Raw genomic sequence first — 57,671 nt, forward strand, 5'->3', positions numbered from 1 at the left:
ATAGTTTTATAAATAATAACATAATCAAATGACCTAGTAAAAAAATCCAAGTTGGCTAGGTCTATTTTGTATGCATAAATTCGTCACCCAATTATTATTAGTAACCCAGAACACTCTGTACATTCTAAATACTAATAAATTAATTCAAACAAAGACATTGACTAATCGTAAGAAAGGCATGAGCCCAGTAGATTACCGGGTTCATGCCCTCAAGGCTGCCTAAGTAAATAAAGTGTCTAACTTTTTGGGTTCACTTCATTGGCGGCCTTTTGAAATACGATTCTAAGCATACTTTCATATTCAAGTGAAAAAAACCTTTAATGAACTAAAGAGGCAGTTTAGTTGAAAAACAAACTGGGATTTTTATTTGTTTTACTAGTTTGGAGAGTAGCCTATAATCGTTTTTATATAATGAGTAGTTAGAAAGAGGTTTATATGTTTCAAATTTTAAATATAGCATCAGTACCTTTTATGTTTTTAGACCATAAAATTGTCGAAAGAATAATAAGCATAATCTGCTTTTTTCTTTCTGTTTTAATATATTTTCAATTAAGAAAGATGAAGAAATAATACAATGTTAAGCTAACGAGTTAAACATTTGTCTTATTCGACTAAAGGGTGCGTTAGCTGAAGATCGGAGCTGTCTTTAAGGCGCAGCTTTTTCTTTATGCATCTATAGGGGCAGGTGCATAGGAAGTAGTAAAGTAGAGTTGAAAAAAGAATGAAATCCCTCATCCTTCATTGTTTATAAATGGTATAATAGGAAACAACTCCTAGTACAAACGTTTAAAATGCAACTCCATTAAACTGCCTGTTTTTTGAATAAGAATCACCTTGTATTTTACCATAAAATTCAAGCTTTTAATTTTTTATCCTAAGGGCAACAATCTTTTAGAAAACAGCCTAAAAAAGGGTGTAAACGGATCCTTCTAACTAAAAAAAGGTGTATAGGAATGTATTTAATTGTCGAAATAATCTAATATCATTGATGGTTGTTATAGGTTAATATTAAATAATATGGTAATTTACCGCATATAAAATGGGCGTCCGTTTAAACAACAAGGCTCAATTGAATGCAGCCAGTGGAGGGATTTTTGTGGGTATAGCTATCGAAGAAAAACCGTCATTCCTATGTGCTAATTTTGAAGATGGAGTATTAATAGAAAAGGTCCGGCAAGGAAATATGGAGGCACTAGAAGTACTGATGAAAAAATATCAATCTTTTGTAAAGATTAAGGCTAACAGATACTTCTTAATTGGGGCAGATAGAGAAGATATTATCCAAGAGGGGATGATAGGATTGTTCAAAGCCATCAGGGATTTTAATGGCGAGAAACAATCTTATTTTAAAGCGTTTGCAGAACTATGTATCACGAGGCAGATTATTACAGCCATCAAGGCAGCTACTCGTCAAAAACATACTCCGTTAAATTCTTCTATTTCGCTTGATATGCCTATATATGAAGAAAATCCGGATCATACTCTTATGGAAGTAATGACAGGCACCGTTATTTCTGATCCCGTTGCGATATTGATAGATAAAGAATCTGCTGATGACTTGGAATTAAAATTATCTGAGGTTCTAAGTCCGTTAGAAAAGAAGGTTTTGGCTTATTACTTAGAGGACCTTACTTATATAGAAATGTCTGATAAATTAAATACTCACGCCAAGTCTATAGATAATGCGTTGCAGAGAGTGAAGAGAAAATTGGAGAGTTTATTGGAACTTAGAAATAGACACGCAATAGAAGGCACATTCAATAGATAAAAGAGCCGTTTACTATTAAGTTGATCTTTTGGCCAAAGGGTTTTTAACCCTTTGGCTTTATGTGTTTGAAAACCTTAGTTATATTTAATAGTGAAATTAAAAATACAACAAACACCGGTATGGAAGGAAGGGCACTGATGTTAACAGAAATATTAAAACGATTATTCTCTCAACAAGCAAGTCACAGTTATTGCGGAAAACAAGAAGCCTATTGAATTCGATGAAGATTCCGAACAAAAACCTAAAGAGCTTGGAACCTTTAAACTAGGTGAAAAGGTAAATGTAGTAGGTCATATCATAACATTAACAAATGTACATTACACAAAGGAAAGAAACGAATTCGAAGAAACATAGCCCAAAGAAGTATTGGGATTTGATATTGAATACCAAAATGGTACAAAAGAAGAACAAGTTAGCGCAGGAGATTTTGAAGTGTATGACAGCAAAGGTGAAAAGATGGAGGTATATGTTCTCGATACATTAACCGAGAGTGTTCAAGCTGGTAAGCACGTTAACGGACCTGCTGCTTTCGGAGTAACCGGTAATGCACCTTATGAAATCTTTTTCATAGATTATACTACGGGTAGCAAAGCAAAATGGATTATGGAAGTGAAATAATCGTTTTCATGTTCATTTTTTAAAGCAGAAATTTTAGGCAAAAAGGTACTCACAACAATGGTGAGTACCTTTTATTGTAATGCCTTTTAAGTTTCAATCTTCTATATAAAAATATCAATGCATTGTTCTACAGTTGTTGCAGAGGCTAACTGTTTTGCTTTTGTAGCCAATACATCTGCCGGTTCTGTATCGAGAATAACACCAAATAAGTTTTCTATTTCATCCAAGCTTTTTTCTAAACGGGTAGAGATGATTGAAATCGCTATTTCTTTGACAAGTCTGTGTTCAGCCATGTTAATACTCACTTGAATCACCCCTTCTAATAAACTTAAATACCTATATTCGATTATCCAAGTGTTAATTCCTTTTAAGAAAAGAATATGTCGAAAAATAAATCGACACCAGTTACTTAATAATTGGCTATGTAAAAGTAATGATTGTTTTTGAGTAGTCCTGTAGTCAATTTTTGGTATCCTGATTGCATCAAAATAAAAGGGTTAATCTGATATGACTGTGGTGACTATACTGATATTGCTTCATTAAGCGATAGGAAAAGAGAATATATATTTGGGGTGTTGTCTCGCTATTTCCATTACTCAAATGCTGCACAAGACTGTCGCTTTGTCTTACAAATGTATGGATTTTATTTTTGGTTGTTATGTGCATTTTTGTCCGTCCTACAATCATCAAACTCATCGGCTGATTTTTTCTGCATGCTTCACTGTGTGCGAATAGATATCAAGCGTGATTCCACTATATCAAGTCTTTGCCTTTCCTCTTCCAAAAATTCAGTAGATTTTGGTGGAATCAATCGGTGTAACTAGTTTGTCATAGTGTATCTCTTATATTTACAAACGATTAATAAGCTTTAATATTCTGCATCGGTCTTTTTATGACAAAATCCTTAGTTTTTTCTCCATTTTTGACTAATACCATCAATTTCCGCCCTTTACATGTTATAAATGCCGTAATAACCTCCTTTATTTTCGTCTTAACTGTGACTTTTGGTTTATCTTTCATGCGAAGGAATAAAATCACATGAGTTTAACAGAGCATTTAAAATGGTCTGTTAATTTTGAGGGTAGGGTTTGCTATAAGGAATATAGCATCCCTCAAAAAAGATTTCTTGGAGGTAATGTTGATGAAATCTGGCAATAGTGATTTAAACAGACGTAATTTCTTAAAAGTTGGCGGAATGAGTACTTTAGCATTAACACTTGGTTCAACTGGGGTATTTTCTCTTGCGGGAGCTACAAAAGGATTTGCAGCGGATTTCAGCAATCCAACAAGTGGATTTGGTGGCTATGGCCCATTAGTAAAAGATCCAAATGGAGTTCTTGATCTGCCAAGGGGATTTCATTACAAAATGCTTTCAAAAACTGGTGATATCATGCCTAATGGTGACCTTGTCCCATCTGCTCACGATGGAATGGCTGCCTATAAAGGGGAAAAGGGTACAACCATTCTTGTAAGAAACCATGAAAATGGGACAAATTCAGATTACCCTGTAAACGGGAAAAAACCTTGGAGCGCTGGTGCTGCCGGCGGCACAACCACAATAATCGTTGGACAAAATAACAAGGTCATTGATCAGTATGTATCAAGTTCAGGTACGATCCGTAACTGTGCGGGTGGAGCTACGACTTGGGGGACCTGGTTAACAATGGAAGAAACTCGAGATATGGGACATGGCTTTGTATTTGAAGTGAATCCGCTTGACCCTGAAAACGAAATGTCAAGAACACCGATCCGTGATATGGGTTATTTCTCCCATGAAGCTGGGCATGTTGACCCTTCAACAGGAATTTGGTATTTAACCGAAGACGCAAGTCCAAGCTTCTTATACCGTTTTACACCGCATGACCGTAGTCAAAAGCTAGGTTCTCTGCAAAAGGGAGGTATCCTTGAAGCAGCAGCGATTGATGAATTGCCAGCTGCAGCTGCAAGTCAATTTAATACTGGACAAAAATTCGGGGTTGTTTGGAAAAAATTAAATCCTGAAATTGCACAGCAAGATGCTAAGGATAAAGGCTGTATTCAGTTTAGCCGCTTAGAAGGGGCTTATTTTTCTGAAGGTACTTTATGGTTTGATGATACAAGTGCAGGTTCATCACGCCTTGGCCGTGTTTATCGCTACACGCCAGCGACAAACAACTTAGAATTATTCTATGAGTCTACTGATAAAAATGATTTAGAAGCACCGGATAACATTACGATCACTCCTTGGGGAGATCTTTGGATCGCCGAAGATGGCGGCGGCAATGACCGTATGGTCGGATTAACTCCTGAAGGAAATATTTATACTTTCGCTGAGAATATGATGAACGGTTCTGAATTTGCTGGCCCTACATTTTCTCCAGATGGAAATACCTTCTTTGTGAATATGCAAACACCAGGTATCACCTTTGCGATTTGGGGACCATTTGCACGCAGAAATTCTACCCGTAGACGAGCTATGAATCAGGCTTTGCCGCCAGCAAGTCTTGCTCCTGTTGTTTCGGATAAACTTACTGCATTCGCAGAAGAACAAGGAATGTCTATATTAGAAGCAGCAGCTTTAGAGCGTCATGGCATGCCAATTTTATAAGTGATGTTCTCATTTTTTGAGTACTAACAAACCATCATGAATAGGGGGTGAGACGTTTGTTATCCAGTATCGGCATCCCTGGTTTAATTCTCATTCTAGTCATAGCGTTAATCATTTTTGGCCCTTCTAAATTACCCGAAATTGGAAGGGCTTTTGGAAACACATTAAAAGAATTTAAAAAATCGACAAATGATTTGATCAGCAATGAAAAAGAAGAAGAACCCTAACTTTGAAGAAAAAAACAATCGAATAGCTCTTGAGAAATCGAAAAGACTGGAAACTAAATAACTATTTTTATCATTTAATAGAGTAAATGCATGGAGGAAATAGTATGAATATAATAAGGAAGATTTATTTGAAGGGCTGCTTTTCGCTGGCGATGGCTGCCGCTTTTGCCGCAATTCCCGTTACGGCAGATGCGGAGGAAAAGCTCAAGGAGGGAGAGAGGTTTGAACTCACCATTCTCCAGACAAATGACTTTCATGGTCATTTGGATGACATCGTCACGCTGGATGATGGAACCGTTCATCACAATTCTGTTGCGAAGTATGCCACCATCATTGAAAGTGTGCGCAATGAAGAGGAGAATGTGCTTCTCGTCGATGGCGGGGATGTCTTCCTGCGCGGCGAGTTTCAAGCGGGTCAAGGAGAGTTGGAGACGTCCCTGTGAAAGCTTTGGACTATGATGCAATGGCTCTCGGAAACAACGACTTCCGCGTATACCCTGCCGGGGAGGGCACACCGGACAGCCGTTATGAACAGTTAAAGGATTACCATCGCAACGTAAATTTCCCCATCCTTACTGGAAATGTCATTGAAAGGAAAACAGGAAAGTACATACAGAATGTCAAGACCTGGAAGAGTTTTACTTTCTCAGGCGTTAAAGTCGGGATGATCGGCCTTACTTCGATGAAGCCGGAAATTCGGGGTTGGGATGATGTTGCAGACCTCGATTTCATCGAACCGGTTGAAGCGTTCAATGCGTTGCTTCCTGAAGTGAGTGAAAAGTCAGACGTAAACATTGTCCTTTCGCATGCTGGAAATCCCGAAGACCACAAGCTGGCTCAGGTTCCCGGAGTTTCGGCGGTAATCGGGGCAGATACACACAAGGTCATCGAAACTCCCGAATACGAATTCAACGGAGAGGTGATGGTGCCAATTACTCAAGCAGGCGGAGAACAAGAACATTATTTGTGCCGTCTTAATTTGACTTTTGAAGTCGTTGACGCCAAAATGACTTTGGTCGAATCCGATGGATTTCTCTACGACGTCACAAATGTTCCGGCTGATCCGGAGATACAAGCGATTATAGACGATTATCGTTCAGGTTTGAAAGCGCAATAATAAACTCTTCATAGTGCAATGAGGTAAGCACAAAGCGAGGTTATTCACTTTGCCCTTTCTAAATTAATGATAAAGTAAATACTGGAAGGGGGTGTACAAGTCGTTGAAAACTAATTGACTGGCGATTTTTTTATTTTTGCTCACCCGTCTTTTCCACTGACGGGAGTTGAACTTAGTGTAGAGTTTATCTGTTTAGTTTAGCTTAATTCCACTAATTAGTGTGCTAAAACGGATCGTTAGGGAACAAAGCATTTTTATGCCATTGAGATTGCGAAGATTTTCGTTTGAAATTCCATTAAATTCCCTTTTTTGTTTGCTGGAAATCGTTTGAAAGAATTCTTGATATCCATAAACAACCAGTTATTTTTTTAACCGCTGATGGTCATTATAAATAAAGAAGAAGGGGCTACTGATTACGTATGATTCGCATCATATAGTAAATGAGGTGTTAGTTAAAGACGTTTAACTTAACTACTGATAGCTTCATTAAAAAATCGATTCGAGCAAGGAGATGGTTCTCTTGCACGTAAAAGCAGAAAACTCATTCAATAATTGTCATTTATGCTTTGAAAGTTGATGAAACTTTTAAGATATAGGGGATGATTGCTTTGGATGGTAAACTCTAGTCAGATACCAGTTCTTACTCTAATGTAGATGAGGTGTTTATCGCAGAGAATTTATGCTGATTCGAAATGAAGCAAACCCCTTTTTCAGGCAGGGTGCAACGTTCCGTTGCATCCTGTTTTTATGTATTTACTTATTATCCAGACGTGAGCAATTTTATTATTCCCTTATACTCGTATGTGTTTTCATTTTACGGTAACCTGTGTGTTATAAATCAAATTCCATTTCAAACCTATTCATGGGTAAAAACAATTTCATAAAAAACGATCAGTCATTCATTTTTACTATCTTTTAAATGACCGGAACGTACGACTTTAGTTTTTAAATATTTTTCATTAAACTCGGAAATGTCTCCCCATAACGGAACTCTGCCTGCAACATTGGCACCTGAGTTTTGGAGAGCTTCTAATTTTCTCGGATTGTTGGTGATAAGAGTCACTGGATTAGAGCGCAGTTTTTTTAACACCCGAATGGCATCATCATAGTTGCGTGCATCATCCACAAATCCAAGTTCCAAATTAGCTTCCACCGTATCCAATCCTTTTTCTTGCAGAACATAAGCCATGGCTTTACTAAATAATCCGATGCCTCTTCCTTCGTGATTGGCTAAATAAAATAAAGCCCCGGATCCTTGAGTTGCAATCATTTTCATAGCCTGCTTTAATTGAAAGCCACAATCACAGCGTTTGCTTCCGAATATATCGCCAGTATGACAAATACTATGCATCCGGATAAGTGCATCAGCTGAATGTTGGAAATCTCCATACAGTAACACACTGGATTGCTGCATTTCCGCTAAGTTGGAAGAAGCTAAAGTTTCAATGATCTTTTCTATATTATAAGTGCCGTCACCACAAAAATGACCCGCCATATTCTCACATCGTAACCAGCAATACCACTGGAATATAATTGTTTCGCCCTCTAAGTTTACGGGTAATTTGATTGGGCCGACTAAATATATGGATGTTTCATCACTTTTAATAACGTTAATTTTATCTTCTAATATCAAAGCCACTTTTTCATTAATCATATAAACTTCCTCCCGAAAATAATTCTAATACTACGATTCATTTCATATTGTACCCAATCCACTCTTTTGTGAATCTTTGATTTTAAATAGAAAAAAAGCTCCAAATGTACTAAAACGAAAGACAATAGCAAAAGGTTAACCTCATCTTTGGTGTGAAAGCCCAAGACCATTTCTTATTTGAACAGTAACTCATATAACCTCAATAAAGCCACAGCACGGATTTTTCAAATGGAATTCGATTAAAAACACTGTATCTCTTAATTTCAGTAAAAAGGATTGAGAAGCATTATTGCATCAATGGTATTTGGATTAGAAAGAAGTTTGTCTAGCTGCCTGTTTACCCATGAAAATTATGTCTTTCCGTAGGAAATGTCCTGCGAAGTCTTTGCAAAGTTTTGCATCTTTCTTTTTCTAATATGGAAGGGACATTATGTTTACATTCCTGGTCATTTGTTGTATTTACGTTTATTTTACAGACTTCATCTAAGGAAAATGGTGATTTTTTAGATGATATTTACCTTGCAGAATGATTTGGATTGTTGAAAATGCGGATACATCCATTGTCTTTCACGCTCAACGATTTTCCTTGTTTTCGTAAAATTGGAAACAATTAAAAAAACTTCTTCAAATGAAAACAAAAGTGTTATACAATAAAACAAACACAAATAAAGATAAACGGGGGTAAAACAAAATGGTTAATAATTTATGGAATGATAAAGAAGCGTCAAAAGTGACATCTGGAGTAGAAGAACTGGTATATCGGTCTAATTTAATCGGTACAGATCGAGCCGTCTGCAACTGGGGAGGCGGCAATACATCCATGAAAACATTGGAAAAGGATTTTCGTGGCCGGGAAATTGAAGTCATGTGGGTTAAAGGAAGCGGTTCCGACCTTGCAACAATGAAAGCGGGCAATTTCACAGGTTTGAATCTAGCGGATATTCACCCTTTAATCGAGCGTGATGACATGCCTGATGCAGATATGGTTGAATATTTGTCACACTGCATGATCGACAGTAAGCATCCACGTATGTCGATTGAAACTTTACTTCATGCCTTCCTTCCCTTTAAACATGTTGACCACACACATCCAGATGCAATTATTAGTCTTTGCTGTGCAGACAATGGAAAAGAAGTCGCCAATGAAATTTTCGGTGATCGTTTTGTCTGGGTACCATATGAGCGCCCTGGCTTCACTTTGTCTAAAATGATCGCAAAAGGTGTGAAAAATAACCCGCAAGCCGAGCTTGTTTTAATGGAAAAACACGGATTGGTTACTTGGGGTGAAACATCGAAAGAAGCCTATGAAAAAACCATATCGATCATAACGGAAGCAGAAGAGTTTATTAAAAGCCGCCAGCATGAAGAAGATGCATTTGGTGGACAGGCATTTGACTCTTTACCTGAAGCAGAGCGCAAAAAGGTACTTGCTTCGATTATGCCGGTTATCCGCGGTGCTGTGGGCGAGGAGAAAAAAATGCTTTTAACCTTTGACGATGCAGATGATGTCCTGCAATTTTTGAACAGCAAAAATGCGGCAGCCTTATCACAAGTCGGTGCCGCTTGCCCGGATCACCTTGTACATACAAAAATGAAGCCGCTTTTCATTAACTGGGATCCTCAAAATGAACGGACTGAATCCTTGGTGGAAAAAGTTAAAACGGGTATTCAACAATATAAGGAAGAATATAAGCAATACTTCGAGCGCAATAAAAACGGAGGCGATGTGATGTTTGAGGCGGCACCACGAGTTATTTTGATTCCAGGTGTCGGAATGGTCAACACAGGCAGAAACGTAGCCATGGCTAACGTGAGCGGAGCACTTTACCATCGAGCGATTGCGGTTATGAAAGGGGCAACAGCACTTGGCGAGTTCGTATCTCTCAGTGAAAATGAGTCATATAACGTTGAATACTGGCCACTTGAGCTTTATAAATTGTCTCTTTCGCCGGCAGAAGCGGAGTTCTCACGCAAAGTAGCCTTCATTACAGGCGGTGCGGGCGGTATTGGCAGCGCAACAGCACGGCGTTTAGTTTCTGAAGGTGCCCATGTAGTTCTAGCTGATTTAAATATTGAAGGTGCTGAAAAAGTTGCGGATGAAATCAATAAAGAATACGGGGAAATACGTGCTGCAGCTTTTAAAATGGATGTTACTAGTGAAGAGCAGGTACAGGATGCCTTTGAGAAATCAGCTCTTACATTTGGGGGAATTGATATTATCGTCAACAATGCCGGCCTTGCCACATCCAGCCCGTTTGATGAAACAACCTTAAAAGAATGGAACCTAAACATGAATGTACTGGGCACAGGCTATTTCCTTGTAGCACGTGAAGCTTTTAAGCAAATGAAACAACAGGGTATAGGAGGAAATATGGTATTTGTGGGATCGAAAAACTCTGTTTACGCTGGAAAAAATGCTTCTGCTTACAGTTCAGTCAAAGCACTTGAAACACATCTAGCACGATGCATTGCAGTGGAAGGCGGGGATTTCGGAATCCGTGTTAATTCTGTTTTGCCAGACGCCGTATTACAAGGATCTTCCATTTGGGGATCGGGTTGGCGTCAAGAGCGTGCCGCTGCATACGGAATAGAACCAGACCAGCTTGAAGATCATTACAAAAAACGTACGACATTGCTAGTAAACATATTCCCGGAAGACATTGCTGAGTCCATAGCGTTTTTCGCTTCATCAAAAGCAGACAAAACAACGGGTTGCATGGTCACTGTAGACGGCGGTGTACCTGGAGCTTTTAATCGCTGAATAGGTTTTGCCTGTTTTCTTGGATTTTGTTGCTTTAAGTGGAGGGTTTGTCATAGGTGGAATCAATCTATCCAAAAATAATAGATTAAGTATGCACTTCCCATTATGGTAAGTGAAGAATATGTGAAAAGGTAGTAGGAATCATGGAGTAATCAATTCAATCCGTTAAAAGGATGGGACGATATGACAATTAAAGAACAGTACGAAACAGCGAAACAAGCGTATGCGAATTGGGGAATTGATGTTGATGCGGCACTCGAAACACTGAAAAAAGTGCCCATTTCGATTCATTGCTGGCAGGGTGATGATATTGTTGGATTTGAAGTGAACAAAAGTGAATTATCTGGCGGTATTGATATAACGGGAAATTATCCAGGAAAAGCCACTACGCCGGAAGAGCTGCGCATGGATCTTGAAAAAGCGCTATCTCTTATTCCGGGGAAACATCGGGTCAATTTGCATGCCATTTATGCGGAAACAAATGGAGAAGCAGTCGAACGCGATCAGCTTGAGCCAAAGCACTTCGAAAACTGGTTGAATTGGGCTAAAGAAAACGGTCTTGGTGTGGATTTTAACCCGACACTATTTTCCCATGAAAAAGCAGCAGACGGCTTGACACTTTCTCATCCAAATGAAGAAATTCGTGAATTCTGGATTAATCATTGCATCGCCAGCCGAAAAATCGGAGAGTACTTTGGCCGTGAACTAGGCAATCCCTGCTTAACAAATATATGGATTCCAGACGGCTACAAAGATATTCCAAGCGACCGTTTGACACCGAGAAAGAGATTAAAAGAATCCCTTGATCGAATTTTTACAGCAGAAGTGGATGAAACATGTAATTGGGATGCTGTGGAAAGTAAAGTATTCGGTATTGGCTCCGAGTCATATGTCGTAGGATCGCATGAATTCTACCTTGGCTACGCACTGAAAAATAACAAGATTTGCTTAGTGGATACAGGTCATTATCATCCGACTGAAACTGTATCGAACAAAATTTCTTCGATGCTATTATACAGTGATAAACTAGCACTTCATGTTTCGCGCCCGGTTCGATGGGACAGTGACCACGTCGTAATTTTAGACGATGAGCTTCGTGAAATTGCGCTTGAAATTGTTCGCAATGATGCATTAAACCAGGTGATCATTGGCCTTGATTTCTTTGATGCCAGCATCAACCGTGTTGCTGCCTGGACGATTGGTACGCGTAATATGATTAAGGCCCTCTTATATGCCTTACTTGTACCGAACGATCATTTGAAAGAACTGCAAGAAAAAGGCGATTTTACTGAGCGACTGGCATTAATGGAGGAATTTAAAACCTATCCATTTGGTGCAATTTGGGATTATTATTGTGAAAAAATGAATGTGCCGGTAAAGGAAAGATGGCTGACGCAAGTGAAAGAATATGAACATGATGTTTTAGCAAAGCGTTAAAATAACAGGTTGTCCTGAATCCGCAAACCGATGTGTGACTAATTCCGCTGAATTAATATGGGGTCTATCGATTCGTCCCGAGTGAATGGTCTGGAATTACCGAAATATAACGAAGAAGTGGAGAAAAAGTAAAAAAGTTTTTGTTTAAATTAGAAAATTAATATAGTTAAAAAGGAAAACTTATTAGAAAGGTAATTCCTTTATAAAATATACCTATAACGATCTATGACACAGGTCTTTCTATGGGTATATTTTTTTTGATTGCACGTTAATAAATAGACATGAAAGCTAGTCAATTTGTGTTAAATCCGGAATGAGAGTCTCGTGCAACAAATTGATTTAACCAGTTGAAAATTAGACTGAGGATTGAGGAGGAATCGTTAAAGTAACTTTTTCTAAAAGGGGAGGATTTGGATTGAAGGTATCAATCTACAGTTTAAGATAATAAAAGCACTATGAAAAAAGGATATAGAAAATGTAATGACGTAGACTGCTTTGTAATTTTCCAATACAACTAAAAATGAAACACTATGAGCAAGTGAAACTATATAAAAATATTATTTGAATTTTAAAAATGTTTGTGAAATTTAAATTGACAAACCTTTCAAAAACAGTAAAAATCAATAATAAAAAGAAAAAAATGATGGGGTTCAAATATACAATAGAGATATTTTTAATACATATAGAAGAGAATGAGAAAGGCGCTCACTCTTGTAGCTAAAATACGATTTTTTCCAGTTTCCATCTCGCTTTTTGTGTAAGTTAGTGGTTGAACATAACAGAGAAGGACATGGCTGGACAATAAATTATAGGGAAACCTGAAAGTATATAAAGGTTTCCTATTTTAGTAAAGAAATTAAGGTTATACTCCCGGTAAAATCCATCATTTATGAAACCGTTTTCTTAGAAAGAAGCAGCGGTGAATATAACCGGATGAGAAAAGCACTTCTTAAGTCATTCCTTATTACAATATCCATGATACGTGCTAATGTTTAGAATTTAAGAAAGAAGGTAGCTAATCATGTTAAGGATGCCCATCTTTTTTATTTTGTTTTTATTTATAATAAGCGGCTGTGATCATTCTGCAGAATACGAGATTATTTACAATGATGAAGAAAGTATCGACGTCAATACAAAACCTGTCGAGAATAAAAAAGATTCGTATACGATAGCTGTTATACCTAAAATTGACGGAATACCTTATTTTAAAGCGGTAGAGGAGGGGGCGTTGGAGGCGGGAAAAGACTTAGGTGTTAAGGTCATATATACAGGCCCACCTACCCCCAGCTCTGAAAAGCAGGAAGAGATTATAACAAAATTAATTGAAAAAAAAGTGGACGTAATTGCGGTATCTGCAAATGATCCATATAAATTAGGCAGGGTGCTGAAAAAAGCAAAGCGTAAAGGAATCAAGGTGATCACCTGGGATTCTGATACTAATGCATCATACAGAAGCTTTTTTGTGAACATGATAGATCCTGAGATAATTGGCAGGCATGTAATGGATACCCTCGCTATTGAAATGGAAGAAAAAGGGGAGTTTGCGATTATGACGGGATCTCCTACCGCTGCCAATCTTAATACATGGATTGATTGGATTCAAATCCAACAAAAAGAATATTATCCAACTATGAAACTAGTTGAAGTGGAATATACAAACGAAGATATTCATAAAGCGTATAAGGTAACACAAAATTTATTTAAAAAATACTCGGACCTAAAAGGAATTATTGGTATTTCAACGGTTAATCCTCCTGCTGCGGCTCAGGCTGTGAAAGATGCAGGGAAAATCGGCAAGGTTGCCGTAGTCGGTACATCGACTCCTAATTTAATGAATGAGTATTTACAGGAAGGGGCTGCCCAGACCATTACGTTATGGAGTCCACAAAAATTAGGTTACTTGACTGTTAGTCTAGCAAAAAACTTATTGAATGATGAATTTCCGTATGAAGGACAGAACATTAAGAACATAGGTAGGATTAAATTCAACGGTGACATGGTCATTATGGGAGAGCCCATCGATTTTACAAAGGGAAATGTGAACCAGTATGATTTTTAAAGGAAAAAAGCCTATCCAGATAAAAAACCTGCGTTTAACGACAAAACTAGTTACAACCTATACATTATTAACGGTTCTACCTATGGCCTTCCTTGGGTTCATTGCATACTGGCAATACACAAAATCAATAGAAGAAGAAGTAGGCGAATATATTCCCCGTCTTGTCAAACAGGTTAATGGCAACATTGAAAATGACATTCAAAAACTAGAGACCTTACCTGATTTAATTTATAATTCCGGTGATGTTATGGCTATTTTAAGAGACAGCCAATCAAAAAAAAAATCGGTTTTGCTACACGATGAGTATATCATGAAGAGTTATTTGACAAGAACCTATTTAAATAACAATTCATCTCATATTTTGGGGGCGTTTCTTGTTTCCAAGAATCGTACATTTGCAAGTACAAGTCTGCATTATGACAGTTTTGGTTTTGAAGATGGTTCCTTGCCATATGCAGATGACCTAGGATTGCTAGGCGAGATGCAGTTGCTCCTTCCTAATCAGACTAATTTAACGTTTGAAGGGGATCCCTCCTATTTTATGCTGGTCAAAACAATTACTGATTTCGATAATAGAAAAAATTTAGGAACGCTCTATATAGCCATCGATGTAGCCTTTTTTGAGCAATCACTTCAGGATTTGCAAAAGGAAGAGAATGTTACGATGTGGATCATGAATAAGCAGGGGAAGATAATTTATCATAAGGATCATTCGAAAATTGGTACAGTGGAAAAAGGGATACATGATTACCCATTACTGAATGGTAGTTTTCGTACAGAAATCGATGGAAAACGGAATTTAATCAGTATAAGTGAATCAAATGAGCTGCCATGGGTACTCGTTCATAGCATGCCTATCAAAAACATGACAGAAAAAACGGATGTTATCCGAAATGTGACAATTTTCGTTTTTATCCTTTTTACACTCATTACTACATTGATCTCTATCTTTTTTGCCTGGACTGTTACACGTCCACTAAACGAATTAGGAGATATAATGAAGCGGGTGGAAAAAGGTGATTTATTAGTAGATATACCTATACATTCCGAGGATGAAGTCGGGATGCTCGCGAACAGTTTTCGATCAATGCTTGCAGAGATAAGAGAGCTGATTCATAAAAACTACCACATTGAACTGCGAAAAAAAACAGCTGAATTATACGCCCTTCAATCTCAAATAAATCCTCACTTTATGTATAATACGCTGGAAACCATAGGCATGGCTGTGGAAGAAGGAGAGAGCGATGAAGTCGTGAAGATGGTGACTCTGCTTGGTAGAATGATGCGCTTTTCAATCAGTAATAAAGAAAGCTTGGTTCTTATAAACAGTGAGGTTCAGCACATTGAAGATTATTTAAGCATCCAACAATTCCGTTTTGAAGATCGTTTGCATTTTATGATAGAAAAAGGAGCAGATGTAGTTAATTATTATATACCCAAGTTTGTTTTACAGCCAATCGTTGAAAATTCCATTAAATATGGATTGGAAAAAAGAAAGGAAATAGACATTCAAATACATATTTCTGAAGAGGAAACTCAGACAGGTGAGGAATATCTTTTACTGATAGTCAGTGATAACGGACCAGGGATGACAGAAAGCAAATTAATTGAACTAAATGAAAAGTTACGTTTGGATCCAATGATGAAACGGGACTCTGGCTTTGGGATTATCAATGTAAATGCAAGAATTGGCATGATGTTCGGGGAACAATATAATCTTCAAATTAATAGCGAATACGGAAAGGGAACGAGTGTGATTATCCGACTTCCCAAAATAAATGCCCAACAAGTAAGCATGTATGTTCAAGGAGAGGAGAAGAACAGAGATGATACAAAGGGTCAGGACGGTCATTGTAGATGATGAACCAAGGATAAGAAGAGGCATAGAAAGACTAGTACAATCTTGTGGGGAAGAGTGGCATGTTGTAGGTGTTTACTCCGATGGTCAAGAGGCATACGATGCAATTATCAATCAAGTAGAAGAAGTTGATGTATTAATAACAGATGTACAAATGCCTGTCATGGACGGGTTAACGTTAATTCAACATTTGAAAAAAACTAAACCAAGGCTATTTCCATTCATTATAAGCGGGTATGATGATTTTCTCTATGTACAGACTGCCCTAAGGGAAGGAGCTGTCGATTATATATTGAAACCGATTGATCGAGAAAAGTTTAAACTGCAGCTGAAGACTGTGCAGGAAAAAGTAATTGAGGCACGAAAGGAAAGGGAAAAGATAGGAGAAATAGAAGAAAGAGCCTTGATATTAACCCATGAAAAGCAGCTTCAATTGCTGATGGAAATTACGTGGAAAGATGCAATGGACTTATCATTACTTGAATGGACGCGGCAATTTCCAGAAGGAACCTATTCCCTGATCCATATTGGAATCGATCATACATCTGCCAAAACCCAAAGTTTTTCACCAGAAGATTGGGGTGGATGGAATGATGTAATAAAAAAACTTATAACAGACTTACTAGATGATCAGTCAACGCATTGGATGTGGAAAGATAGTCTACATGCCAGTTGGTTATTGATTAAGGATACTACCCCTACAGCTTTGGAGCAATTGTGTATAACATTAAAAACAAGTGTCCAACGGCAAACCCCTTTTACGGTTTCCATTGCCCTTGGGAATGAGTTTAATGACCTTACCCTTTTAGTAAATATTAAAGATGAATTACGATCTACCTTGCAATATCGAATGATACAAGGAGGCAATAAAATTTTCAGAACTGAAATGCTTAAACATGTATCATATAATAAAGTGATTGAAGTGCCGCCATCCATCTATAAATGGGCAGAAGAGACAGTGGAGGCGATGGAGCATGGTGAAGAAGCTGCCATTCGTTCTCTCAGGCAATTTTTTAACGAACTGAAAGATGTCACTTCCCCTTTCATAATACAAGAATCGGTTCGCTATTTGTCTATTAGAATTATTAATAAATGGATTAAAAGTGATGGTTTTAAAGACCTTCCGCTTTTACTTGAGGAAGCATTTAGCATTGCCGAGGATTCTTCTCATTTTAATCATTTAAAAAAGGAGACGGAGCGCTGGGTCATGAATATGTTAAAAAAGCAAGCAGCATTTCAAAATGACCAAACAGATCCCATACGCCAGGCAAAAGAATGGATTCTAAAACATATAGGCGATAACATCACAATAAAAAAAATCGCCAATCATGTCCATTTAAATTCAACCTATTTTTGTGAGTATTTTAAAAATCAGACAGGTGAAACCGTGCTTGACTATGTAACTAATGAACGGTTAAAAGTGGCGAAGGAATTATTAAGTCATACAGATTTAAAGATTTACGATATCGCTTCAAAAGTAGGCTATCAAGATACCAAATATTTTAGTCGGCTGTTTAAGCAATGGACAGGACAACTTCCGTCTCAATATCGAGATACTCATGAGTTTTTTGTGAAAAAGTAGAAGCTTCCATTCCGGAGCTTTTTTTTATGTCTACATTGAAAATGTCCCGAAGAAAATCCCCCCTACCCGAATTTTATCACCTACCAGCTTATGCCAATTCCCTTTATAGTGAAAGTATCAGAAAAGAAAGCGCTTCCTTTATGAGGAAAACGCTTTCTTGATAAAAGACGAAATGGAACGGGAGTGTTTATATGACATTAATTGGACCCTCACTTATGTGTGCAGATATGGGGAATTTACAAGAATCAGTAATGAGATTAGACCGTGCAGGTGTTGATTTCTTTCATCTAGATATAATGGATGGATCGTTTGTTCCTAATTTTACAATGGGCCCGGATCTAATTAAACGCATTAGGCAATTCTCGGATAAACCATTTGATGTTCACTTAATGGTTGAAAGACCGGAAGACCATTTAGATCTTTTCATTCAGTCGGGGGCAGATATGATTTCCATTCATGCAGAGGCAACTGCCCATTTACAGAGATCACTACAAAAGCTGAAGAATGATGGGATTAAGGCAGGGGTAGCCTTAAATCCATCAACCCCCATCACAGAGCTTGAACATGTATTGGATGTAGTCGATTATGTAACGGTGATGACGGTAAATCCTGGTTTTGCCGGACAGTCCTTTGTACCGCTTATGTATAAGAAAATAAAAAAGATAAAAGAATTAATTCAATCGGAAGGCTACCAAATTGATATTCAGGTAGATGGAAACATTGGGTTCGAAACCATTCCGGGTGTATTGAAAAATGGAGCCGACATGTTGGTTTGCGGGACGTCCTGTTTATTTAAAAACGATGTATTACTGGAAGATGCCGTTGGCCAACTCCGGGCATTCTTAGAGCAAATGAAAATGAAAAACGAGGGTTGTGCATGAAAGGGGTTGTAGTGGTAGGGAGTATTAATATGGATATTGTCGCAGTCACTAATCAGTATCCAGCGCATGGGGAAACGATTTTTGGAGAAAATATGAAACTATTAAGTGGTGGAAAAGGCGCAAATCAAGCAACGACGTGCGCTAAACTTGGAAAACCAGTAAAACTGATCGGTGCGGTTGGCGACGACGCATTCGGGCATGAAATAGAACGTTCTCTTCTTCAAAATAACGTGAACATATCCTCCTTGAAACATGTTGCAGAACATCCAACTGGATGCGCAGTCATTACAGTAGATGCTGCAGCAGAAAACACCATGCTTGTCATTAAAGGGGCCAATGAACATTTGACAAGAAGTGATATTGACATTTGTTTTTCTACCATCAGTGATGACTATACTGTTTTACTTGTACAGATGGAAATTCCTAATGAGGCTGTTCTACAAGCCATGAAAAGGGCTAAAGAAAAAAATATGTTTATTATCCTGGACCCTGCTCCGGCAGAAGGGGTAACGACTGAAGCACTGACGTATGCCAATTTGATTACGCCGAATTGGCAGGAAACAAAAGTGTTGACTGGGATCGACGTCAACTCGAAGGAAAGTGCATGCAAAGCGGGTGTTTTCTTTGAGAATCATTTTGGCGTGGAGAATAGCATTATTAAGTTGGGCCATAAAGGAGCATTGGTTTATCAAAACGGTGAAACAAACTTTATCGAGCCCATTGCTGTAAAAGCTGTTGATACAGTGGGGGCAGGAGACTCTTTCGCAGGAGCCCTTGCTTGTGCCATTGCAGATGGGGAGACGATCGAATCAGCAGCCGAGTTTGCTTCAATTGTAGCGGCGATGAAGGTAACGAAAATGGGGGCCCAAGATGGTGTGCCGAGGCTAGCAGAAGTGGAACATTTTTGTGAAACCAATAACATTAATTATTATGGTAAAAAACAAAAGTTGAATCAAATTTATGACTGATTAAGGTTGGAAAGGAGAGAAACATGTCTGATTTCTTATTGCAAATGACGAATGTCAGTAAAACCTTCCCAGGTGTAAAAGCACTGGATAGCGTTCAGCTTGAAGTGAAAAAAGGAGAAGTTCATGCGTTAATAGGTGAGAATGGTGCCGGGAAATCAACGCTCATTAAAATATTAGCTGGCATTTATCGACCGGACCCAGGCGCCAAGTTTTACTTTGAAGGAAAAGAAGCCGAAATTCAAAAACCGATTGATGCTACGCTAAAAGGCATTTCAATCATTTATCAGGATTTAAGTTTATTTTCAAACCTATCTGTAGCTGAAAATATCTATATTGGCCGGGATAGTGACAAAAAACCATGGAAAAAGATTAGATGGAAGGAGATGGAGGATACAGCAAAACGGGCACTTAAAGAACTAGAATTTGAGATTGATGTTCATACACCCGTTGAAAAATTAAGCATTGCTCAACAGCAGCTGATTGAAATCGCCAGAGCCCTCGCTTTTGATTCCAAGTTGATTGTAATGGACGAACCGACTTCATCCCTATCCGCAGGGGAAGTTGAAAAGCTTTATAAAGTTATACAAAAATTAAAGGATCGCGGAATTTCCATAATCTTTGTCAGCCACAAGTTAAAAGAGTTATTTACTGTTTCCGATCGATTTACAATATTGCGAGATGGGAAATATGTAGGCACTTATGAAACTGAAGAACTTGATGAAGATAAATTAATCACACTAATGGTGGGACGTCAGATTTTATATAACAAGAATATGGTAAAAGGAAAAACAGGAAAAACTCTTTTGGAACTGAATGGTTTATCAAAAGAAGGTAACTTTAAAGATATTTCCTTTGAATTGAAAGCTGGAGAAGTCCTTGGGATTACAGGACTTGTCGGATCAGGAAGAACAGAGCTTGCACAAGCGATATTCGGGGTCAACAGGCCCTACGATGGAAGTATGAAAATAAATGGGGTTTCTACTAAAATCAACTCTTCTGAACATGCTGTAAAGCAAGGGATTGCATATATTCCAGAAAGCAGAAAAACGCAAGGACTCATCCTTCGCCAGTCCATAATCAATAATATTTCATTACCTGTTTTGAAACAATTGAGAAATAAATTCAAATTGATTAAGCGAAAGGAAGAAGTTAAGCTGGCTGATCATTATATGAAAACGCTAGATGTTAGACCCGCTTTGCCTAAAAGGGCAGCTGGTGACCTATCAGGCGGAAATCAACAGAAAGTCGTGATCGGCAAGTGGCTTTCTACTAAACCACAAATCCTAATTATTGACGAACCGACGAATGGGATTGATATTGGGGCGAAGTCAGAAATTCATAAGTTAATGAGGGAACTGGCTGCTGAAGGAATGGGCATTATTGTGATTTCTTCAGAGCTTCCAGAAGTACTTGCTGTCAGTGATCGGATTTTGGTCATGAGACATGGAAGAATAGCCGGAGAGCTTGGTATAGAAGAAGCGACACAGGAAAATATCATGAATTATGCTCTGCTTGGTTCTCAATCTCCTTCCAAAAAAGGGCTTCCGCTAAAAGAGGAGGTACGTGCATGAACGCCATTTTGAAGTCGAAGGAAATCAGCATCGCAATGATTGTTTTGCTTCTATGTATTACATTGACATTCTTAAGCCCGTATTTTTTTACTGTAGACAATTTGCTGGATGTACTAAAAGGGAATGCTGTACTTGGAATTCTGGCGGTGGGTATGACACTTGTAATCATCACTGGCGGGATTGACGTATCGGTGGCCGCTGTTACAAGCGCTGTCTGTGTCATCGTTGGAAAAGTAATGATGCTCATGCCTGACCATCCCATCTCTATACTATTACTCTTTTTGATTGGGCCATTTCTTGGGGTTTGTTTAGGTGCACTGAATGGACTGCTTGTTGCAAAGGTTCAAATTCCAGCTATTGTCGTGACACTTGGAATGATGAGTATCATTAATGGGCTCGTGTTGTACATTACGAATGGACAGTATTTGAACAGCAGCAGTTTTCCAACCGTATTCATCAAGTTTGCCAGTTTTGAGATATTTGGTATATCTATCATCATTCTAATTTTTATCGCCGTAGCACTGTTTACTTGGTATATTTTGAAATACACATTAATCGGTCGCGAAGTATTGGCGATTGGCGGTAATAAAGATTCAGCCATTCGGGTTGGGATAAATTTTGACAAAGTTCAAATATTTGTTTTCTCCTATATGGGGTTTCTTGCAGGGATAGCAGCCATTGCTCAAACAGCATATACAAAGGCTGTGGATCCTAATGGAATGCTTGGTCTGGAGCTGATGGTCATAGCAGCCGTTGTTTTGGGCGGTGCGAACATCATGGGGGGGCGCGGTACCATTTTGGGAACTGTTTTGGGCGTTCTTCTGCTAGGCATTGTACAAAATGGACTTATCTTGGCAAAAATTGATACCTTCTGGCAAAAAGTATTCACTGGATTGATTATATTACTGGCTGTGTCATACGACCACATTCAATATAAACGCTCAAAAGATAAGTTAGCGAAAATTGAAGTGGAAGCGTAAGAAAGAGGTGAAAAAATGAAACGGCTTTCAATATCAAAAGAAAATACTTTAGGTGTAATTACAGCAGGCTTGTTTGTGTTAATGAGTTTTTCAATACCTGGATTCTTTTCTTCAAATAATTTAACCAATATGATGTTCCAGCTCCCGGAGTTTGGTTTAATCGCATTAGCAATGATGGTGGTGATTGTAACTGGAGGGATTGACCTATCGATTACGTATACAGCTGCCTTGTCTGGCGTGACAATCGCACTTATGGCAAGCAGCGGATACCCAATGCTAGGCGCAATCTTAATCGGTGTTTTAGTCGGGCTGAGCTGCGGATTGATTAACGGCGTACTCATCTCAAAAATCGGTGTTTCGCCAATACTGGTAACACTCGGAACGATGGTGCTTTTTGAAGGTTTGATCTTAAGCATTACGAAAGGAAATTCAATTTCAGGATTCAGTGAGGGCTATAGCTTAATTGGAAACGGCTACTATATGGGGATCGTTCCTCTTTCCATCATTATTTTTGTATTATTTGCAATAATAACAGCTATATTGCTGTCAAAAACCAAATGGGGCAGAAGTGTTTATATGGTGGGTAGCAATCCAATCGCCACATTATTTTCAGGTATAAATAATAGCAAGGTATTAATGAGGGTTTACTTATATGCGGCACTTCTTGCCACAATTGCTTCCATTATTATGACATCCCGTTATAATACTGCAAAAGTGGATCTGGGATCTTCTTATTTATTACAAAGTGTAGCGGCAGCCGTACTTGGCGGAACTGAAATTCAAGGTGGTTATGGCAAAGTTATCGGCACTGTTTACGCAGTGGTCATTTTCCAAATGTTATCAAGTGGATTGAACTTAATGGGTGTACCACGATCGATCGTAACTGTAATGATGGGGGTTATTTTAATCACGGTATTGGTCATAAACTTCGTGAAAACGAAATTAGACGAAAAAAGTCAAAAGAAGTTACCTTCAAACTCTGTAGCGTAATTTACATGACCATGTAATCTCTGAAAATACTTTAGTGAAAAATCAGAAAAATTGTAAGGGGGATCATTATGAAGAAAATGACGGGGATATTGGCAACAGCTATTTTAGCTGGGGGACTGTTAGCAGGCTGTGTATCACAAGAAGGAGCATCGGGGAACAGTGAAAAAGAAACAAGTGGCGGAGGTAGTAATGAGAAGTTGAAAATTGCCGTAGTTCCAAAATTAATGGGGATACCATATTTCAATGCTTCTGAAAAAGGAGCGATTCAAGCAGGTAAAGATCTTGGTGTGGAAACCATTTACACAGGACCTACGGAACCGGATGCTGCACAGCAAGTAAAAGTCATTGAAGACTTAATTAGTCAAGATGTGGATGTAATCGCAGTAGCACCAAATGACGCTGCATCACTCTCACCAGTCCTTCAAAAGGCGAAGGATGAAGGAATAATTGTAATGGATTGGGATACACCAGCTGATCAATCCCTTGTAGAATTATCCGTCCACCAAATAGACGATGAAGCATACGGTCGCCATATCGCTAAATCACTCGTAAAACAAATGGGTGTTGAAAAAGGGCAAATCGCTATATTAACTGGAGGGCTTTCAGCTGCAAACTTAAACACCTGGATTGATGCAGCAAAAAAAGAACTGGAAGAGAATTATCCAGGTATTGAATTAGTATCGGATAAAATCGCGACAGATGAAAAACAACAGGTGGCATACCAAAAAACACTGGATTTAATAAAATCAAATCCTGAATTAAAAGGAATCATGGCTTTTTCTACTCCGGCACCTCTTGGGGCAGCCCAAGCTGTTCAGGAAAAAGGACTGCAAGATGATATAACAGTTGTTGGAACTGCTCTACCGAAAGACTCTTCACCATATTTAAATGATGGATCTCTAGATGTAGCCATTCTTTGGGAGCCAGACAAACTAGGTTATTTAACAGTTGCCCTCGCCAAACGTCTAGCTGAAGGGGAGAAACCAGAAGATGGTTTGAAAGTTGAAAATGTAGGTGAAATTGACGTGTGGGAGGATGGAAAAACAATCATCATGGGACCACCGACAGATTTTACGAAAGACAATGCAGCTGATTTTAATTTTTAAGGTTAGATAGACCGAAAAGTCCCCTCTCAACTATCTAGAGGGGCCTTTTTATTAAATATCATTGCGTGACTTGCATGTTAGGAGATGATGAAGGGATGAATGAGAGATATACAATCGGAATTGATTTTGGCACTGAATCAGGAAGAGTGCTGCTAGTAGATATAGAGAACGGAAATGAAATGGCTACACATGTTACACCTTATCGTCATGGAGTATTGTCTAATAGGCTTCCAGACGGATGTAAACTTGAAAAAGATTGGGCTCTCCAGCATCCAGGTGATTATTTGGACGTTTTATACACTTCTGTTCCTGAAGTGATTCGGTTAAGCGGAGTAGATGCGAATGATGTGATAGGCATTGGAATCGATTTTACCTCATGTACCATTTTGCCTGTTGATAAGAAAGGAAATCCCCTTTGTTTTGATGAGAAGTGGAAAAGGGACCCTCACAGTTGGGTCAAATTATGGAAGCATCATGCCGCACAAAAAGAAGCGGATGATATTACACGCATTGCACAGGCAACGAATCAACCATTCCTGCAACGATATGGCGGGAAAATTTCTTCTGAATGGATGTTCCCTAAGATTTTACAAGTGTTACGTGAATCACCTGATATCTATGAAGAAACGGATCTATTTATGGAAGCCGGAGATTGGATTACCTTCCGACTGACGAAAGAGCTGGTACGCAGCAGTAATATGAGCGGTTATAAAGCATTTTGGGATAAAAAAGATGGATATCCGGACCCTGCTTTTTTAGCGGCTATTGATGAACGTCTTCTGGATATACTGGATACAAAAATGCGTGGTGAAGTATTACCCATCGCTGGACGGTCGGGTGGTTTAACAGAAGGGATGGCTAAGAAGATGGGGTTGAAATCTGGTACGGCTGTTTCTGTATCCATAATCGATGCCCATGCAGGTGTTCCAGCTGTAGGAGCTGTCCATCCAGGCCAATTTGTGATGACGATGGGAACCTCTACTTGCCACATGTTAATTTCTGAGAAAAAACAAACAGTAGAAGGTATTTGTGGAGTAGTGGAGGATGGAATAATTCCCGGATCATTCAGTTATGAAACGGGTCAGGTGGCTGTTGGCGATTCGTTTGCATGGTATATTGAGCAAACTGCTCCTGAGTATGTAAAGAAAGAAGCTGAGCAAGAAGGTGTCAATCTACATAGCTTACTGGAAAAAAAGGCTTCTTGCTTAAGGCCTGGTCAATCTGGGTTAGTGGCGTTAGATTGGTGGAATGGCAACCGAACAGTCCTTGTAGATGCGAACTTGTCAGGTGTGATAGCAGGGATTACTCTTTCCACGAAGCCGGAAGAAATATACCGTGCACTTTTAGAATCAACAGCCTTTGGAACAAGGAAAATCTTTGAAACCTTTGAGAATGATGGTATAGAGATAAACGATTTGTTTGCCTGTGGCGGATTACCTCAAAAAAATAAACTGTTAATGCAGATATATGCCGATATTTTAAATCGTGAAATTAAAATCGCGGATGGGGAACAAGTGGTTGCATTAGGAGCAGCCATATACGCTGCCACGGCTGCCGGCCGTATAAATGGTGGGTATGATTCCATAGAGGAGGCATCCTCTAAGATGGCAAAAGTAAAAGAAGATACTTTTATACCGGTTAAAGAAAATGTAAGTATTTATCAACAACTGTATGCTTATTATTTAGAACTGCATGACTTCTTTGGCCGCGATCATATTTCCATAATGCATGGTTTAAAGAAATTGAGGAGTGTGGACTAATGATACATATTGCGGTGGATATTGGTGCTTCAAGTGGCCGGCTGGTCTTAGGGAAAATGGAGAACGGGAAATTAGTAATTGAAGAAATCCATCGATTTGCGAATGGTTTCACCACCCAAAATGGAACCTGTTTTTGGGATATTGATCATTTATTGAATGAAATCTTAAAGGGGTTAGAATCAGCAAAAAAGCTTGGATACGACCACTGTACACTTGGAATTGATACGTGGGGAACGGATTACGTATTGTTGGATGATAATGGACACAGAGTGCAAGAAGTTATCTCTTATCGTGATAAGCGCACCGAAAATACAATCGAAAAGGTCACAAGAACACTACCTAAAGAAATCATTTATCAAAAAACGGGGATTCAATTCTTATCATTTAACACGTTATACCAATTGTACGAAGAAGATATAAAGAACCTGAAAGTCACTAGGAATGTCATGACTGTGCCAGATTATTTAGGTTACTGCCTAACGGGGAAAAAGGTCACAGAAGTTACAAGTGCTTCTTCGATGCAATTATTGAATGTAAACACGAAGAAGTTTGATGAAGAGTTACTAAACCTGATTGCATTGTCAAAAGATCAATTCCCGCCTTTTGTTAATCCGGGAGAACGATTAGGGAAACTGATGAAAGAACGTTTTTCTACTTTTGATCTTCCCAATACAGAAGTGATTATCGTTGCTTCACATGATACTGCTTCCGCCATAGTCGGTTCACCTGGTAATGGAGAGAAATGGGCCTATATTAGTAGCGGAACGTGGTCGTTGCTTGGGATTGAAAGCGATAAACCGATAGTGAATGAGTTAGCCCTTAAAAACAATTATACAAATGAATGGGGTGCATACGGGACCTACCGCTTTCTGAAAAATATCATTGGTATGTGGGTTATTCAAGAGGTCAGAAGACATTTAAAGGAAGACTATAACTTCGAGCAGTTTGTATATGAGGCAGAGAAAATAAAGGTGTGCACGCAGTTCATCAACTTTAATGATAAACGATTTTTAAATCCAGAAAATATGATTCAAGAAATTCAGCAGTATTGTCGGGAGACGAATCAGGAGATTCCACATACAGTGGGAGAATTAGCGAACTGTATATTTACAAATATGTCTATTATTTATGCGATGTCCATTCGGCAAATAGAAGAGATAACGGGGAAAAGAATCGAGCAACTTCATATTGTCGGAGGAGGGGCGAAAAATGAATTCGTTAATCAACTTACGGCAGACCTTAGCGGGAAAACCATATACGCTGGACCAACGGAGGCTACGGCGATTGGGAATATACTAGTACAAATGATTTCAGGCAATGAAATAAGCGATTTACAAACGGCACGTCAGTTAATAGAACACTCGTTCCTTATAAAAGAATATGAGCCAAAAGAAAAAATTGAATCATCATCCCTGGTTGAAAAATTCAAACAAGCAATTTCCATGCAAGAAGAATGTAAATAATAGGAGTGATAAAGTATGAATGAAAATCTGCATCCAGCCAAACAAATTGTTATGATCATGGAACGTGTCTATAAATATGGCATGACAACAATTTCAGGAGGAAACCTATCTATTCTAGATGAAAATGGTGACCTTTGGATTACTCCATCGGGAATTGATAAAGGAGCATTAACCATGGATGATATCATGTGCGTCAAAAAGGACGGTACATTCATAGGGAAACATAAACCATCGGTAGAGCTTCCTTTTCATCAAGGAATTTATGAAGCAAGGCCCGATATAAAAGCTGTCGTACATGCACATCCCCCGGCTTTGGTTTCCTTTAGCATGGCTCGTAAAGGACCAAACCCAAAGTTGCTTTTACATGCATATAAGAGTGTAGCAGATTCCCTTCAGGTTGCACCCTATGCGATCCCTGGAAGCGACAAATTAAAGGGAAATATTTCGGCTGAATTTGCAAAAGGAGGGGATGCGGTCATATTGGAGAATCATGGTATTGTGGTAGGGAAACCCACTATATTTGATGCCTTTATGTTGTTTGAAACACTTGAAGATACTGCTTGTATGGAAATAAATGCAAGGAATATAGGGAAACCATTTGAACTGACCGAACAAAATTTACAAGAAATAGATTTATATAAAGCGGATAAATTAACACAGATAGAAATGAAGCACCATTCTGTCGAAGAGGTTTCTTGCCGTCAAGAAATGATCAGGTTATTGGAACGGTTATATGATCGTCAGCTTTTTACAAGTATCTCAGGCAGCTTTTCAACCCGCCTTAAAGATGGCTCTATTTTAATCACGCCTGCTCAACAGGACCGTAAATATATTAAGGAAGATGAATTGGTTCTGATTCATCAGGAGTATAGTGAAGCTGGAAAGGAACCATGTGAGTTTTTTGAGCTTCATCAAAAAATATATGAGTTAAACCCGGAGCTTACATCCGTAATCATTGCGAACCCAAGATTTTTAATGGCCTATGCTGTGACAGATGTTAAATATAATACACATATAATTCCAGAGGCCTACATTGTACTTCGGGATATAGATAAAGTGCATTTTGGTATGGGAGAAGATCATAATAGAATGATTGCAGATAAACTAGCAGAGGATAATCCTGTCCTATTAATTGAAAATGGGTATGCAGTTGTCTCTGGAAAAAGTTTACTGAGTGTATTTGATAGGCTAGAAGTAGCTGAATATAGTGCAAAAGCATTGGTGTACGCTAAAAGTATTGGCGAAGTAATCGATATTAGTGATGAAGATATTGAAGAAATTATTGAAGGTTTTAAGCTAATTGCCAAATAACGATATCAATGAAAAAAGGCAGTTCCTAAGCTCTCTATTTATATAGAGGGCTTTATATATGTTACAATACAAAAACAAACAAAAGTAAACAAAGATTATATAGATAGGAGAAAGTTGGTATGCTTGTAGCTCAAAGACACCAAAAAATTGTCGAACTCGTAAATGAACGTTCGAGTATTCGTGTTACAGAATTAAGTGAAATCTTTTCAGTAACAGAGGAAACAATCCGACGTGATCTCGAAAAGCTTGAGAAAGAAACAAAACTAAAACGCAGCCACGGCGGGGCCGTAAGCCTGCAAGAAGATGATTCGGAAATCCATTTTTCCGAAAGAGTGATAACAAATGTCAACGAAAAAAAAGTGATAGCATATGAAGCGGCAAAGCGGATAGTGGAAGGTGACAGGATTATTTTAGATGCAAGTACAACTGCCTGGTATATGTCAAAAGCCTTACCAAACATACCGCTAACGGTTATTACCAATTCCACCAAAGTGGTGATGGAATTGAGTAAAAAAGAAAAAATAGAGGTTATTTCAACCGGGGGAAGATTGCTGTCAAAGTCTTTATCATTTGTTGGTCCGATAGCAGAGAAATCATTAACGATGTATCATGTCAACAAAACGTTTTTGTCTTGCAAGGGGATTCACTTAGAAGAAGGACTCAGTGATTCTAATGAAGGGCAGGCTTTATTAAAAAAGAAAATGATCGAAAGGTCGGATGCAGTAATCCTGATGGTGGATTCCTCAAAGTTTGGAAAAAAGGCGTTTTCATTAATCGTTCCGCCTAGTGAAGTGGATGAGGTCATTACGGATAGAGAAATAGATGAAGCATCAAGAAAATTGCTTGAAAAAAGACATGTAAAAGTAACGATTGTAAAATAAAATAGAATCATTAGCGACAGTTGGGAAATGTGTCCTTTAAAGCGAGCAATCTATTATAGAGGTTGGGTATCTTTACGGTGCCCAATCTATTTTTATTATTGCCTCGTTTCCAAAAAAAAGGGCTTTCAGTTTAGTAACATGCTTGCGTGAGGGAAAGGCAGGAGACGTACGGGGTTGTGAATATTACCAATAGGAAGGGAAAGGGGGTTTTGTCTTAAGTTTCGCAGAAAAAATACCATTAGGGTAAAGGGCAAACGAAAGGGCAGACGTGAAACGTTAATTTTTTTTGAAAATTTACATATAATCGAAGGAGAAAAAGTAAAGTGTTATTTGGCTCTTGGTGATAGTTGAAAATGGAAAACCTTTCCGTTAACATATAATTAGAATCATATAATAGGAGGTTGCGCATTGGTTTTACACATTAAAGAAGTTACGAAAAAATTCGGGGATTTCACAGCAGTCAACAAGCTTGATTTAACTATTCCCGAAAAAGAAATGTTCGGCTTTTTAGGCGGGAATGGAGCGGGGAAAACGACTACGTTCCGGATGATACTCGGCCTGCTTGACCCTACTGAAGGGGAAGTTGTCTGGGATGGGAAGAAAATCGATTATACGACCAGTTCAATGATTGGCTATCTTCCTGAGGAACGCGGACTATATCCAAAACTGAAAGTGCGCGATCAAATTGTTTATTTGGCTAGATTAAGAGGGATGAACAAACGCGATGCTTTGAAAGAACTGGAGTATTGGCTGGATCGCTTTATGGTGCCCGATTATATCGATAAGCGAGTTGAAGAGCTTTCAAAGGGAAATCAACAAAAAATCCAGCTGATCGCATCAATGATCCATAAACCTGAATTACTTATTCTTGACGAACCCTTCAGCGGACTGGATCCAGTGAACGTGGAAATCCTGAAGAAAGCGGTCATTGACTTAAGGGACAGCGGCACGACGATCGTTTTCTCGAGCCATCGCATGGAGCATGTCGAGGAGATGTGTGAGCATCTTTGCATCATGCATAAAGGTTCACCTGTTGTGGCTGGAAAGTTAAAAGAAATCAAGCGTTCTTTTGGCAAAAAGAATGTCTCAATTAAAGCGGATTTTGATCTATCTTTCTTGGATCATTATGCAGGTGTAACAAAAGTCAAGAACACGATGGAAGGGAAAGTTCTTCAAGTAACTGGTGAAGATGTGGCTGAGAGCATGCTACGTGATCTTGTTCCAAGAGGTTTCGTCCGGAAATTCGAATTGGAAGAACCATCGCTAACGGATATTTTCATTGAAAAAGTAGGTGCCGTCTATGAATAAATTTTGGATTGTCCTTTCCCATACATACCTATCAAAATTAAAGACGAAATCCTTTATCATTTCTACAATCATTATGATGGCACTGATTCTCCTTCTTTCGAATCTTTCGAATCTTATTGATAAATTCGACAGTGATGAACAGGAAAAGGTTGCCGTAATCGATCAGACTGAAGGCGGTTTATTTGATTCTTATAAAAATGCTGTAGCAGGTGTGAACGATGACCTATCGATAATATCCGCCCAGGATGAAAAGGAAGCGGAGGAAATGGTCAGCGCGGAAGAAATCGTTGGGTATTTATTAATCCAAAAGGATAAAACTCTCGGCTTCAAGGGAACGTACAAAGCGAATCAAATTTCAGATTCTGCGGTAAGTAATGATTTACTATTAGCGCTTACTCAATTGAAGGGTCAAATAACGGCGAAGGAATTGAATTTGACAGAGCAGCAAATCGCTCAATTGAATACGCCGCCAGCATTTGATACGATTGCTCTTCAGAAAAATGCAAAAACGGAAGAGGATCTCAATCAAGCACGCGGTCTCGTGTATGTGCTCCTATTCGTGATTTACTTCGGTGTGTTGATGTATGCAACGATGATTGCAATGGAAGTGGCTACTGAGAAAACATCACGAGTCATGGAAATCCTGATTTCAAGTGTCCCGCCAGTCACACAGATGTTTGCCAAAATAATGGGTGTTGCTTTACTTAGTCTTACTCAAATGATTTTATTTTTTGGGGTGGGCTATTTCTCGATTAAACAAAACTTGACAGGTATGGATGAAGGATTCTTTTCATTTTTCGGTTTCGGCAGCACAGATATCTCAACAATCATTTATGCAATCATCTTCGCTTTGCTTGGGTATTTTCTGTACGCAACTCTTGCAGCATGCCTTGGATCTGTTGTCAGCAAAATTGAAGATGTCCAGCAAATGATTTCACCGATGACCATGTTAGTTGTCATCGCCTTCATGATTGCAATGTTTGGACTGGGGAATCCTTCAGCCAGTTATATTACGATCACATCATTCATTCCATTTTTCACGCCGATGATCATGTTCTTGCGCGTAGGGATGCTTGAAGTTCCATTCTGGGAAATCGCCATCAGCATAGGAGTGTTGATCTTAACGATTGTTTTACTTGGAATAATCGGAGCAAAAATCTATCGTGGTGGAGTCTTGATGTACGGTAGCTCAAAATCATTGAAAAGTATCAAGAATGCCCTGCAATTATCCAAGAAAAATTAACATGAAACCTGGATCTTTCATCCTGTTGGAGGGGTTCAGGTTTTTTAAAGTTAATAATATAGGAACGAAAAGTAGCATAGATATAAGGGAACATAAATATATTCCCTTTATGCAAACACGATTAGGAGTGAATTATTATGAGCAATCTGGTAACGTTGACGATAGTTTCAGAAGTGTTTCTTTTGCTATCCTTCATCATTATTATTTTATCAACCAAGAATCCGAAAAGAAATGTTCTCTGGGTCATCTTGTTCATCATTGGAGCTGCTCCGCTTTTATATTTAGCCATAGATCATGTGAAAAACGATTATATGGACGCAAATATCGGACTGGGCCTTGCCTTTATGTATACCTGGTTATACAGCGCAGTTGCTTTTATCATTGGCATCATTCTTTTAGTGAAAAAGAAAAGGAATAATAACATTTCAAAAGAACTGTGATAATCACATTGGAATCCTAAATTAAATGAAAATAAAACCGCTGAGGATACATAAACTATACCCCGAATAACGGAAAAGTCCCTTATCCGGGTTTTTTTATGTTTCAATAGGTAGAATGAGAATGGACGGAGGCTTTCTATGAGTAAGAATAAATAACCTATAATCCTGATACCTGGAAACCGGACGGAATTTCCAGTATTAGAAAGTTTTGTAGTAACATCCAAAGGAGATGGAAAATCATATTAATATATGCGAATTTTAATCCTAAGTATGCTTAAATGGCTACTATAATCCTTAAAACAATTAGAACATCTGCAAGTCTGGTGAAACCTAGGAAAAATCCTGCTCAGCGTTTAGGAACTGCCAAAAAAGTACATTCTTGGGATGATATAATTCATTAACGATAGTCGAATGAAATTCCTTTTTCTTCTTCAACTAACAACGCAGGTTTGTGAAAGAAGGAGAATCAATTTTAGTAAGATAATCTTGTTACATTGGTATCTCACCTGAGGAAGTATTAAAGGCATAACAAGATGGTTTATATGAAGAAATATTAAGGTCATGTTCCGACGAGGAATCAGTTGGTTAATGTAAATACAGCGTAACATTATATTATACATTGGACTTCGATTGATGGCTATATTGCAAATGAGGATGGTATATTAGAGTGGTTAGGATCAACAGAAGTAGAGGGAGATTCTGGCTACAATTCAATCCTCGAAAGAATAGACACCGTTGTTATGAGAAAAGGAACTTATGATGTCATTCGTGGATTTGATATAGATTATCCTTATAATGGTTATAAAAATCATATTTTCTAAATCTGTTAGTGGATCAGATGAATATGCTTCATTTATTAATGAAGATGTCAAAACCTACATTAAAAAAAGATGATACCACACAGAGATTGAAGAAATTTGCGACACTCCTGCCGAAATGACTGGCTAGCCGAGCCCCTGCGAGACTTGGCAGATAGGGAGCAGGCTCTGAGCTTAAGAATAAAAAATGATAAAAATACAGATAGTAATAAATGATGCACATAAATCTTTCTCTTTGCATAGGGTAGGAGGGTATGGTATATTTAATTTTGAGGAGGGATGGGCAAATGGATGAAATGATGAATGGTCAAAATGCGGTGAATGAAGAAGAATGTTGTACGGCCTCTTCCCACGGCCGAAAGAGTCATCACTCAGAAGCAGTAAAAAAGAATTTAACGACCCGGTTAAATCGAATTGAAGGTCAAATTCGCGGTATAAAGGGTCTTATTGAAAAAGATACGTACTGTGATGATGTGATCACCCAAATAGCAGCTACACAAAGCGCGATGAATAGTGTAGCCAAGATTTTATTGGAAGGCCATCTAAGGAATTGTGTGGTGGAACGCCTGAATGAAGGGGATACAGAGGTTATAGATGAAGTGCTTGTAACGATACAAAAATTAATGAAAAAATAAAGGAGCAGTGGATAAAATGGAAAATGTAACATTGAATGTTAGTGGAATGTCTTGTGGTCATTGTGTGAATGCAGTTGAAGGGAATGTAGCCAAACTTGCAGGTGTTGAAAGCGTAAAGGTGCATTTGGATGCAGGAAAAGTAGATGTAGCGTTTGACAAGGAAAAAGTATCACTTGAGAAAATAAAAGAAACAATCGATGATCAAGGCTACGATGTCGAGTAAGTTATGAGAGTGCTGTTAAGCACTTCTTTTTTACAAAGAAATATACCCCATAGCGGTATAGGGAGGCGGGATGAAGTGAGCAGCCAAATAAAAGAAACAAGTTTACAGATTTCTGGAATGACTTGCGCTGCCTGTGCAAACCGAATTGAAAAAGGGTTAAACAAAATGGAAGGCGTTGAGGAAGCCACCGTTAATTTGGCACTTGAGAAATCGGTTATTAAATATGATTCGGAAAAAGTAAGCAACCAGGACTTTGAAAAGAAAATTCAAGATCTTGGCTATGCTGTAGTAAAAGAGAAAAAGGAATTTACGATTACTGGCATGACCTGTGCTGCCTGTGCTAACCGAATAGAAAAAGGGTTAAATAAGATGGATGGGGTGAGCATGGCTAATGTCAATCTAGCGCTTGAAAATGCGACCGTCGAATATGATCCTTCCCAAGCTTCCCCAATTGATATCATTCAACGGGTTGAGAAGCTGGGGTATGGGGCGATCATCAAGGAAGATAAAGTGGAATCCATGAATTTCCGTCAAAAAGAAATACAAAAACAAAAGAATACATTCATCTTTTCGGTCATATTATCATTCCCATTATTATGGGCGATGGTAAGCCATTTTAGTTTTACTTCGTTTATCTATATGCCTGATTTCCTCATGAATCCTTGGGTGCAGATGGCATTCGCAACCCCCGTTCAATTTTTGATTGGAAAGCAGTTCTATGTTGGAGCTTATAAAGCCTTGAGAAATAAAAGTGCCAATATGGATGTATTAGTCGCGATGGGAACATCCGCTGCCTATTTTTACAGTGTTTATCAGGCGATCATCTCGATGGGGTCGCATCACAATACGGCACAACTTTATTTCGAAACCAGTTCGATTCTTATCACCCTCATTCTTTTGGGGAAGCTGTTTGAAGCAAAAGCAAAAGGACGTTCTTCCGAGGCCATCAAAAAATTGATGGGGCTTCAGGCTAAAACGGCATTGGTTTTAAGAAATGGGGAGGAACGGGAAATACCACTTGAAGAAGTCATCGTAGGGGATACGATTTTGGTGAAGCCGGGTGAGAAGATCCCTGTCGATGGCAAGGTAATCGAAGGGAACTCTGCCGTCGATGAATCCATGTTAACGGGTGAGAGCATTCCGGTCGATAAAACAAACGGGGATACTGTTATCGGTTCAACATTGAATAAGAATGGGTTTATCAAAATGAAAGCGACGAAAATAGGAAGGGATACAGCTCTCTCCCAAATCATCAAAGTCGTCGAAGATGCTCAAGGTTCGAAAGCGCCGATTCAACGGCTTGCTGACCAAATTTCCGGTGTTTTCGTTCCCATTGTTGTCGGAATTGCTCTTTTAACTTTTCTGGTTTGGATGATTTGGGTTAACCCTGGAGAATTCACACCTGCTTTTGAAGCGATGATTGCAGTGCTAGTCATAGCCTGCCCATGTGCTCTAGGCCTGGCCACTCCCACCTCTATCATGGCAGGATCTGGAAGGGCTGCCGAATTCGGCATCTTATTTAAAGGCGGGGAACATCTGGAAACCACCCACCATATCGATACGGTCATCTTGGATAAAACGGGAACGGTAACGAATGGTACCCCTGTGTTGACAGATGTCCTCATTGAGAATGGTATGGAGGAAGAACAGTTTTTATCATTAGTCGGTGCAGCTGAAAAACAATCTGAACACCCTCTTGCTCAATCAATCGTTCAAGGAATTCAAGCAAGACAGATTTCACTTGCAGCGGTTGAGGAATTTGAAGCGATGCCTGGATACGGGATTAGAGCTGTGGCGGATCAAAAAGTGATATTCATCGGAACCCGTAAATTGATGAAGCAAAATAACGTGGATATCACTAAGGCGCTAACAGCGATGGAAGAATTTGAAGAGCAAGGGAAGACTGCAATGCTCGCTAGCATTGAAGGGGAATATGCAGGACTCATTGCTGTTGCGGATACGATAAAAGAGAGCTCGCTTGAGGCGATTAAAAGGTTAAAAGCAATGGACACCCAGGTCATCATGATAACCGGGGATAATCAAAGAACAGCAAATGCCATCGGCCATCAAGTTGGCATTGACCATGTAATCGCAGAAGTCCTACCTGAAGGGAAAGCGGAAGAAGTGAAAAAACTGCAGGCCGCCGGTAAAACTGTGGCAATGGTCGGCGATGGGATAAATGATGCGCCCGCGCTGGCACTAGCCGATATAGGAATGGCGATAGGAACCGGGACGGACATAGCCATGGAGGCTGCCGATATCACTTTGATTCGGGGTGATTTGAACAGTATTGCAGATGCCATCCTCATGAGCAGGAAGACGATGAAAAATATCAAACAAAACCTATTCTGGGCTTTTGCCTATAATGTAATCGGAATACCAATTGCGGCAATCGGACTGCTTGCCCCGTGGTTAGCGGGTGCTGCCATGGCCTTCAGTTCTGTGTCAGTCGTATTGAATGCACTTCGCCTTCAACGGATAAAGCTTTAATGATCATGTAACATATATAGAAGGCAGTTGTACTGACTGAATATACCATTCTACGGGCGTATGGATTATAATCATCCAAATAAAGCCGATGATTCCTTGGCAAGAGGATCATCGGCTTTCATCTGGAATGACGGCATGTTACTGCCACTCTTTTAGGTTGTCAAACCGCTTATTTTAAACAGTAAAAAACATAATCTGTAGGTGTGCCATTCTCGCCTTGTTGATGGAGCATCGCTGATACATTACCGCGATGATAGGTCCCATGATTCACTACATGATGGATGAGGTCGGCAAGTACAAACTCACAAGCCCCCATTTTCGGATGTTCGGTTACAATGGTCCGTTCAAGATCAGGCTGCGAAGTAAGGAAATTGTCGTAATCCTTTGCAAGTTCATCATATAAGGATTCCAGTTCATTTAATGTGATTCCGTCCACTTCTTTCCGCCGCTGTTCAACTTTCTTAAAAGTTTCTTGAACTGTGCTTCCTTTCATTATCTCCAACCAGGTAATATCTGTTGCGAAAAGGTGAACAAGGACTTCCTTGATAGATGGAAAGACACTTTTTATCGTGTCTCCATAGACTCCTTCCGGTAATTGTTTTAGTTTTTGGAACACTTGCTGATTAGCCCAAACGTGGTAATCATACATTTTCTTGGCACGGTTATTTTCCATTTTTTCACTCCTTTAATTGTTACATATCCTTTTCGACATCATTTAAAGAACTCCTTTATCAAAAGCTGCATCCTAATCTGATAATTTGTCCATGCAAATGCTTCATTTTCTACATACTATGATAATAGATGCTATCCTACTATTGTTATTACGTTTGATTGCCATCAAAGAGTCCAAGAGTGTGAAAATTCACTTTATTTTCAAATATTGTTAATATGATAGTAACTCTTATCGAGAGGTGGAAAAAAATGAGAGCAGATGCCGTTTTTGAAGGTGGGGGGGTCAGGGGAATTGCTTTTATTGGAGCGATTCAAGCAATGGAAGAGGAAAAAGTAGAATGGGAGAGACTTGCTGGGACATCAGCAGGAGCAGTAATAGCTGCTCTTTTGGCTAGTGGCTATAAAAGCCATGAAATTAAAGAACGGTATAGTGAAATCAATTACTCAAAGCTTCGAGGCAGGACAATTCTGAATCGAATTCCCATTTTGGGCTTCTTTTTGGAGCTTATGGTTCATCTCGGGATTTACAAAAACGATTATTTGGAAACATGGGTGGATTCTCTTCTTTCAGAAAAAGGGATTAAGACATTCGCGGATCTTCCAGATGGAAAGTTGAAGATAATTGCTTCGGATGTTTCGAATGGCCAGATGCTTATTTTGCCAGATGATTTGGATCGCTATGGGATGACTCCTGCTGATTTAAAAGTTTCAACTGCCGTAATGATGAGTGCCTCCTTACCATTTTTCTTCCGTCCGGTTATTTGGAAATCAAAAGACCGGAAAAAATCCTACATTTTAGATGGTGGTTTACTTAGTAACTTCCCAATATGGATTTTTGATACAGACAATCCTCGCTTTCCAACGTTTGGATTCCATTTTGTGAAAGATGAAGTTAACATAGATGCGGTTATACCAACGCCAATCCACCTTTTCAAAAATATATTTAAAACGATGCTTCAAGCCCATGATTTACGTTATATGAACAAAGAAACGATTGAACGCACGATTCAAATTCCTACTGGCGGCATCAATGCAACGGATTTTGAACTGAATGAGGATGAAATCGACTTTCTCTATAAATCAGGCTATACTTCTGCAAAAGAATTTTTGTCGAATTGGGATTTTGAACAATATAAGGCCAAACGCTTGCAAAGAGTCAAAAAAGAGTAGGAGAAACATTCCTCTATCATTCGGTCCAAAAGGGGGAAAGAGGGGACAAGGAGCTGCTACAACGGCTCTTTTTCTTATTGAATGAACGAACCAATCGTTTAATTCAAAAGCAATAAGTGGAATTACAATCATAAAAAATTAATATAATATATTATTTTGATATTGCTTAACAAATATTATAAAAGCATTTAAATGTATGAGGAAATGAGACTTTTAAAAATTATTAGATGACATAATAAATAGTATCTTTTACGACGTCTATGTGAACCAGTCAAAGAATTGACCGAACATAAAAACTACTTCTTTCGAAAAAATCTTGCCTGAGACATATTCCAAGTTTGAATGAAGTCATAAAATCCCACAGCTTCTAAAAGAGGTAACGATAATTTGGATAATGATTCATCAGACCCTTTTTTTATATATATTTTTATAAAAATAAAATAAATCTAGTTATATTTTCATACTAATGTTAATATAAAGTAGTAGATAATACCTAAACATGGAAAGGAGAGGATTTTAAAAACAGATATAGAAATCGGAATTGTTCCCGCCTCAGCCTTCAGCCTCTACTTAGATCACTCCATAAACAGCATCTTCTATGAGAGAATTTATTTCTTAAATGTAGGAAAAATGTTAAGAAAAAATCTACTAGAAGGGGAATAGAATATTATGAAAAATATATTTGCCTTTTCATTATCGTTGATTATTTTATTTAGTTTTGTAGCTCCTTCCTTTGCAAGTATAGAAGTTAGCAACGAGACATCGACACAACAAGAGGTAAACGAACATGCCTATTCTTTTAATGAACTAGAAATAATAAGTAATACAATTTTAACGGAGCAAGAGATTGAAAATCTATATAATGAAGTTATGAGTATTAATACACTTAACTCAGGTGGTATAACTGCATATGGACCTATTTCAGGTGGATCAACAATAACTGAAATAGCTCCTATTTATAGAACCTACAAAAATACCGGTGTAAATGAAGCCAAAAATCTAATTTTTGCATATATGATGAAAAAGATTCCTAAAAAACTGACAGATAGTGTATTCGCTAATTGGCTTTTTGTAAAGTTAAATAGCTGGTCCAAAATTAGTCCAACTTACGTGGGTTCTTGGGTATCAAGTTCATATAGCACTGCAGAAAAGAAAAGAAATTATCATGCGACAGTGGTTCATTATGGCAAAAGTAATTACACATCACCTAAATCAGTTCAATATTTCCAATGCAATTACTGGTTTGGGAAATAATAAATCGAGGAAATGGGGAATAAGATGAATTTGAAAATATTATTGAGAATAGGTATCTTTTTATTATTTTCTTTTCTTATGATTTTTGATTATTTCCCTCATCTCGTTCTCAGAGACATTCCTAAAACTGCACTGACAATTGGAATGATCTCATTAGCGGTTGTCTATATTGTCATTAATCGAAAGACTGAAAAAGATTGTGAAAATGCATTAATTGGAGAAGCAGTATTTATTTTTTATTTGTTAGTGCTAATAGGATTATTAACGGTAATGGGCGGAAAATCTACTGTAGGAATCTCTTTGAATAATCCTATGTTATGGTTTGTTTTATTATTGACAATCGTTGATATGATCGTAAGATATAGGAAAATGAATGCTTAGAAAACGCTAAACTTATGAAATTGGGGAAATTCCGGACGAAAAAACAGCCAGTTGGCTGCCTATTTACTTCATATTATCTCAGACTAAAGCTTTAGGCACATAACATGTACTTTATTATTTTCTTATAACGAACGAAGGAGCCTTTATAGCTTCTTCGTTTGGTTGGTTAAGAGTTCTTATTTCGTAATAAATCGAATCGTAGAATCTTTTCTATTGATACTCTTCAGCAAGAATTTAATTAATTCTGCGTACCTTTCCTCAAGCCAATCTCGAGCGAATACATTAGGTGCAACTAATGTCATTTGGTCACTTTCAATAGAAGAAAAGTACACATCTTTCATCCAAGTCTCATAGCTCGGTTTAGAGATCTTTTTCTGAATTGGTACTTTAACAAGGGAGAATATATCTTTATCGTCCAACAATTCATTATGTATTGACACATCTTTTAACGGAGGTACAGCCTCTTGATCCGGGTTTAAATGATCTATTATTGAGTGACACGATTTAATTCATGTCTTAGTGAAAGTTTTAGCTTTAGTAACTCCTGCATTAAAAAATCTTTAGATTTATCATTACTATCCATTGTACGTCCCCCTTGATGTCTGGTTATCTTTCTATGTCCAAGAAAGATCCATGAAGTATTAGTTCATACCTCTTTTTAGACATATTCTAAATCATTTGGTTCTTTTTCATTTGTAAGTAAATTCAACAGTTCATCTAGTTCCTGGCTTTTATGTAATGTTTTTGGGGCAGTAAATCCATAAATCAATCCGGTGGTTATTAGTTCTTTCCTCAATATCTCAATTTTTTCAAATAATGCTTCCATACTCTCCAATGTAGAATCCTCAAGTGCTTTCTTTTTTTTGTTATGAAACTATTATTACATAAATTAGGATGTTTTTAAACAAAAGTGAGTATTCACTTATAAAATTATTGTTGAAGCATTAATGTCCGATTTTAGAAAACTATGATGATTTCTAAACCTTCCTTTGAATTCAGGTTTCCTTACTGCGGTGGGATTCAACCAAGTGATGTAGATCTTTCTTTTATTCCATTATTTCGCTGGCTTCTTTAGGCTTTTATAGTTTTAAATGTTTATTGTAAAAATAGCCCTTGGAAGTTATTTGTAACGATTAAATAAATGATTCGTTAAGAGAACTAGGCTGAAAGACTGTCGTTATATGTAAAAGTTTGTAGGGCTATGTAAATGAATGAGTGAATTAAAACTCTTTTTGTATTCAATGGGTATCATAAGACCTGCCTAAAAATTCCTAATTTATTGATTTATTGATTTACACATCTTCATACACCTTTAAAAATGGCCTTCTATACTTGAACCAGATTCAAATAATAGGAGGGAAAGATCAATGAATAATGAAAGAGCAATGGATGATTTAATTAAGAATTGGAGCGAATTAGGTAAGAATATGGACCGCCGAAATTTTATCCAGGGAGCGAGTAAGCTTGCCGGACTTTCATTAGGTCTTGCCCTTGCCCAATCAATGGGCGGGATTGAAGTGAATGCTGCCCCGAAATTCAGTGATTATCCATTTACTCTCGGTGTAGCTTCAGGAGATCCGCTCTCGGACAGTGTCGTTTTATGGACAAGGTTGGCACCGGATCCGTTGAATGGAGGAGGAATGCCAAAAGAAGCCATTTCGGTTAAATGGGAAGTGGCAAAGGATGAGAATTTCAGAAAGATTGTCCAGCAAGGCAAGGAAATAGCCAGGCCGGAACTTGGCCACTCCGTACATGTGGAAGTAAGCGGGTTAAAACCTGATAAAGTCTATTTTTACCGTTTTAAAAGCGGCGGGGAAGTAAGTCAGACTGGGAAAACGAAAACACTTCCGCCAATAGGTTCAAGTGTTTCGAGCTTGTCATTCGCGTTTGTTTCATGCCAGCAATTTGAGCATGGTTATTATACGGCCTATAAACATTTGGCAAAGGAAGATCTGGATATTGTCTTCCACCTTGGCGATTATATATATGAATATGGACCAAATGAATATGTTTCTTCTACAGGTAATGTCCGTGTACATAGTGGACCAGAGATCATTACACTTGAAGATTATCGGAATAGATACGCACAATATCGCTCTGATACCCATTTAAAAGCGGCACACGCAGCTTTCCCATGGGTCGTGACTTGGGATGATCATGAAGTTGAAAACAATTATGCAAATGTCATCCCGGAAAAAGGGCAATCGGTAGAAGCTTTCATCAAGAGAAGGGCCGCCGCTTATCAGGCTTACTATGAGCATATGCCCCTTCGCAAATCATCTTTGCCTAAGGGAGCGGATATGAGGTTATACCGAAATTTCACATATGGCGACCTGGCCTCTTTCTTTGTATTGGATTCGCGTCAATACCGGGATGATCAGGCAAACGGTGATGGAAGTTCACCGCAAACGCCTGAGTCACTTGATCCGAAACGCACATTACTAGGTCCAGAGCAGGAACAGTGGCTAACTGACAATCTATCAAAATCAAAAACGAAGTGGAATGTTCTGCCTCAGCAGATTTTCTTTGCACAACGGAATTATGGAACACCAACCGCCCCAAAATTCAGCATGGATTCCTGGGATGGTTACCCGGCTGCACGCGATCGCTTAATTGATGTAATCAAAAGCAACAACCTGGAAAATCTGGTCGTATTGACCGGTGATGTACATGCAAGCTGGGCCGCCAATTTAAAGGCGGATTTCGATGATCCAAATTCAAAGATTTTCGGAGTGGAGTTTGTCGGCACTTCGATCACATCTGGCGGAAATGGTGCGGATAAGCGTGCGGACACGGATAAAATACTAAGTCAGAATCCGCATATAAAGTTCTTTAATGATTACAGGGGATATGTCCGGTGCAAAGTAACACCAGAACAATGGAAGGCGGATTACCGTGTAGTCCCATTCGTGACAGAACCAGGTGCGGATATATCGACAAGAGCATCCTTTGTTTTTGATAAGGATCAAACAGGGCTGCGAAAGGTTGCATCAGCAGCGGTTATGGAAGGTGTACATAAAACGAACGAAGTCGAGGAGGATCGGACACGTGCCCATAATCGCGCACATGAAAAACAAAGAATGAAAAGTCAGGGGAAAGTGACTAATTGATAGGGAATCCTTATGATGTTTGACAGGAATGTAGCGAAGAAAAATGAGAAGAACAGAGGAGTGAGTAGGAATGCTTTCAAATATAGGAATACCCGGTTTGGTGATTGTCCTTGTGATTGCACTGATTATTTTTGGACCGTCCAAACTGCCGGAAATAGGCCGTGCATTTGGCCGGACATTATCCGAATTCAAAAGTGCAACCAAAGGATTGGTGAATGATACAGAAAAAGAAGAAGAAAATGAGAATAAAGCTGCATTAAGAGCTGTTAAAAAAGAGGGATGAAGTAAATGAGATAGAGCGGGCGGAAAGACTCGCCTGCTTCTTTTCATGAGAAGGGTTAGAGAGGAAGCGCTATTTGCAAAATGGCAAATAATATGTCTAAAAAGGGGGAGTGAAAGTGGAGAGTAAGGATTTACACGTTATTGAGCATATGGAGGAACTCCGAAGCAGAATCATTAAAACACTGATAGGCTTTGTGGCCTTTTTCATAATGAGCTTCATATTCGTACAGGATATTTATAATTTACTTATTAAAGATTTGGAAGGAAAGCTTGCCGTGCTCGGGCCGAGTGAGATCCTATGGGTATATATGATTATTGCTGGGGTTTGCGCAATAGCTGCAACGATTCCGCTTGCAGCCTATCAGTTATGGCGCTTTGTGGCTCCAGCTTTGAAACCGGAAGAGAGAAAGGTTACATTTCGCTTCATACCCGGACTGTTCATTCTATTTATCACAGGTATCTCATTTGGATATTTTGTGTTGTTTCCAATAGTTCTGGGTTTCCTAACTTCCCTATCGGCCGGGCAGTTCGAGATGATGTTCACTGCGGAAAAGTATTTTCGTTTCATGATTAATTTGATCTTACCTTTCGGGATTTTATTCGAGATGCCGCTTGTGGTCATGTTCCTGACCAGATTAGGCATCATCAATCCAGCGGTGTTGAAAAAGTCTCGCAAGATTTCTTATTTCGTCCTGGTCATCATCTCAATCCTGATTACACCTCCAGATATAATTTCGGACATTTTGGTTATCGTCCCTTTACTTGTGCTTTATGAAGTGAGTGTACAGCTGTCCAATATGGTTTATCGTAAAAGGCTTATGAAAGATGAGTCAGCATTATCCGTGACATGAAAAGGATAATCACAGCCTATTGAAAGTAACATTTCTTGGGAAATAATGGGGTATAAAAAAGTAGAGGGGTATAATCCCCACTACTCAGACTAGACTGTAGACAAACTGGATGAAAATCGAGTTTGTCTACAGTATTTTTTGGTTTCGACAATTTGGATATAGGTTTTTGTTCAAAGACTCGCTTTCCGCAGGAGTTACGGGAGTCTCCTGGTGGCTCCCTAGTAGTGCTTATCCGTCAGGAGTCTCACACTTTCCTCTCCAATTAACTTTGTTATTTCTGAAAAGTACTCGATAGGAATAACTTGATCAATTATCCTTTTTTATCATGGCTTCTGACCTTATATTTGGGGAAGTTTTACGTTTATTGTTACCAATCCACCAAACCGATATTGCACTCACTAAACCAGCAAAAACGACATACAAGCTAAGTAAAATGGGAGATCCATTATTATAACCTAATAATGCAGTGGCAATGATAGGTGTCAAACCACTAGCGAAAATTCCGGAAAATTGATATACGAAAGACATTCCTGTGTACCTGACTGGAGCATTGAATAGCTCTGCAAATAATGCAGCTTCTGGCCCATAAACTGACGAATAAAAGATTCCTAGAGGAATGATGAGTGCCATCCAGATTACAAGGGTGCTGCCATTACTATTCGACATTATCCAAAAAGCAGGAAGGGCAGAAAATCCTGTAACAAGACTGCCAATTAAATAGGTTCGAGTTCTTCCAAATCGGTCAGATACATGACCGAAGATAGGAATGAAAAAACACATGACAAATGCTGCAGCGGACACACCGAGTAATGCTTCAGTACGTGATAAATCAAGAGAGTTTGTTAAATAGGTAATTGAAAATACACCCATAATATTAAAAAACACGCCGTCTATATATCTTGCACCCATGCCAGCCAGGACATTACCGGTATTATTTTTCCACATGTCCTTTATTGGCATGTTAGATTCTACGTTACTTTCCTTCACTTTTTTAAACTCAGGTGATTCCGAAACATTAAGCCGAATCCATAAACCAAGGAATATCAATATCGAGCTAAGCGCAAAAGCTGTTCGCCATCCCCAAGACATGAACTGACTATCAGATAAAGTGGAAGAAAGTACTCCCACAACACCAGAAGACAAAAGCAAGCCAATTGATAATCCAATTTGTGGCAGACTCGCATATAGCCCCCTCTTTTTTAATGGTGCATGTTCAAAAGTCATTAGTACAGCACCGCCCCATTCACCGCCAAGTCCAATTCCTTGCAATATTCTTAAGATAAGCAAGCAGATAGGAGCCCATATGCCAATTTGGTTATAAGTGGGTACTAGGGCGATTAATACAGTACTCCCTCCCATAATACCTAAGCTGGTTATCAACATGCTTTTCCGACCGATTTTGTCTCCGAAATGACCAAAAATCAAGCCTCCCACCGGACGGGCTATAAACCCCACAGCAAATGTGGCATAGGCTAGCAAAGTGGATACGATCGGATCATCAGCAGGAAAGTATAGCTTATTGAATACTATTCCAGCGACTACACCGTAAAGGAAAAAGTCATACCACTCAATAGTAGAACCAATGAGACTTGCCCCCACCACACGTGAGAGCGTTTTATCCTTTTTTATTTCCATCTCTTTTCCTCCCTAAAATTAATAAATTCAAAAAATTGGTTGGATATGAAGAAGAGTACGATTAAGTATCTAATGGATTTCAAAAAAATAATCCGAGTGGGGGACAATTTAATCGATATATACCTGTATCTGATAATAACTCCACAAATGAATTTTGTACTGTTTTTAAAATGCTTTCTAAAAATGTTTTAAAGTGAATGTATCTATCCTTGATTTGTTTGGGCACTTCAATAATTGTTAAAACTTTCAGAATTGGCCAGTTTGGTATGCGCTTTCATTTTGGTGTATTACTTTATTTCAGAGACAGCTTGTGAATTTCGGTTAGATAGTTTTTCAGCTAATAAGTGAAAAACATTCCGTATGTCTTGCTCAGTCGGAACTCTTCTGTTAGTAGCTATTCCATTACCTGAAAGTGCATCATTAACTAATGTTGGAATTTCGGCATTTAATTTTTGGGTGTCTATATATTTAAGTCCGTCATGCCAAACACCGAACTTTTCATTAAATTCTTCCAACGAGGAAATAGCAAATAAAGTAAGGTTTTCTTTGCTTAGAGAGGGAGAGGCCCCAAGTGCCAATGCTATTTCTGCAAAATGTTCTTGGCAGGAATCTAGGCTGAATTCCATAACAAAGGGCATCAGCAAGGCTACGCTTAGTCCATGTGGAATGTGGAACCTCGCTCCTAACGCTCTTCCTGCTGCGTGGGCTAAATTTGTTGAAGCATTTGAAAAAGCGATGCCTGCATAACAACTTGCCAACATCATTTCTCTTCTTGAATCAATATCTGATCCATTTTCAAAGACTTTTGGCAGTGATTTTCCGATTAGTTTTATAGCCTCAATAGAAAATAATTTGGTCATGATTGTCGCTCTGTTCGAAAGAAGTCCTTCAATAGCGTGTGAAAGAGCATCGAGTCCTGTATAGACCGTAAAACTGGGGGGGAGGGTTAAAGTTAATTCCGGGTCTAGAATTGCCACATCTGGAACAAGGTCAGGGTGACTTGGATTCATTTTTATATTCGTATCAAAATCAGTGATAACCATAATTTTAGTAACTTCAGATCCGGTTCCAGATGTTGTAGGAACCGCAAAAAGAGGGAGTCGATCCAGTTTTTGATAATTAGGTATGCTCTTCCATTCAGTATCCATCGATTTACCGAAAACTGATAATGCCTTTGCTAAATCAATGGCACTGCCTCCTCCTATGCCGAGTACACAATCCCCGTGAAAATCATTGAAATGGGTTAATGCCTCTTTAACATGTTTGGTAGACGGTTCTCCTGAAAAATTAGTGAAAAGTTTGTATTCTATACCACTTTTCGTTAAGATAACCCCTATCTTTTCACGGAGGTTCAACGGAGGTTTAGCCAAGAAAGAGTCCATGAGTATGAAAACTTTTCTTCCTCCTTTTGATCTAATTTGTTTTCCTAAATAATGAATGGCCCCATTTTCAAGCATAATATTCCGAGGTAAATCAAGTATAGCCATTTTATCACCCTTTTCTTAATATTGTTAAAGAGTTTAACTGATAAAATACTAATGCAAGAAACGTGCCGAAGTTTGAATGTTGTGAAAATTGTGTTAAAAAAGGTACTTCACTTAAAATAATGGTATTGAATTGTCACCAACCTGGTAATAAAATGACTACAAAAGGAGGCGGATAAATGGAAAAAAAGGAACTTTTAGAAAAGATAAAACATTTAGAGGCAACCAATAAACAAATGCGTACAATCATTGACTTTTCCTCAGACGGGCTTTATGTGGTTGATGAGGATGGAATCACTATAGAAGTTAATAAGGCTTATGAAGAAATGACAGGGATAAATCGTAATGAAGTTATTGGTAAGGATATTAGAGATTTAGTATTAATGGAGTATTTTGATGAATCAGCTGCGTATATGGCATTACAGTCTAAGAAAACTACCACTATCATGCAAAAAATCAATAAATGTAAATATTTTGTAGCAACAGCTACCCCAGTCTTTGATAACTCAAAGAAAAAGGTAAAAATGATAGTTACGAGTGTAAGAGATATAACTTATTTGAATCATTTACAAAGTCAAACAAGAAAAATTGAACTTGATAATGAAATTGACGCAAAACACAACATTAAACATCATCCTCAAATAATTTATAAAAGTCAGCAAATGCAGACCCTTATAAAAAAGGCAAAAAAAATTGCTGGATTTCCAACATCTGTACTCATTACAGGTGACTCCGGGACAGGTAAAGAAGTATTGGCTAATTACATACATCAATACAGCCCACAAAAAGAAGGCCCTTTCATTAAGGTGAATTGTGCAGCCATCCCATCTGAATTATTTGAGTCGGAATTGTTTGGATTTGCTAATGGAGCGTTTACAGGAGCTAAAAAAGGTGGAAAGGCTGGATTTTTTGAAAAAGCGAATATGGGTACCATCTTATTAGATGAAATTGGGGAACTTCCATTGATGATGCAAGCTAAATTGCTCCGCGTTCTCCAAGATCAAGCTATTACCCGAATAGGTGATACAAGACCAATTCCTCTTAACTTTCGATTAATTTGTTCCACCAATAAAGACCTAAGGGAACTTATTAATAAAAAGCAATTCAGAGAAGATTTATGGTATCGGATTAATGTCATCCATTTAGATATACCACCGTTACAAAAGCGGAAATCTGATATTTTACCTCTTATTGATTTTTACCTTATGATGCTTTGTGAGCAGTTCGGGTTAATAAAAAAAATAATGCCTGAAACTATAAAGCTTATGGAAAGTTATCATTGGCCAGGAAATGTTCGTGAGCTGAAAAATATAATTGAGTATTTGGTGGTATCAACATCAGTACCTTCCATATTCCCTAGAGACCTGCCTGAACATATTAGGGATAATTGGAAATTAGAGAGCGATACCGAATATGAGGAATATCATATATCCCCCTCAAGTCACCGTAACTTAAAGGAAGCAATGAATCAATTTGAAGCTCAGATAATCTTAGAAGCCTTAAAATCCTCACCAAGCATTCGAAAAGCAGCTATTAAACTCGAAATTGACCATGCAAATCTAATTAGGAGAATGAAACGTCTTGGGATTCAGAATTGAGGCAAATGAAATCTATAAATGAAGCCTAATAGACGATATGCACCCAAAGTTTTTACCGCTAGTTATATTTTTTACCCCTATACGATAAAATTGGATAGTTATGGAAGGAGTTTTTTTCCTGAATAATAATGCCCCAGCAAATTATGTTCCCCTTTAATGCACTCATATCATTTTAAACAAACTAATAATATCATATGTTAATTTCCAACATGAAATAGGTAATTGGACATTCCAAAAGAAACATAAGAACGTAATAGTAAAAATATCGAAAGGTGAAAGGTTCGAATCTTATTATCGTTCAAGTATAAATATATATTTAGGGGGGAGAGCATTATCAAAATATCGAACAGGATGGTGAGAATGTATGAAGGAATTATTGAAAATTATCGCAGGAAACATTTCCATGACCTTTGCCTATGCTTATTTAATCGTTCCCAATGAAATCATCAATGGCGGGGTAACTAGCTCGGCATTATTATTGAATGCATTATTGGGCTATAACATTGCCATGCTCGCCAATTTGGTTACAGGATTACTGTTAATCGTTTGTTTCGTGTTTCTAGGGAAAGAGTACTTTTTTAAGTCGATCGTAAGTTCCCTTAGCTATATGGTTTTTTTTAATTTTTTTTATTCATTGAACATTCATTTTGATATGAATATCGTTTTAGTGATTTTCATTTCGTCGATTTTTATAGCGATAGGATATTATTTATGTATAACTGCAAATGCCTCCACTGTTGGCTTTGACGTGCTCGCCTTAATTTTACATCACAAAAATGAAAAAATAGATATTGCTGCGACAATAAGGATTATTAATCTTATCGTACTGATATTGGGCCTTCTGGTTTATGGTTATGCATCGATTGTTAAGGGAATTGCTTTTACATTGCTTTTTTCATATCTTTTAAAGAAAATGCTGGATAGAAAGCAGAAGGCAGTAACGTCAGCTACGGAAAGTGTGTTGGATGAAACACCAAAGGTAAATGAAGTAAAATAACTAAAATTGCAGACTTAATGGACATTGTTTTTTATATGAAAATGTTCATTTTGTTATCTAAATATTCTGATTTTTAAATTGACTTTAAAAAAATCAGAGTGTATTATACACATAGAAAGTGGTACTAACATCATGACGTAATGATGTTAGATTCGCTTCGTTTTTCAAAATAGCCTTAAGGAAGGAGGACTAGTGATATAGAATCCTAAGTTCATAGCGTCATACCCTGTGTTGTTTGAAAATGCCATGTTTCCAGTTCCCACTATCTTTGTGAAAGTGTAAAGGACAGGCAGCTGAAAAGCCTGCCTTACATTCAAGTAGCGATTATCTTAGTTGATTCCCCAAATTATTGAAAGTTGGTGGAGGGTATGAAACATCAACAGGAAGAACTGAAACCAGGTCTGAAACAAAGACATTTAACGATGATATCTTTGAGTGGTGTCATAGGCGCTGGTTTATTCGTAGGAAGCGGTATCATTATTGGTCAAACGGGCCCCGGGGCGATATTATCATATGTTTTGGCAGGCTTGATCGTTGTTTTAGTCATGAGGATGCTTGGGGAAATGGCTACAGTGAATCCCAATACTGGATCTTTTGCGGTTTATGCAAGAGAAGGGATAGGTGAATGGGCCGGTTTTACAACAGGTTGGTTATATTGGTTCTTTTGGGTTATCGTAATTGCTTTGGAGGCAACGGCTGGAGCAGCAATCATTCACAGCTGGCTTCCTTCCGTTCCCGTCTGGGTCATAAGTCTATCATTGATCATCCTATTGAAAATGACGAATATTTTTTCCGTGAAATCGTTTGGTGAGTTCGAATACTGGTTTTCAATCATTAAAATAATCAGTATCATACTATTCCTGTGCCTGGGGGTGGCCGTGATATTTGGGTTTATCCCAACGATAAAACCACCTGGCACTTCCAATCTTTTAAACTTTGGCGGGTTTATTCCAAATGGTCTAAGTTCTGTGCTTGTTGGTGTTGCAATCGTTTTTCATGCATTTGTTGGAGTGGAGATACCAGCGATTGCCGCGGGTGAAACCAGTGATCCGGTCAAATCAGTTAGAAGTGCATTGAATAGTGTGGTTTGGCGAATCCTGATTTTCTATATCGGGTCCATCGCCATACTGGTGACGCTATTACCTTGGAATTCGGCTTCTTTGCTGAAAAGTCCATTTGTCGCAGTACTTGAAATGCTGGGAATCCCTTCTGCTGCCCTGATCATGAATATAGTGATTCTCATTGCATTGCTATCCTGTTTGAATTCGGGATTATATACGAGTTCACGCATGTTATTTTCACTTGCACAAAAGGGTGACGCCCCAAAGCTATTTTCTAAAGTGAGCAAGAACGGTGTCCCTATATTTGCTGTAGTCGGCTCTACTATATTTGCCTTTATCAGCACCATTTTCAGTTATGTTTCACCTGATAAAATCTTTTTCTTTTTAGTGAATTCCTCGGGCGGAGTCGGAATTCTTGTTTATCTGGCCATTGCGGTTTCCCATCTCCGATTAAGGAAGAGAATGGAGAAGGAGAATCCTGGAATATTCAAGATCAAGATGTGGTTATTCCCGTATTTGACTTATGCAACCATCATTTCCATGATTTCCGTGTTAATATTAATGGCTTTTATCGATTCGCAGCGTCCGCAGTTCATATTTACCATGCTATTTAGCTTGATCGTTATTTGTTCATTCTTTTTCATTCGGCGAAAAAAAGCGAAGTATTTGGAGAATGAATTAAATATTGCTTCTGGTTCCCCTAATTCTGAAAAGTTTTAGCTTTGGCTCTACACCATTGGTTTAATTTAAGGTTACTTCTATGGAATTCCTCAGACAAAATTCTTCAATTCACTAATCAGCTAGAATATGATTCCAATAGAAAAAGAGAATTGTGCCAATAAGTGCTTGGTGCCATCTGTCTTTTAAATCATGAAGGAGGGGTTATATTGAATGGTTTCCGTGTAATAACCAGTGGAGTTGTCCTTGGGGCCATATTGCTGTCAGGCTGCGGCAATTCAGCTGAACCGGACGAGGCTCAACAGGAAAAAAGTCCAATCATGAATGAAAATCCGGAATCAAATACGGGTGAAACCCAAAATCCGGAGGTCATTAAAAAAGGTGTCGGCGATGTGATTCAATCCATAAAAGAATTGGAATCAGAATTAAGTGCGGAAGCGGATCCAGAGAGAATTCAAGAAATGGGAAAAGATATGAGTTCTATTTGGGATTCGATAGAAAAGCAAGTGGAAGATGAATACCCGGATTGGTATGAAAGGATTGAGAAAAACCTTTACCCATTAATTGGGGAGTCAGGGAATCCGGAAAAGGACCTTGAAAAGATTAAACGACTCTCTGAAGCTACAAAGGAAGATTTACAGTTATTTTTGGAAGAAGTTAATTGAATTCTCTTTATACCCTGGTTTAGCAAGTTTGGTGATTTTGGAGGAGGTAAGATGAGGAGGGGAGCATAGATTGGAAAGGGCAAATGAATGCAAAGAGGTTCAAGCAGTGATATTCGATTGGGCAGGAACGACGGTGGATTATGGTTGTTTTGCACCGGTCCAAGCATTTGTCGAGATATTCAGGATAAGGGGGATAGATATTACCATTAAGGAAGCAAGGGAACCTATGGGTTTATTGAAAATGGATCATATTATGGAACTCCTGAAAATGAAACGAATCTCTAATTTGTGGAGTGCTAAATTCGGGAAAGAACCGGACGAAAGAGATCTAAATTCATTATATAAAGACTTTGAGGCTTTGCTTTTTAAAGTTCTAAAGGATAATGCCAAGCCAATACCCGGCGTAATTGAATTAGTCAGCCGTTTAAGGCAGCAAGGAATAAAAATCGGTTCGACAACGGGGTATACTCGTGAAATGATTGATGTTGTTAAAGAAGAGGCGGAAAAATGGGGCTATCAACCCGATTCCATCGTTGCGTCCACCGAAGTGCCTACAGGTAGGCCTGCTCCTTGGATGTGCTTTAAGACGGCGATGAATCTCCAAGTGTATCCACTCAGCAAAATCGTTAAAGTGGGTGATACGATCAGTGATATCAAAGAAGGAATTTCTGCGGGAATGTGGACTGTTGCCGTATTGAAAGGCGGCAGTGAAATCGGACTTTCAGAAGCAGAAATCAGTGAAATGGACCCTTATGATCTGCAAAAACGGATGAAGACTGCAGAAAACCGTTTTTTGAATGCAGGTGCCGATTTCGTAATTGATGAAATAGGTGATTTATTGGAGATCATCGATAGAATCAACTACAGATTGACTGAAAAAAAGGATATATTTATTGGTTAAAAAAGAGTCAAATACATGTGTTAGTGCCTATGCTTGACAGAGACTTTAAATTAATTCTAAATATTCAAATTATTTATTGACTGTTACGCATAATGGTAGTATTATACATCTATAACTGGTACGGACGTCGCAACGTCATTATCAGAAATAAATTTAATTAAGGAGAATGTGCTATGGTCGAAACAAAAATGTTAAGAGGTACGAAAGTAAAAATGACACCAAGTGAAGCCATCGTTGAGACATTAGTGGCCGAGGGAGTTAAACATATCTCGGGAATTTTGGGATCTGCTTTCATGGATATGCTTGATTTATTGCCAACTGCAGGCATTCGTTTCATTGGTGTCCGCCATGAACAAAGTGCAGCACATATGGAAGATGCTTATTGTCGTGTCTCTGGTGTTGCTGGAGTTGTCATCGGGCAAAACGGACCTGGAATGACGAATATGGTCACCTCTGTAGCAGCGGCCAATCAAGCTCATACTCCAATGGTGGTCATATCACCTTCAGCTGGTACTCCAACAGTTGGATGGGATGGTTTTCAGGAATGCGATCAGGTTTCCATCTTCAAGGCAATCACGAAAGAAACAGTTAGAGTGACACACCCAGGCCGGGTCGCTGATTGCCTAAGGACAGCGTTTCGGATTGCCTATGCCGAGAGGGGACCGGTTTTATTCGATATCCCTCGTGATTACTTCTATGGTGAAGTGGAAGATCAAATACTTCAACCACATCAATATCGCGTGGATGAAAGGGGCTGCGGGTCTTCTGAATCCTTGGATAGAGCGGCAGAAATTTTAGCCGAGGCGAAGTATCCGGTGATCATTTCCGGTAGGGGAACGGTTGATTCAGATGGCATTGAGGAAATTAAGAATATGGCGGAATATTTAACGGCTCCGGTAGCTGTCTCATATATGCATAATGATGCTTTTCCTGCTGATCATCCATTGTCAGTAGGCCCAATCGGTTACATGGGTTCAAAGGCTGCGATGAATACACTTAAGAAAGCGGACGTCATATTGGCGGTAGGTACAAGATTATCGGTATTTGGAACGTTACCATGCTATGACATTGATTATTTCCCGAAAGATGCGCAAATCATCCAAATTGATATTAACCCAAGGCAAATAGCGAGGACGCACCCTGTGGAAGTAGGGATCATCGGAGATGCCCGCGAAGCGAGTCGTGAAATCTTGAAACGGTTGAAGGCTGATAAACCAAACCTAAAACAAGAAAAAGAGCGGATAGTAGAAGTTACGAATGAAAAACAAAAATGGGAAGAAGAATTGGTGAATCTTGCGATGATCGATGGAACCCCGATCAATCCGCGTCGGGCCCTATTGGAATTGACAAAAGTGTTGCCTGAAAATGCCATCGTTACTACAGATATCGGTAATGTATCTTCAACTGCAAACGCTTACTTGAAATTTAATCAGGGACGCAGGCATATCGCTGCGCTTACATTCGGGAATACTGGATTTGCTTACCCATCCGCACTAGGTGCCAAATTAGCTGAGCCGAATACGCCTGTTATAGCCATTGTTGGAGATGGTGCGTGGGGCATGAGCTTACATGAAGTGAGTACGGCCGTGGAAGAAAACATACCGGTCATAGCATGTGTCTTCAATAATAATGCATGGTGCGCAGAGAAAAAGAATCAGGTCGATTTTTATAATAACCGCTTTGTAGGCGCGGATATCCAAAATCCTGATTTTGCAGAAGTTGCCCGATCAATGGGTGCTGTAGGCATTAGGGTGGAAAAAGCAGACGAGTTAGGCGCTGTCATTGAAAAAGCAATAAAATCAAACAAACCGACTGTCATTGATATACAAGTGGATGGAACACAATTGGCTCCGCCATTTAGAAAAGATGCATTAAAAATGCCTACTAGATTATTAGAAAAATATTCTCATTTAGATCATAAAAACTGGGATAAATAAAAAAATGTGATAGGACAGCTGCGATGACTGATGAACGATTTGGGTCATCGCACCATCACCAATTCGCATTAAAGGGTCTGTAACAGCATGGGAACTTAACTTAGTTGCATTCAATGAAAAATAAGGGGGTTTCAAAAGTGAAGATGGAAACTGAAACGAAAGACCTTGTTCAAATGGATAAAGACCATTTATGGCATGCGATGCATCGCTATAATGAGAAGGATGCTCCCATGATGGCTACAGAAGGATCCGGCTCATGGTTCACTGATACTAAAGGGGATAAATATTTAGATGGTGTCTCCGGATTATGGTGCTTGAACCTTGGTCACGGACGAAAAGAGATTGCCCAGGCAGCCTATGAACAAATGATTAACTTATCTTACTTCCCTTTAACATTAAGTCATAAGCCGGCAATCGAATTATCTGCAAAAATAAGTAAACATTTAAAGGGCCCTTATACAACTTTTTTTACGAACAGTGGCTCTGAGGCGAATGAGACAGCTTTTAAAATAGCCAGGCAATATCATTCCCAAAATGGAAATCAGGGTAAATACAAGTTCATCTCAAGGTATAGAGCTTATCATGGCAATACTTTTGGCGCGCTCAGCGCAACTGCACAGGCTAATCGGAGAGTGAAATATGATCCGGCGGTTCCAGGTTTCCTGCATGTTCCACCGCCGTACAGTTATCGAAGCCCGTTTGGGGAAAACGTTGAAAACTCCGATTTGCTTGCAGCTGAATATATCGATCAGGTCATTAACTTTGAAGGAGCTGAAACGGTAGCGGGCGTTATCCTTGAACCATTCATCTCTGGTGGCGGGGTCCTTATTCCTTCAAAAGAATACTTAACGAGGGTTTCGGAAATCTGTAAGAAGCATGATGTTCTATTAATTGTGGATGAAGTGGTTTCAGGTTTTGGAAGAACCGGAAAAATGTTTGGGTTCATGCACTCAGATGGGGTTCAACCGGATATTGTTACGATGGCAAAGGGTTTGACCAGCGGTTATCTTCCACTTGGGGCAACGGCAGTGAATTCCAGGATTTATGAGAAGTTCAAAGACAACGGAAATTTAAATCATTTCAGGCATGTGTCAACATATGGAGGCCACCCTGCATCTTGCGCAGTTGCGCTAAAGAACATTGAAATCTTGGAAAATGAAAACATCGTTCAACGAGTATCTGAACTTAGTGAATCGACACTAAGCGCGCTCTTTGAATTGGCAGCCCTGGATAAAGTAGGGGAGGTTCGGGGAGTTGGGTTTTTATATGGCATTGAATTAGTGGAAGATAAAAAGACAAAAACGCCTGTTTCCGAAGAGTTCATGGGTAAAATAATCGGGGCTTGCAAGGCAAAGGGTCTTATCATCGGACGTAATGGTGATACGATTCCTGGATATGGTAATGTACTCATCATTGCACCGCCTTTATCTTCGACCGTTGAAGATTTACGCTTTGTCATAGAAACGGTTAAATCCGTTTTATGTGAATTATGCTAATCAAAAAGATGATGAGCTTTAGGGTGCTATCTATATAGAAGAAAAAAATGAAGATGGGCATGATATGTCTAGCTGATTTGACATCCATGTCCATTTTTTCATATTGAGTCTAACAGTGTGGGAAAACTGGGGAATCCAAAACAGGAGGAAAAATGCAATCACAACAAAGGTTATTGGTGGTTCTGGCACATCCCGATGATGAGTCATTCCTGTGTGGGGGAACCATTGCTAAAATGTCTGAGCGAGGTGTTCAGATAACTTTACTATGTGCGACAAAAGGCGAAATGGGCAGACGAATGGGAAATCCCATTGTAACAACAAGGGAGGCATTGCCAGAACTAAGGGTGGAGGAGTTAAAAAGAGCTTGTGGAGAATTGGGAATCAGTGATTTGCGATTTTTAAACGTAAGGGATAAAACGATTGAATTTGAAAGCTTCGATTTATTGGCGGAGAGAATCGTAAAGGTGATTCGTGAAGTTCAGCCGGATGCGCTAATTACATTCCATGAGAAATACGGGGGGCATCCAGACCATTGTGCGATTGGCCGTGCTGCCGCATTTGCTTTCTTAAACTCCGGTGATCCCGATTTTTATCCAGATCCAGTATTTCCAGCTATTAAGGTTCATAGTTTGTACTTTGTCCTTTGGCATGCCTTTTATGATGAATGGTTAAAGGAAAACGGGCCGGGCAGTGTCACAGAAATCAATATAGCAGGGACTTTAAAGAAAAAGATCCGTGCCTTAAGGTCACATCGATCCCAGAC

The 57,671-nt window shown here is 38.7% G+C and carries 48 protein-coding genes (1 of these 48 running past the window's edge); 41 read left to right on the top strand and 7 right to left on the bottom strand.

The features are described 5' to 3' along the window. Positions 1–1,039 precede the first annotated feature (1,039 nt). Positions 1,040–1,768 (top strand): RNA polymerase sporulation sigma factor SigH, encoded by a 729-nt coding sequence (gene sigH / locus AC3WLU_RS19490; protein ID WP_440438278.1) that lies wholly within the window; start codon positions 1,040–1,042, stop codon positions 1,766–1,768. Positions 1,769–2,200: 432 nt separating this feature from the next. Continuing rightward, a complete protein-coding gene (locus AC3WLU_RS19495) occupies positions 2,201–2,386 on the top strand; it encodes a hypothetical protein (protein WP_492597762.1) in 186 nt (61 codons plus the stop codon). Positions 2,387–2,487: 101 nt separating this feature from the next. On the opposite strand, the gene AC3WLU_RS19500 is transcribed toward AC3WLU_RS19495, so the two are convergent. Then, positions 2,488–2,679: a hypothetical protein gene (locus AC3WLU_RS19500; protein WP_142398307.1), complete on the bottom strand. Its 192-nt coding sequence runs from the start codon at positions 2,677–2,679 to the stop codon at positions 2,488–2,490. 848 nt (positions 2,680–3,527) lie between these two features. Between AC3WLU_RS19500 and AC3WLU_RS19505 the strand changes: the two genes are divergently transcribed. From AC3WLU_RS19505 to AC3WLU_RS19520, 4 genes are all read left to right on the top strand, one after another. Next, positions 3,528–4,973: an alkaline phosphatase PhoX gene (locus tag AC3WLU_RS19505; protein WP_492597763.1), complete on the top strand. Its 1,446-nt coding sequence runs from the start codon at positions 3,528–3,530 to the stop codon at positions 4,971–4,973. 56 nt (positions 4,974–5,029) lie between these two features. Next, the gene (gene tatA / locus AC3WLU_RS19510) at positions 5,030–5,200 is read left to right on the top strand and encodes a twin-arginine translocase TatA/TatE family subunit (protein ID WP_268564832.1); all 171 of its coding nucleotides are present in this window, start codon (positions 5,030–5,032) and stop codon (positions 5,198–5,200) included. Positions 5,201–5,304: 104 nt separating this feature from the next. Beyond that, positions 5,305–5,643: a hypothetical protein gene (locus AC3WLU_RS19515; protein WP_492597764.1), complete on the top strand. Its 339-nt coding sequence runs from the start codon at positions 5,305–5,307 to the stop codon at positions 5,641–5,643. Continuing rightward, on the top strand, positions 5,640–6,317 hold the full coding sequence (locus AC3WLU_RS19520) for a metallophosphoesterase (RefSeq protein ID WP_492597765.1): 678 nt from the start codon (positions 5,640–5,642) through the stop codon (positions 6,315–6,317). The genes AC3WLU_RS19515 and AC3WLU_RS19520 overlap by 4 nt, the downstream gene beginning before the upstream one ends. An 895-nt stretch (positions 6,318–7,212) precedes the next feature. Here AC3WLU_RS19520 and AC3WLU_RS19525 read toward each other — a convergent pair. Next, entirely contained in the window at positions 7,213–7,971 is a 759-nt protein-coding gene (locus AC3WLU_RS19525) for a GTP cyclohydrolase II (protein WP_413002683.1), read from the bottom strand. Between the two features lie 691 nt (positions 7,972–8,662). Here AC3WLU_RS19525 and AC3WLU_RS19530 point away from each other — a divergent pair. From AC3WLU_RS19530 to AC3WLU_RS19630, 21 genes are all read left to right on the top strand, one after another. Then, positions 8,663–10,732 carry a bifunctional aldolase/short-chain dehydrogenase gene (locus AC3WLU_RS19530; protein WP_413002685.1) on the top strand — a complete coding sequence of 690 codons (2,070 nt, stop codon included), beginning with the start codon at positions 8,663–8,665 and terminating at the stop codon, positions 10,730–10,732. Between the two features lie 183 nt (positions 10,733–10,915). Beyond that, positions 10,916–12,169, top strand: a complete 1,254-nt coding sequence (rhaA, locus tag AC3WLU_RS19535) for an L-rhamnose isomerase (protein WP_413002687.1) — start codon at positions 10,916–10,918, stop codon at positions 12,167–12,169. A gap of 1,021 nt (positions 12,170–13,190) precedes the next feature. After that, positions 13,191–14,228 (top strand): autoinducer 2 ABC transporter substrate-binding protein, encoded by a 1,038-nt coding sequence (locus AC3WLU_RS19540; RefSeq protein ID WP_492597766.1) that lies wholly within the window; start codon positions 13,191–13,193, stop codon positions 14,226–14,228. Next, entirely contained in the window at positions 14,218–16,089 is a 1,872-nt protein-coding gene (locus AC3WLU_RS19545) for a cache domain-containing sensor histidine kinase (protein ID WP_413002691.1), read from the top strand. The genes AC3WLU_RS19540 and AC3WLU_RS19545 overlap by 11 nt, the downstream gene beginning before the upstream one ends. Then, complete coding sequence (locus AC3WLU_RS19550) at positions 16,055–17,668, top strand: response regulator (RefSeq protein ID WP_413002693.1); 1,614 nt, start codon at positions 16,055–16,057, stop codon at positions 17,666–17,668. Before AC3WLU_RS19545 ends, AC3WLU_RS19550 begins: the two co-directional genes overlap by 35 nt. A gap of 191 nt (positions 17,669–17,859) precedes the next feature. Beyond that, complete coding sequence (rpe, locus tag AC3WLU_RS19555; RefSeq protein WP_048677821.1) at positions 17,860–18,549, top strand: ribulose-phosphate 3-epimerase; 690 nt, start codon at positions 17,860–17,862, stop codon at positions 18,547–18,549. Then, on the top strand, positions 18,546–19,517 hold the full coding sequence (gene rbsK / locus AC3WLU_RS19560; protein ID WP_492597767.1) for a ribokinase: 972 nt from the start codon (positions 18,546–18,548) through the stop codon (positions 19,515–19,517). Before rpe ends, rbsK begins: the two co-directional genes overlap by 4 nt. 23 nt (positions 19,518–19,540) lie before the next feature. Then, positions 19,541–21,088, top strand: a complete 1,548-nt coding sequence (locus tag AC3WLU_RS19565) for a sugar ABC transporter ATP-binding protein (RefSeq protein ID WP_101221775.1) — start codon at positions 19,541–19,543, stop codon at positions 21,086–21,088. Further along, entirely contained in the window at positions 21,085–22,068 is a 984-nt protein-coding gene (locus AC3WLU_RS19570) for an ABC transporter permease (RefSeq protein WP_413002698.1), read from the top strand. The genes AC3WLU_RS19565 and AC3WLU_RS19570 overlap by 4 nt, the downstream gene beginning before the upstream one ends. A gap of 15 nt (positions 22,069–22,083) precedes the next feature. Continuing rightward, on the top strand, positions 22,084–23,058 hold the full coding sequence (locus AC3WLU_RS19575; RefSeq protein ID WP_214767610.1) for an ABC transporter permease: 975 nt from the start codon (positions 22,084–22,086) through the stop codon (positions 23,056–23,058). Positions 23,059–23,126: 68 nt separating this feature from the next. Beyond that, positions 23,127–24,164: an autoinducer 2 ABC transporter substrate-binding protein gene (locus AC3WLU_RS19580; protein WP_413002701.1), complete on the top strand. Its 1,038-nt coding sequence runs from the start codon at positions 23,127–23,129 to the stop codon at positions 24,162–24,164. Between the two features lie 95 nt (positions 24,165–24,259). Beyond that, complete coding sequence (locus tag AC3WLU_RS19585; RefSeq protein ID WP_413002702.1) at positions 24,260–25,924, top strand: ribulokinase; 1,665 nt, start codon at positions 24,260–24,262, stop codon at positions 25,922–25,924. Further along, positions 25,924–27,387 carry a rhamnulokinase gene (rhaB, locus tag AC3WLU_RS19590; RefSeq protein WP_492597768.1) on the top strand — a complete coding sequence of 488 codons (1,464 nt, stop codon included), beginning with the start codon at positions 25,924–25,926 and terminating at the stop codon, positions 27,385–27,387. Before AC3WLU_RS19585 ends, rhaB begins: the two co-directional genes overlap by 1 nt. Positions 27,388–27,402: 15 nt before the next feature. Beyond that, positions 27,403–28,698, top strand: a complete 1,296-nt coding sequence (locus tag AC3WLU_RS19595) for a class II aldolase/adducin family protein (protein WP_413002706.1) — start codon at positions 27,403–27,405, stop codon at positions 28,696–28,698. A 119-nt stretch (positions 28,699–28,817) separates the two neighbouring features. After that, positions 28,818–29,579, top strand: coding sequence for a DeoR/GlpR family DNA-binding transcription regulator (locus AC3WLU_RS19600; protein WP_487374309.1), 762 nt, complete (start codon positions 28,818–28,820; stop codon positions 29,577–29,579). A 408-nt stretch (positions 29,580–29,987) separates the two neighbouring features. Next, positions 29,988–30,887 carry an ABC transporter ATP-binding protein gene (locus AC3WLU_RS19605; protein WP_057276035.1) on the top strand — a complete coding sequence of 300 codons (900 nt, stop codon included), beginning with the start codon at positions 29,988–29,990 and terminating at the stop codon, positions 30,885–30,887. Further along, a complete protein-coding gene (locus AC3WLU_RS19610) occupies positions 30,880–32,130 on the top strand; it encodes an ABC transporter permease (protein ID WP_098865487.1) in 1,251 nt (416 codons plus the stop codon). Before AC3WLU_RS19605 ends, AC3WLU_RS19610 begins: the two co-directional genes overlap by 8 nt. A 137-nt stretch (positions 32,131–32,267) precedes the next feature. Then, the gene (locus tag AC3WLU_RS19615) at positions 32,268–32,570 is read left to right on the top strand and encodes a hypothetical protein (RefSeq protein WP_048679343.1); all 303 of its coding nucleotides are present in this window, start codon (positions 32,268–32,270) and stop codon (positions 32,568–32,570) included. A 1,114-nt stretch (positions 32,571–33,684) separates the two neighbouring features. Beyond that, positions 33,685–34,023, top strand: coding sequence for a metal-sensitive transcriptional regulator (locus AC3WLU_RS19620; protein WP_440438358.1), 339 nt, complete (start codon positions 33,685–33,687; stop codon positions 34,021–34,023). A 16-nt stretch (positions 34,024–34,039) separates the two neighbouring features. Beyond that, positions 34,040–34,246 (top strand): copper chaperone CopZ, encoded by a 207-nt coding sequence (gene copZ / locus AC3WLU_RS19625; protein ID WP_057276009.1) that lies wholly within the window; start codon positions 34,040–34,042, stop codon positions 34,244–34,246. A 75-nt stretch (positions 34,247–34,321) separates the two neighbouring features. Next, on the top strand, positions 34,322–36,736 hold the full coding sequence (locus tag AC3WLU_RS19630; protein ID WP_492597769.1) for a heavy metal translocating P-type ATPase: 2,415 nt from the start codon (positions 34,322–34,324) through the stop codon (positions 36,734–36,736). A gap of 169 nt (positions 36,737–36,905) precedes the next feature. Here AC3WLU_RS19630 and AC3WLU_RS19635 read toward each other — a convergent pair whose 3' ends face one another. Beyond that, entirely contained in the window at positions 36,906–37,409 is a 504-nt protein-coding gene (locus AC3WLU_RS19635; RefSeq protein WP_096338680.1) for a DinB family protein, read from the bottom strand. A gap of 248 nt (positions 37,410–37,657) precedes the next feature. On the opposite strand from AC3WLU_RS19635, the gene AC3WLU_RS19640 reads away from it, so the two are divergent. The 3 genes from AC3WLU_RS19640 (at position 37,658) to AC3WLU_RS19650 (ending at position 40,213) form a co-directional block, all read left to right on the top strand. Further along, the gene (locus tag AC3WLU_RS19640) at positions 37,658–38,578 is read left to right on the top strand and encodes a patatin-like phospholipase family protein (RefSeq protein ID WP_413002717.1); all 921 of its coding nucleotides are present in this window, start codon (positions 37,658–37,660) and stop codon (positions 38,576–38,578) included. Between the two features lie 669 nt (positions 38,579–39,247). Continuing rightward, positions 39,248–39,832 (top strand): hypothetical protein, encoded by a 585-nt coding sequence (locus AC3WLU_RS19645; RefSeq protein WP_283917930.1) that lies wholly within the window; start codon positions 39,248–39,250, stop codon positions 39,830–39,832. Between the two features lie 24 nt (positions 39,833–39,856). Continuing rightward, positions 39,857–40,213 (top strand): hypothetical protein, encoded by a 357-nt coding sequence (locus AC3WLU_RS19650; protein WP_492597770.1) that lies wholly within the window; start codon positions 39,857–39,859, stop codon positions 40,211–40,213. 176 nt (positions 40,214–40,389) lie between these two features. On the opposite strand, the gene AC3WLU_RS19655 is transcribed toward AC3WLU_RS19650, so the two are convergent. Further along, complete coding sequence (locus AC3WLU_RS19655; protein WP_440438269.1) at positions 40,390–40,653, bottom strand: DnaA N-terminal domain-containing protein; 264 nt, start codon at positions 40,651–40,653, stop codon at positions 40,390–40,392. Between the two features lie 218 nt (positions 40,654–40,871). Continuing rightward, positions 40,872–41,039 carry an aspartyl-phosphate phosphatase Spo0E family protein gene (locus tag AC3WLU_RS19660; protein ID WP_082352106.1) on the bottom strand — a complete coding sequence of 56 codons (168 nt, stop codon included), beginning with the start codon at positions 41,037–41,039 and terminating at the stop codon, positions 40,872–40,874. A gap of 541 nt (positions 41,040–41,580) precedes the next feature. Here AC3WLU_RS19660 and phoD point away from each other — a divergent pair. From phoD to tatC, 3 genes are all read left to right on the top strand, one after another. Continuing rightward, positions 41,581–43,323 (top strand): alkaline phosphatase PhoD, encoded by a 1,743-nt coding sequence (gene phoD / locus AC3WLU_RS19665; RefSeq protein WP_413002725.1) that lies wholly within the window; start codon positions 41,581–41,583, stop codon positions 43,321–43,323. Positions 43,324–43,393: 70 nt separating this feature from the next. Continuing rightward, complete coding sequence (locus AC3WLU_RS19670; RefSeq protein WP_034312740.1) at positions 43,394–43,606, top strand: twin-arginine translocase TatA/TatE family subunit; 213 nt, start codon at positions 43,394–43,396, stop codon at positions 43,604–43,606. Positions 43,607–43,754: 148 nt separating this feature from the next. Continuing rightward, positions 43,755–44,456, top strand: coding sequence for a twin-arginine translocase subunit TatC (gene tatC / locus AC3WLU_RS19675; protein ID WP_413002802.1), 702 nt, complete (start codon positions 43,755–43,757; stop codon positions 44,454–44,456). 306 nt (positions 44,457–44,762) lie between these two features. Here tatC and AC3WLU_RS19680 read toward each other — a convergent pair whose 3' ends face one another. Both AC3WLU_RS19680 and AC3WLU_RS19685 read right to left on the bottom strand, forming a co-directional pair. Next, the gene (locus tag AC3WLU_RS19680) at positions 44,763–46,091 is read right to left on the bottom strand and encodes an MFS transporter (protein ID WP_492597771.1); all 1,329 of its coding nucleotides are present in this window, start codon (positions 46,089–46,091) and stop codon (positions 44,763–44,765) included. A gap of 287 nt (positions 46,092–46,378) precedes the next feature. Next, complete coding sequence (locus tag AC3WLU_RS19685) at positions 46,379–47,578, bottom strand: iron-containing alcohol dehydrogenase (RefSeq protein WP_413002729.1); 1,200 nt, start codon at positions 47,576–47,578, stop codon at positions 46,379–46,381. A 176-nt stretch (positions 47,579–47,754) separates the two neighbouring features. Here AC3WLU_RS19685 and AC3WLU_RS19690 point away from each other — a divergent pair, with 176 nt between their 5' ends. From AC3WLU_RS19690 to AC3WLU_RS19725, 8 genes are all read left to right on the top strand, one after another. After that, on the top strand, positions 47,755–49,173 hold the full coding sequence (locus AC3WLU_RS19690; RefSeq protein WP_413002731.1) for a sigma-54 interaction domain-containing protein: 1,419 nt from the start codon (positions 47,755–47,757) through the stop codon (positions 49,171–49,173). A 364-nt stretch (positions 49,174–49,537) separates the two neighbouring features. Then, positions 49,538–50,170, top strand: coding sequence for a YitT family protein (locus tag AC3WLU_RS19695; protein ID WP_492597772.1), 633 nt, complete (start codon positions 49,538–49,540; stop codon positions 50,168–50,170). 368 nt (positions 50,171–50,538) lie between these two features. Then, a complete protein-coding gene (locus AC3WLU_RS19700; protein ID WP_492597773.1) occupies positions 50,539–51,951 on the top strand; it encodes an amino acid permease in 1,413 nt (470 codons plus the stop codon). Positions 51,952–52,118: 167 nt separating this feature from the next. Beyond that, positions 52,119–52,574, top strand: coding sequence for a hypothetical protein (locus AC3WLU_RS19705; protein ID WP_095394400.1), 456 nt, complete (start codon positions 52,119–52,121; stop codon positions 52,572–52,574). A 70-nt stretch (positions 52,575–52,644) separates the two neighbouring features. Continuing rightward, on the top strand, positions 52,645–53,475 hold the full coding sequence (gene phnX / locus AC3WLU_RS19710; protein ID WP_492597774.1) for a phosphonoacetaldehyde hydrolase: 831 nt from the start codon (positions 52,645–52,647) through the stop codon (positions 53,473–53,475). 173 nt (positions 53,476–53,648) lie between these two features. Further along, entirely contained in the window at positions 53,649–55,412 is a 1,764-nt protein-coding gene (gene xsc / locus AC3WLU_RS19715; protein WP_063576547.1) for a sulfoacetaldehyde acetyltransferase, read from the top strand. A gap of 143 nt (positions 55,413–55,555) precedes the next feature. Continuing rightward, on the top strand, positions 55,556–56,908 hold the full coding sequence (locus AC3WLU_RS19720) for an aminotransferase (RefSeq protein ID WP_492597784.1): 1,353 nt from the start codon (positions 55,556–55,558) through the stop codon (positions 56,906–56,908). 152 nt (positions 56,909–57,060) lie between these two features. Next, on the top strand, positions 57,061–57,671 hold the 5' portion of the coding sequence (locus AC3WLU_RS19725) for a PIG-L family deacetylase (RefSeq protein ID WP_492597775.1). Its footprint extends 139 nt past the window's final position; 611 of the gene's 750 nt are visible here — the first part of the coding sequence; its start codon is at positions 57,061–57,063; its stop codon lies beyond the right edge, outside the window.

The sequence above is a fragment of the Peribacillus sp. FW305-BF15 genome (genome assembly GCF_058783805.1).

Excerpts from the sequence above, each read along its gene's own strand:
- sigH (WP_440438278.1), top strand. The coding sequence starts at position 1,040 with ATGGGCGTCCGTTTAAACAACAAGGCTCAATTGAATGCAGCCAGTGGA.
- AC3WLU_RS19500 (WP_142398307.1), bottom strand. The coding sequence starts at position 2,679 with ATGGCTGAACACAGACTTGTCAAAGAAATAGCGATTTCAATCATCTCT.
- AC3WLU_RS19505 (WP_492597763.1), top strand. The coding sequence starts at position 3,528 with ATGAAATCTGGCAATAGTGATTTAAACAGACGTAATTTCTTAAAAGTT.
- AC3WLU_RS19515 (WP_492597764.1), top strand. The coding sequence starts at position 5,305 with ATGAATATAATAAGGAAGATTTATTTGAAGGGCTGCTTTTCGCTGGCG.
- AC3WLU_RS19525 (WP_413002683.1), bottom strand. The coding sequence starts at position 7,971 with ATGATTAATGAAAAAGTGGCTTTGATATTAGAAGATAAAATTAACGTT.
- AC3WLU_RS19530 (WP_413002685.1), top strand. The coding sequence starts at position 8,663 with ATGGTTAATAATTTATGGAATGATAAAGAAGCGTCAAAAGTGACATCT.
- rhaA (WP_413002687.1), top strand. The coding sequence starts at position 10,916 with ATGACAATTAAAGAACAGTACGAAACAGCGAAACAAGCGTATGCGAAT.
- AC3WLU_RS19540 (WP_492597766.1), top strand. The coding sequence starts at position 13,191 with ATGTTAAGGATGCCCATCTTTTTTATTTTGTTTTTATTTATAATAAGC.
- AC3WLU_RS19545 (WP_413002691.1), top strand. The coding sequence starts at position 14,218 with ATGATTTTTAAAGGAAAAAAGCCTATCCAGATAAAAAACCTGCGTTTA.
- AC3WLU_RS19550 (WP_413002693.1), top strand. The coding sequence starts at position 16,055 with ATGATACAAAGGGTCAGGACGGTCATTGTAGATGATGAACCAAGGATA.
- rpe (WP_048677821.1), top strand. The coding sequence starts at position 17,860 with ATGACATTAATTGGACCCTCACTTATGTGTGCAGATATGGGGAATTTA.
- rbsK (WP_492597767.1), top strand. The coding sequence starts at position 18,546 with ATGAAAGGGGTTGTAGTGGTAGGGAGTATTAATATGGATATTGTCGCA.
- AC3WLU_RS19565 (WP_101221775.1), top strand. The coding sequence starts at position 19,541 with ATGTCTGATTTCTTATTGCAAATGACGAATGTCAGTAAAACCTTCCCA.
- AC3WLU_RS19570 (WP_413002698.1), top strand. The coding sequence starts at position 21,085 with ATGAACGCCATTTTGAAGTCGAAGGAAATCAGCATCGCAATGATTGTT.
- AC3WLU_RS19575 (WP_214767610.1), top strand. The coding sequence starts at position 22,084 with ATGAAACGGCTTTCAATATCAAAAGAAAATACTTTAGGTGTAATTACA.
- AC3WLU_RS19580 (WP_413002701.1), top strand. The coding sequence starts at position 23,127 with ATGAAGAAAATGACGGGGATATTGGCAACAGCTATTTTAGCTGGGGGA.
- AC3WLU_RS19585 (WP_413002702.1), top strand. The coding sequence starts at position 24,260 with ATGAATGAGAGATATACAATCGGAATTGATTTTGGCACTGAATCAGGA.
- rhaB (WP_492597768.1), top strand. The coding sequence starts at position 25,924 with ATGATACATATTGCGGTGGATATTGGTGCTTCAAGTGGCCGGCTGGTC.
- AC3WLU_RS19595 (WP_413002706.1), top strand. The coding sequence starts at position 27,403 with ATGAATGAAAATCTGCATCCAGCCAAACAAATTGTTATGATCATGGAA.
- AC3WLU_RS19600 (WP_487374309.1), top strand. The coding sequence starts at position 28,818 with ATGCTTGTAGCTCAAAGACACCAAAAAATTGTCGAACTCGTAAATGAA.
- AC3WLU_RS19610 (WP_098865487.1), top strand. The coding sequence starts at position 30,880 with ATGAATAAATTTTGGATTGTCCTTTCCCATACATACCTATCAAAATTA.
- AC3WLU_RS19615 (WP_048679343.1), top strand. The coding sequence starts at position 32,268 with ATGAGCAATCTGGTAACGTTGACGATAGTTTCAGAAGTGTTTCTTTTG.
- AC3WLU_RS19620 (WP_440438358.1), top strand. The coding sequence starts at position 33,685 with ATGATGAATGGTCAAAATGCGGTGAATGAAGAAGAATGTTGTACGGCC.
- copZ (WP_057276009.1), top strand. The coding sequence starts at position 34,040 with ATGGAAAATGTAACATTGAATGTTAGTGGAATGTCTTGTGGTCATTGT.
- AC3WLU_RS19635 (WP_096338680.1), bottom strand. The coding sequence starts at position 37,409 with ATGGAAAATAACCGTGCCAAGAAAATGTATGATTACCACGTTTGGGCT.
- AC3WLU_RS19640 (WP_413002717.1), top strand. The coding sequence starts at position 37,658 with ATGAGAGCAGATGCCGTTTTTGAAGGTGGGGGGGTCAGGGGAATTGCT.
- AC3WLU_RS19645 (WP_283917930.1), top strand. The coding sequence starts at position 39,248 with ATGAAAAATATATTTGCCTTTTCATTATCGTTGATTATTTTATTTAGT.
- AC3WLU_RS19650 (WP_492597770.1), top strand. The coding sequence starts at position 39,857 with ATGAATTTGAAAATATTATTGAGAATAGGTATCTTTTTATTATTTTCT.
- AC3WLU_RS19660 (WP_082352106.1), bottom strand. The coding sequence starts at position 41,039 with ATGGAAGCATTATTTGAAAAAATTGAGATATTGAGGAAAGAACTAATA.
- phoD (WP_413002725.1), top strand. The coding sequence starts at position 41,581 with ATGAATAATGAAAGAGCAATGGATGATTTAATTAAGAATTGGAGCGAA.
- AC3WLU_RS19670 (WP_034312740.1), top strand. The coding sequence starts at position 43,394 with ATGCTTTCAAATATAGGAATACCCGGTTTGGTGATTGTCCTTGTGATT.
- tatC (WP_413002802.1), top strand. The coding sequence starts at position 43,755 with ATGGAGGAACTCCGAAGCAGAATCATTAAAACACTGATAGGCTTTGTG.
- AC3WLU_RS19680 (WP_492597771.1), bottom strand. The coding sequence starts at position 46,091 with ATGGAAATAAAAAAGGATAAAACGCTCTCACGTGTGGTGGGGGCAAGT.
- AC3WLU_RS19685 (WP_413002729.1), bottom strand. The coding sequence starts at position 47,578 with ATGGCTATACTTGATTTACCTCGGAATATTATGCTTGAAAATGGGGCC.
- AC3WLU_RS19690 (WP_413002731.1), top strand. The coding sequence starts at position 47,755 with ATGGAAAAAAAGGAACTTTTAGAAAAGATAAAACATTTAGAGGCAACC.
- AC3WLU_RS19695 (WP_492597772.1), top strand. The coding sequence starts at position 49,538 with ATGAAGGAATTATTGAAAATTATCGCAGGAAACATTTCCATGACCTTT.
- AC3WLU_RS19700 (WP_492597773.1), top strand. The coding sequence starts at position 50,539 with ATGAAACATCAACAGGAAGAACTGAAACCAGGTCTGAAACAAAGACAT.
- xsc (WP_063576547.1), top strand. The coding sequence starts at position 53,649 with ATGGTCGAAACAAAAATGTTAAGAGGTACGAAAGTAAAAATGACACCA.
- AC3WLU_RS19720 (WP_492597784.1), top strand. The coding sequence starts at position 55,556 with ATGGAAACTGAAACGAAAGACCTTGTTCAAATGGATAAAGACCATTTA.